Source organism: Acinetobacter sp. UBA5934 (genome assembly GCF_002430855.1).
Lineage (GTDB): Bacteria > Pseudomonadota > Gammaproteobacteria > Pseudomonadales > Moraxellaceae > Acinetobacter.
The window spans coordinates 1-43,598 of record NZ_DJDC01000132.1 but is presented as its reverse complement, the minus strand read 5'-3'; the positions used below and the strand labels follow the sequence as shown (position 1 = coordinate 43,598).

Below are 43,598 nucleotides of genomic sequence, written 5' to 3'. Positions count from 1 at the left end.
CAGCAGTGCCGAGATCATGCCCATAATAGCCGCGCCAATTAGGCTGCCGCCTTTTTGTATGGACTGGACCTGATCCAGGCGGTTGACCAAAGCTTGCGGCAATTTAAGTTCAAATAAACCAAATAAATTCAGTGCAAATAAAACAAATAAGCCACTAAAAGCAATCAGGGTGGAAGGCTGCTGTAGCCAGCGCTGAAAGTTCAAACCGGCAGATGAAGCAATTAAGCCTAAAACCGCATAGACCATGGCCATACTGCAAACAAAGACCAGGGCAATCATCCAGGCTTTCAGCCCTTTACTGTTACGCACAATCAGTGAGGTTAAAATGGGCAGCATCGGTAATGAACATGGCGTAAAGGCCAGCAATATGCCTAAACCGAAAAACAGCAATAAACTATAAAGCAAAGAATTTTCGGCCAGTTTTGCCGACCACATTTGATCTTGTGCAGTATCTGATGGGACAGGCTTATTGTTCGGCAGAAGGCTATTTTGTTCAGCATTCAAAGTTGTTTGACCGCTGATGGAACTGTTTGAAGAGGTGGAAAGATCAAGTAGACGCTTGCTTGTTCTGGCCTGATTTTGCAACAGCACCAAGCCATCAATATCGGTCTGGAACTCAATGGTTTGCGGGGGATAGCAAATCCGGTCCTGGGCACAGCCCTGCCACGTCACCTGATAGGTTCTAGATGCTTCGGTCGGAACCGTGAATTGGACATTGTGAAAATAGACCTGAGTATGACCATAATTTTCATCATGCAAATCGGTCGCTGGCGGCAATTTTAACGCCAGCTTTTGCCCCCCTTGCCGGACTTCAAATTTATGCTGATATAAATAATAGCGATCTGGAATCGTCCATTTGAGTTGGGCTTCATGGGTGCTGCTGGATTCAACACTAAAAGAAAAAGCATCCTCGGCTGCCAGCAGTTGATCCTGCGCCTGTAGTGTCATGGAACACAATAAAATAACACTACACATCAATCCGCTTAGAGCAGAATGCAACCACAAACCAAAGTCTGGAAAATGCTTTTTCATATCAGTTTATTTTTTTAATTAGAATAGGAAGGAAACACCCAAACCTGATTGATAATTTTTATCTCGGCCATTTAAGTCTACACCGATACTGGCATCCATTTGCACACGTTCATTCAGCGCATAAATGAGTCCGGAACCTAAGGCATATTCATAATTCTGACTTTCGGCTTTGCGATAGACCAGTTCAGAAAAACCGGACAATTTGTCGGTAATTTTATATTCAATGGTCGGGATTGCAGTCACAGCCCAATTGCTGTTTTGCGCTTCATAACGCATGGTTATAGCAGTACGAATGAGATCACTATAATCATAAGCCACAGCCGAAGTCAGACTGTAAATATCATCTTGATTACTGAACTCATCATTACCGGTTGCAAGAATCGCTTCGGCTAAAATGGCCATAGAAAGCTTTTCATCATCCAGATTGATGGCTTTTTTCACCCCAATGCTGACATCACCCAAACCATCTTCTTCAACAGACCGGCCTGCCATTTTGGTTTTTGACCAGGATGGACCTTGCCAGCCTAACTGCAATTCCAGGTCTTGAGCCAAACCGGTACGCAATAACATGTCGGCATTTAAAGTGGTGTTTTTAACTTTAATCCCGTTTTCATCTCTGCTTTCTGAATAGCTTAAACTTGGTAAGCCTTGTTCCCATGCCAGCTGACCGACAGGTGTAATACCCGTGCCTACACCCGCACCCGGACGGTCAAAAGAAAAATCTGCAGCCATCGCATTGATACTGAAACCCGCTGCAAAAATGAAACTTACTGTTTTTACGACTGACATGAGTTATCTCACTGATTATGTTAATTCTTTAGTCATTTTAGCCCCATGACTACGGAGTAATTCTAAAGTTTGTTTTTCTTCAGCCAATGCTTCTGACCAGTTGATTTCATCAAAATCACAATCAAAGAATAAATCACTAATTGAAGATAAAATGGTCTGGCCATCCTCATCTTTCGTATTAGGATCTACTTTTTCATCCAGTAAACGTTTTACTGCAGGCACACAGGCAGAACTGGCCGCATCCCATAATGGACCATACAGTTCTTCGGCATCCCATAAATGTAAATTCACCTTGGCTTGAATAAGAGCCTCTAGAATTTCAAGATGAACCGCCAAATTCTGCTGCTTTTGCTGTTCAGATAAAGGCGAACCCGCCTCATAGGCTTCGCAAATCTGTTCCCACCAGTGAAACAAACCATCTGACCAGACAGAAATAGCCGGGCCTTTTTCCAGATCAATAAAATTAGGATCGAGACCTTCTGCCAAAAGACGTTGTACCTGAGCAAGATCCAGCTCTTCTATTGCCTGTACAAAGACTTGTTGTTGCGCTGTTAACATGGAGAAAATACTCTTCAATCATTTTTTGACTATTATGCCGAATAAACTGGCATTTGTTTTAGCTAAATGTATAAGGAGTATATTTTTTATTCATTTTTTCTTATCCCGAACAGTGCACCAAAAGCCAATAAAAAAAAGCTCCGAAGAGCTTTTTTATTCATTTAAGCAAAATTTTGCTTAATGATTGACTTCATCCACATCAGCTGTTTCTGTATCTTCAGCAAGGACCGGCACCGCAGCACGAGGGTCATCTATTTTTTCAAATAAATGTTCCAAACTGCGTTTTAAGCGGTCAATGGCTCCATGAATAGCAGTATCGATATTAAAACCATGATGATTCACCACCACAGGCTTCAACCCTGACGGGCGCGCTTCGATCATGCAGTGAATATCATCTGCACCACCTTTGGCACCATTTTCATCACTAAAATGAACCGAAAAATGAGTAATACGTTCACTATAACGCTGGAATTCTGCATTCAGTTCTGCACGAACATAAGTAATTAAACGTTCACTATTTTGAATGTTTTTATCTGTACGGATTTCAATGTTCATATAATTTCATCCTCTTCTATTTACATCTTTTGTGCAAAACTTTTTTATCTTGGCACGTTTAAACTTACTGTAAAAAAAACAGCGCGAAACATCTTCAAATTAGCTTGGAACGAATTCCTCCACATTGAACGATGAACACTTTTGAGTCTGCAGAATCGTGTCCTTATGCTTTGAATATAAGGGGCTAGGTGAAGCTTATGCAAGTAGTATTTTGATATTTTTTAATATCCATATAAAAATAATGTGATTTAACTTTATTTACTAAGTTACTTGATAAATCTCATATTATTTTTTATTGAGCAGAACTGCTCATTAAAATTATTTTATGTTTTTTATAAGCATGTTTTTTTAAGTATCAAAGCGGTAGTGTAATTTTGACTTAAAAGCTATCTTAGAGAATTACATTAGTTTGAATTATTGATCAATTTTGGCTTTATTTTTGCCAAAGAATCTGTATGCTTTGTGTGCTTCTCGGGGGAGATATCTTTTAATGAAACTTACACAAATTTTTGCTACATGTGCATTGGCTTCAACTGCTGCACTTACTCAAGCTGCGCCAATCTGGCAAGACTTCAGCGTGACTGGTCTTTATGGTGATCACTATAAAGTAGGTACTGAAGACCGTACGACCGTGACTGCAGAATACGCAGCTAAACTTAAATACTCAGATGTATTTTTCTTTGTTGACCAACAAGTGGATGGCAATGATGAACAAAATACATATTTCGAGTTAGCACCACGTTTAAGCTTAGGCGAAGTATCTGGAAAAGATCTTTCTTTTGGTCCAATTAAAGATGTGCTTATTGCAACAACTTGGGAACATAATGCAGGATACGACCAAAACCAAGAGTTTAATAACTTCCTGTACGGTATTGGTTTCGCTTTAGATATTCCATATACCCAATATGCCAATGTGAACTTCTATAAAGCAGATAACGATTCGAAATCAGCTTTCACTAAAGATGATTATCAAATGACAATCACTTATGCCGTTCCGTTTAAATTGGGTTCAGAAGATTTCCTGGTTGATGCCTTCCTGGATTGGTCAACAGCTGAAAAAGGCGCTCAAGCAAGCGAGCTGAACTGGACCAGCCAGTACAAATGGAATGTAGGTAAACACATTTCACCTAAAACCAAATTATATGTGGGTATCGAACACTCGGTTTGGAACAACAAATTTGGTATTCAAGGCGTTGATCAAAACGATGTCAGTGCTTTGGTTAAATACCATTTCTAAGCCCCACATTTTAAACGTTGAAAAGCACGGCTTCGGTCTTGCTTTTTTTATTGCTGAAAATAAGATTTATTTTTAAACTCATCATCTTATTTATTCATCCGGCCTATACCCATGGACTTTTTGATCCGTCCCGCCCAAAGACAAGATTTAGAACAAATCCTGAAAATTTATAATGCTGAAATTTTAAATGGCACTGTGACCTGGAATAGTACACCAAAGTCTATTGAAGATTTTCAACACTGGTTTAGCGACCTCATTACCCAACAATTTCCCTTATTGGTCGCTGAACATCCTGAATCCAAACAAATCACTGGCTACGCCGATTACTCTTCTTTCCGTCAGATTCAAGGCTTTAAACAGACCGTTGAACATTCGGTTTTTATTCATCCCGACTTTCAGGGCCAGGGTCTAGGCAAAACGTTAATGCTGAAACTGATGAATCATGCACGGCAGAATCAGATTCATGTGATGGTTGCGGCGATTGATCATGAAAATCAGGCATCCATTGTGTTGCATGAAAAATTAGGTTTTAAGCAGACCGGTTATATGCCAGAAGTGGGACAGAAATTTGGGAAATGGCGTGACCTGGTGTTGATGCAACTCAATTTAAATACATAAAAAAAGCCCGCATTTGCCTAATTGCCAGTCAGTTAAGAAACTGACTGGAATTTTCTTTTTTAAATTCATGACTGTAGTTGATATGTGGGAAAGTCATCCGCAATTGTTTGAGGCATGAGGTGCATTGCACCGCAAGATTAAAAAATGATTGTTTCTGCGACAGATTTGCTAGTTGATAGTGGCTAACGAGTTTTGCGGTGAAGAGCATTGCTCCGCAAGATGCCTTTGATCTTACGAAGCAATGCTTCTCAGGACGAAACCAAAGTAATAAATAAGATTCAAGTATTTGATTTAAAACAATAAAAATCTGACATGAATTACTAAAAATTAAGGAGTTTATTTCTAAACTCCTTAACTGATCAGCATTACGCACTTGCGGGCTTCTTCATGAACGTGGTGTATGCATTCAAATAAAAACTAAACCGCTAAATCCGCCAGATTACCTTTCTGTTCTAACCAGTGTTTACGGTCCGATGAGCGTTTTTTCGCAAGCAGTTTATCCAGTAGACCGGCAGTAAAATGTGCATCATCCAGATCCAGCTGCACCAAACGACGGGTATTGGGGTCCATGGTGGTTTCGCGTAGCTGACTGGCGTTCATTTCGCCCAAGCCTTTGAATCGGGTGATTTGCGGATTCTTGCTTTTGCATTTTTTCAGAATGCTTTCCAGCTCGTCTTCATCCAGTGCATAGTGCACATCTTTAGCATCATCAATACGGAATAATGGCGGCATAGCCACAAACAGATGCCCTTCTTCCACCATGGTTGGAAAATGTTTCACAAACAAGGCACAGAGCAGGGTCGCAATATGCAGACCATCCGAATCGGCATCGGCCAGAATACAGATTTTACCGTAGCGAAGTTCTGACAGGTCATCACTGCCCGGGTCAACCCCAATGGCAATCGCAATGTCATGCACTTCCTGAGAACCCAGCACTTCATCAGAAGACACTTCCCAGGTATTTAAGATTTTTCCGCGAATTGGCATGATGGCCTGAAAATTTTTGTCCCGTGCCTGTTTGGCTGATCCACCCGCAGAATCCCCTTCCACAATAAACAATTCCGATTCTTCCAGGGTATGCCCTACGCAGTCTGCCAGTTTACCCGGTAGCGCAGGCCCGGAAACAATCTTCTTACGTTCAACTTTTTTCGCCGCTTTTAAACGGCGACCCGCCTTGGCAATCGCCAGTTCAGCCAGCTGCATGGCAATGTCTGAATTCTGATTCAGCCACAGCGCGAAAGCATCTTTAGCAATATTCAGCACAATGCTGGATGCTTCACGGCTCGACAGACGCTCTTTGGTTTGACCGGAAAATTGTGGTTCCTGAAATTTTAACGACAGAATGTAATTCACTCCATCCCAGACATCTTCCGCAGACAGTTTCAGATTACGCGGCAACAGATTACGCAGCTCACAGAACTCACGCATTGCATCGGTGACCCCTGAACGTAAACCATTGACGTGGGTACCGCCTTGCGCGGTTGGAATCAGGTTGACATAGCTTTCCTGGATTTGTTCGCCACCTTCGGCATTCCAGCAAATCGCAAATTCAGCACTGGCACGTTCAGCTTCGCCACTCGCTACAAAAGCAGGGTTTGGAATGATTTCCCGGTCTTCAAGCTCATCCATTAAATAGTCGACCAGACCATTTTCAAACTGCCAGGTGATCTTCTCATCATTGATTTGATCAACATAGTTGATCTGCAAGCCTGCCGCTAACACGGCTTTGGCTTTTAAATTATGTTTTAAGGCTTTTAAAGCAAACTTGGGTGAATCAAAATATTTGGCTTCCGGCCAGAAATGTACCGTGGTGCCTGTGGCGCGTTTCGGTGCCTTACCTTGCAGCACTTCAAGCGGTGCCACTGGCTCGCCCCGTTCAAAGGCCATTTTATACAGGTTGCCCTGACGCTGTACTTCCACTTCTACCCGAGTGGAAAGCGCGTTAACCACTGAAATACCCACGCCATGCAAACCACCAGAGAACTGGTAGTTATCGGTACTGAACTTACCGCCGGCATGCAGTTTGGTCAGGATAATTTCAATCCCGCTTTGACCATATTCAGGATGGATATCCACCGGCATACCCCGGCCATTATCTTCAACTGACAGGGAACCGTCTTTATATACCGTGACGGTAATTTTATTGGCATGGCCTGCTAGCGCCTCATCCACAGCATTATCAATGACTTCTTGCGCCAAATGGTTTGGACGAGTGGTATCGGTATACATCCCCGGACGACGACGTACCGGATCTAAACCAGATAAAACTTCAAGTGATTGAGCCGTATATTGAGACACGTTGTACTGTTTCCTTAATTTATACAATCCGATAAAAACTGTAATGCCATCGGTATTTTGTCTGCGAAATTTTCCATCGCATGATTGCCTTTTGCTTCGGTAATCAGCATGGACTGATGCGAAACGTTGCTATAATAGCGCTGTGCCTCACGATAATCCAAAACTTCATCGCCTTGTTGTAATAACACTAAAATTTTGTCTGCATCGTGTACAAATGGCACTGCCATCTGCTCAAGCTGATCCAGATGGCTCTCATCTAAAGTCCATTCATCACTGACCACATAGGGAATCTGCTCGACGCCAAATAAGTCGCGAAACAGTTGCCATGGTCGCATAGCGGGATTAATGAGAACAGCCGGCACGCCATACTTTGCGACTAATTGTGTCGCATAAAAGCCGCCCAGACTGCTCCCGACCAGCACGACCCGATCTAGGCTTTCAATCATGTCAGCTACATGTGCCAGCGTCTGCTCAGGAGGCAGGTTAAGATCCGGCAGATGCACCTGAACATTATTCAATTGCTGACAGTAGTCTTTAATTTGCTGTCCTTTTATCGATAAAGAACTGCTTTGAAACCCATGTAAATAAATGATGTTCATGGTTTTTATTGTATCAATGTGAAATTTAATCTAGATTCATTTTATACACAAATCTCGGTTATCCGTCTGTTTTAATATAGATAAACCCCGAATTGTCAGACAAAAAAATTAATCCCAAGGCGCAATCATCGTTATTGTAAAAGCTGTTCGAGACGAACAATATAAAATGAAAAGTTAAGAGTTTATACCGTGATCCCAAGAAAAAATAAAGAGTATGGGAAACATGGTCAGAAAAAGGACAGGATCAAATGCCGAGTTTAACCCCATTACATGAAACTTATTGTAGGTGGGACCGTACACCACCCAGTCAGGCTGATGTATTGGAAGGTCTCGCACAATTGGTGACGACTCGTCTAGGCGATGTTATGCAGGACTTGATCCAGGCAATTCAACGCGAGATTTTAATTAGCGTGTTTGGCATGAGTGAGCAGCGCTCGAAAAAATTACAAAAAATTCCTCATATCGACAAACTGTATCAGTTTTCCTTCGACACCTTACTCAATTATGGGAACTATTTACTGGCACCCGGCTTACGTCGAATTATTGAAAAATATCCGAAATTGCATGATAAACCGCTGACACCGACACTCCACTTTTTAGTCGGGGTGCTTAACGGGGTGCTGGGCGATTATTTATTAAAATATCAAAACCCGATGGCACTGCCGATGGTGCTGTATGACCACTATGGCGGACTGCAAAAGGGCGATTTATCCGGTCGCGTAGTGATTTTTGTACATGGCTTATGCATGAACCATCTGGACTGGACCAACACTCAATACGGCGGTATAGGTGAGAAGTTATTGGCGCAACGTGACCAGAACACCATGCTCTACCTGAATTACAATAGCGGACGCCGGATCTCGGCCAATGGTCGTAGCCTGGCCAATACGCTGGAAGATCTGATTCGTCGCAATCCGCGTATTACCAGTATTGATTTGATCGGCCACAGTATGGGCGGCCTGGTTTCGCGCAGTGCGCTGTTTTACGGCAAGCAAAACATGTATCAATGGATACATCTGACCGAAAACCTGGTCTGTCTGGGCTCTCCGCACCATGGTGCCGTCTTGGAGCGTTTTGGTTTTATCCTGCAAGACAAACTGGGGCATTTTCCCTTCGTAAAAATCATCCGGCATATTGTCAATATCCGCAGCAATGGCATTCTGGATTTGCGTTATGGCAGTGTCCGTGATGATGACTGGGAGCATAATGATGCCCGAATTGGTGGCATGGATGACAACCGTAAACCGGCACCCCTACCGAAACATATCAATACCTACTTGGTTGCAGGCACCATTGAATATGAAAATAAAAAGAACCGAACCTTAAAGGTGCTGGGTGATTATTTGGTCAGTGTGGAAAGTGCTTTAGGTGAACATCCAAATCCGCGTTTTCAACTGAAAGTGCCGGAATCCCATAAAGCGATCTTTTATGGCTTGAGTCATTTTGAAATTAACTATCATTCCAGTGTGGCAGAACAGATTGTGAAATGGTTCTACCCGCCAGAAAATGAACAGATCAAAGAAGAAGTACATGAATACCGCATGCAACTGGAAGATTTGGCGGGCATTGCACTGACTTAAACCAGGAATAAAAAAGCCAACTCAATGTTGGCTTTTTTATTTAGCTTTTTATTTTTCCTTCGCAGCTTTAGCGCTCACAAACGGATAGCGACGCAACAGTTGCCACAGGCTAATCAAGGCCAGTACCGCAAAGAAAGCCAATGACCATACCGGAAGGGATTGTCCCAAGAAGGTCCAATCGACCTTGGCACATTCCCCCGAACCTGTCAGCACCTGTTCAAATACCGCCTTTAACGGTAAAGTCTCTACCCAGTAATCTAGGCCAGGACCACAACTCGGTACCTGATCGGGTGGCAAATTTTGCAGCCAGACATGACGCGCTGCTACACCTGCAGACCAAAGAATACTGATTGAACCCAACAGGGCGTAAATACGTTTAACCGCATTTGAGTTCGGGTTATGCAAAAAAGCAATCAGAGAAATAATCCCTAGCCCAATCAAGCCGATACGCTGAAAAATGCAGAGTGGACAAGGCTCAAGTCCTTGTCCATGCTCTAAATACAATGCAAATGCCATCCCAATGACACTGGCTAAAAATAACAGACCACTCACGAAGCGATAACTCCATTGCATGGTAAATCCTCGTATTAATTTTTATCGATAATCGGCAAGATATTGCTCAAAACTGAGCGCAGTATCCTGTTCCAGTTGCTGTTGTTGCTGCAATGATTGCCCCGCTAAATCATCAAAATAAGCCAGCGTTTCCGGGCTTAACGGATGTTGTTCATAAGTGGTCGCATGTTGCAGTGCCATCACGCTACCAAAACTCCAGGTTCCGCCATTTTCCAGCGTATCGGCAATAACTTGTGCTGACAGGGTTTGATCCACCTCATCAATGCGATTAAGCATTACGGTCAAGGCTGCTGAGTACATGTCAGTGTCATAAGCCGCGTCCAGTAAATCAGCCCAAGGCTGCATTTGCATGACATGCGCACGTGCCCAGTCTTCAATCGGATGTTCTCCTGCTGCATCTACAATAGAGGCATTTGGTGCACGACCCCGATTGACCACTTCCATCTGATTACGCTCAATCTGTTCCTGTTCCGGATCGAGCAAATCGGGACTCTCTTGTACCAGGCAATGCAGTGCCAATACTTCCAGAAATGCTGCCGTGTTCTCATCAACACCGATCGGACTATATGGATTGACATCGACTGCGCGCAGTTCAACATACCCGACCCCGCGATTTTGCAGCGCCTGGGATGGAGTTTCTCCCGCTTGCGGCACCTGTTTCGGACGAACCAGACTGTAGTACTCGTTTTCAATTTGCAGCACATGGTCATTAATTTGAATCGGCTCACCCTGTTCATCATTTAGTCCTAAACGGCTAAAAGGCGCATAAGGTGTTTTTACCGCTTTCTGCAAACCATCCAAATAACCTGACAGGTTATTGTAGTGAATGCCCAATTGCTTCTGTGCAGAATTCTGATAGCCAAAATTGCCCATCCGCAGTGCTGTTGCATACGGCAGGAACAAGGTGCCTTTTAACAAAGGCAGCAGATGATGTTCACGTCCGGTCATAAAGCACTGGCAAACAGAAGGACTGGCGCCCACCAAAAACATCACTAAGGGGGTCAAACGGATAAAGTTACGGATGAGGCCAAAATAACGGTGACTGCGATAATCCTGCAAACTCAGGCTTTTGAGCGCTTCATCGCTTTCATGTTGCTGCAGCGCTTCAAATACTTGATCAGGAAAAGATAAATTATAATGCACCCCGGAAATGGTTTGCATACGGCGGCCATAACGCACCCCTAAGCCACGACGATACAAAGTCTTGAAGCGTCCAATATTGGAACTGCCATATTGGGCTAGACGAATGTTTTCTTCGTTATCATCCAACATACACGGCATCGACAAGGGCCAGAGTTTTTCCCCATGTTCTAAATGGCGATGCGCAACGGCATGAATATCGGTTAAATAATCAAGTGCTTTTTTAATGCTGTCTTGTGGAGGGGTAATAAACTCCATCAAGGCTTCGGAATAGTCAGTGGTAATATGCGGATGTGTTAATGCCGACCCCAATGCTTTTGGATGCGCTGCTTGCGATAAAAAACCATTGCTTTGCATGCGCAGGCTTTCTCGTTCAATACCTCGCAGCATGCCTTTAAACAGCGAAGAATCCACCCAAGCTGGTACCATAACTTGAGGGGTCGATTCGGGTTGACTCATTACAATCTCGCTTAGCGGAAGATAACTACTAAAATAAAATCATCAGTTTATATCAGTATAACGTGAATTGGTGCGGTCAAATCACACCGTGTCTAGTTTTCAAGCAAAATGACCATTTATTTTCTGGCAAATTTTTATCACAAAGTTACTGTATAAGACATCTGAATTTTGTGTTTGTATTGAATAATAAGTGCTAAGGAATTGTAAATATTATGAATTATCCAGATATTTTGGACTTTTGGTTTAGCCCGGAAACCCAGCCCTTATGGTTTGCAAAAAGTGATGATTTTGATGCACTGATCAAGCAAAAGTTTCATGACATTCACCAAAAAGCGGCACAGGCCGAACTGTGGTCATGGCGTAAAACTGCTGAAGGCCGCCTGGCAGAAATCATTATTCTGGATCAATTCTCGCGTAATCTGTTTCGGGATCAAGCCCAAGCTTTTGCCCAGGATGCCTTGGCATTGGCACTGGCGCAAGAAGCCATTAGTCTGGATTTGGATAAACAATTAAGTCCAGAACAACGTGCGTTTTTATACATGCCCTTTATGCACAGTGAATCAAAACTGATCCACGAATTCGCGTTAAAATTATTTCAACGCTTAAATAATCCCATGAATCTGGATTATGAAAAAATGCATAAAGCCATTATTGACCGTTTCGGGCGCTATCCGCACCGCAACCCTATCCTGGCGCGCACCTCAACTGCAGAAGAGCTCGAATTCTTAACCCAACCGAATAGTAGTTTCTAACCATTTATTGTGTCTCCTCCCGCACACAGTAAATGGTATGGAGGTTTAACATGAAGAACAGCATTATAGGTTTGAGCATGGCCGTGGCCATCGCACTTACAGGCTGTGCAACCACACCTTCCAAACCGCTGACTTTTGACCAGCTGGGGCAATTCAGTAATACGCCCTTAAATACACAAACCTATCGCATCAGTTTCCAGGCCCGTCCCAATATGAGTTTTGGAACTGCCGAAGAAATCACCCTGGTGAAAGCAGCCCAGACTACGGTACAAAATGGATTCCGCTATTTTAAAGTGCTGAATGATCCGAGTAACCGTAGCCAGCCACCCCGTCAGGCCGTGGTCTACTCTACCCCGATGTATTACCCTTATGGTTATTATCGTCGTTATCCCGGTTTCTGGCCTGACCCGTTTTATGATATGCCGCGCGTAGTGACCATTGACCCGGTACAGGTTTCCTATACCATTGAATGTTATAAAGATCAGAAAAAAGCACCGGATGATGCCTTTGATGCCTATTTGATTTTAAAATATTTAGGACAAAAATATGGCCTGGGTCCAAACGGTCAAATACTCGTGCCAGCAGTACCGGAAACAGCAAAATAACAATCGCCTAGCAAATAACAGGAATCTTGCATGACCACAGCGGAAGCAGCCACAACACCGAGTTTGCAACGCAGTAAACGCTTTGCCACCATTGCCCTCATCAGCGCGATTGTCGCATGGTTAGTGCTGATGGTGGTCGCCAAGCTGATTCCTGACTATGCCTGGCTAATTCATATTCTGATGCTTTCCGCCGAAGCGGGTGTGGTCGGCGGACTGGCCGACTGGTATGCCATTACCGTGCTGTTTCGCAATCCGTTTGGGAAAATGCCTATTCCCAAATTCCTGCTCGATCACACTGAAATTATTCCACGTAATAAAGCCCGTATTGCCGAATCCATGGGTCGTTTTGTACAGGAAAACTTTTTATCACCCCAGGTGGTTAAACGCAGCCTGAACAATACCGACCTTAGTCTGGCAGTCGGGCAATGGCTGGCCAAGCCGGAAAATAATAGCCAGGTCACCCAAGTTATTCAGCAAACCGTACCCAAGATTTTTGAATTCGTCGGTCAGGAGCAGATTGGAAACTTTATTCAGAACAACAGTGTGCAATGGGTTCGCAACACCCAGATCAACACGCTTGCCAGTGAAATGCTGCGCGCGGTGCTGGAAAATGACTTCCATCAGGACGTATTGCAACGTGGACTGGATTTGGCGCATGAATGGATGATCTCACATCCTGAAAAAGCCCATGAACTGACTCGCCAGCTGTTCAAGGAACTCGGAGTGTGGAAACTGGCCAAAGGCGCCAGCTGGATTGGTATTGATGTGCAGCAACGCACCATCAATTCACTGATTGAACGGGTAGAATCGATGCTGGCCGACCCGCAGCATCCCTGGCGGCAAAGAATTGAACAGATGGGCCAGCAGCTGATGCTGGAACTGGCCGATAGTGAAAGTGAAGCCAGCCATCGTTTAAACAGTACCAAAGATGCCCTGCTGGACAGTCCTCAGGTCCTAAATTTTATTAGCGGAGCCGTGGTCATTCTCTGTGATGCCATTAAGGCAGACTTGCTCAAAGACGATTCAGGCATTGCAAAAAACCTGCGTGTTGCGATTCAGCAAGTTGGGGAAAACATCATTTCCAATCCGGCGGTACGTCAATTACTCAATGACCGCATGAGCGGACTTGCCGTCAATTTGAGTGATCAATACAGTGAAAAAGTGATCCGTTTTATTAGCGAACGTATTCATGAATGGGATTCACGGGAAATGATCGACAAAATTGAAAATGAAGTCGGTGGCGATTTACACATGATTCGGGTCAATGGCGTGGTGGTCGGTGGTTTTATTGGCTTAATTCTGGGTATTATCCGCGCCTTGGTTGATGTGGTGCTGTAAAGTTGAGCTCAGGCATTTGAATCGTGGCGGCCTTATTGTGCATTGCTTTAAATCTGCAATACGCCATTAACTATTTGTTTTTGAATTTTTTCTAGAATTTATCCTGTTTCAATTCCGGGTTAGTTATCGGACAAGATTCATTCAATACAAATGGGTTCACCTAAAGAGCACGAAATTTGCTATATTTGCTGTTTTTCTGCGACATTTATTTTTCGACTGATTATGAATACGGCAATCCAAGCAGCTCTCGATCATGCAGTGCAATCTCTTCAAGCTGAAGGTGTACTTCCATCCGACTGGAATAACAACGGTCATTTAACGCGAACCAAAGACCGAAGCCACGGTGACTTCGCTTCAAATATTGCAATGATTGGTTCTAAAGCTGCGGGTATGAAGCCTCGTGATCTTGCAGAAAAAATTCTTGCTGCATTGCCTGAAGTAGCAGACATCAGCAAAGCAGAAATTGCGGGTCCCGGCTTTATTAACTTCTTCTTGAATGCCGACCAACGCTTTGCTGTTTTAGACCAGATTCAAGCACAAAAAGATCAATTTGGTCGTACCCAAGCCAATGCGGAAAAACGCATTCAAGTTGAATTTGTTTCAGCAAACCCGACTTCAAGCCTGCACGTCGGTCATGGTCGTGGTGCAGCCTACGGTATGACAGTTGCCAACTTATTAGAAGCAACGGGTGCCAAAGTTGACCGTGAGTATTATGTCAATGACGCTGGCCGTCAAATGGACATCCTGGCAACCTCGACTTATTTGCGTTACCTGGAACTCACCGGTCAGGAACTGGTTTTCCCTAAAAATGCCTACCAAGGCGACTATGTGAAAGAAATCGCGCAAAGCATTATCGACCAAAATGGTGATGCCTATGTACGCCCAGTTGCCGATGTTTATAAAGACGTGCCTGAAGATGTACAGTTTGCTGCTGAACTCGATGCTGATGGCAACAAGGTTGTACTTTCAGGCGATAAAGAAAAACATATCGATGGCTTGATTTTCAATTCACAACAATTAATCGGTCAAGGCTACCGCGTTTTCTTGCAAGCGGCATTAAAAGCCATTCTTGATGATATTAAAGATGACCTGGGCGAATTCGGAGTAACCTTCAACCAGTGGTTCAGTGAAGAATCATTGACAGATAAAATTGAAGAAGCGCTGCAAACGCTTGATCAACGCGGTTTCTTGTATGAACAAGACGGCAACATCTGGTTTAAATCGACTGCATTTGGCGACGAAAAAGATCGCGTGGTCAAACGCCGTAATGGTCAAACCACGTATTTCGCCTCTGACATTGCTTACCACCTGAATAAATTACAACGTGGCTATACTGACATCATCGATATTTGGGGTTCAGATCACCACGGCTATATCGCACGTGTTAAAGCAGCGATTGATGCTCTGGGTTATGACTCGAAAAAATTAACCGTTCTTCTAGTTCAGTTCGTAAGCTTGTGGCGCGGCGGCGAGATGGTGCAAATGTCATCACGTTCAGGCCAGTTCGTGACTTTACGTGACCTGCGTAAAGAAGTCGGTAATGATGCAGCGCGTTTCTACTACGTGATGCGTAAATCTGAACAGCACATTGACTTTGACTTGGACCTAGCTGTTTCACAAAGCAAGGACAATGCGGTGTATTACATTCAATATGCACATGCCCGTATCTGCCGTATGCTTGAAAAAGCCGCCTCTACCGATGTGAATTTTGATGCTGCGAATGCACGTCAATTTGCGGTAAAACTGGATCTTGATGCCGAAACTGAAATTCTGGCCAAACTTGCAGCCTATCCGGAAATTGTGATTCGTGCAGCCAACAGTTATGAACCGCATCAAGTCGGTAACTATCTGAAAGAATTGGCAGCTTTATTCCACGGTTGGTATAATGAGCATAAAGTACTCAATGATGATGCTGAACTTACGCAAGCCCGTTTATTACTTTCAGTAAACGTACAACAAGTATTACGTAATGGTTTAGAATTATTAGGTGTATCTGCTCCTACATCAATGTAATTAGCACAAAAGGAAGTCCCACGTGTTTGGAAAAACGCAGCGCGGTGTCTCTGAGCGACCGAGTAAGCCGAAAAAGCCATTGATTCCTGCATGGTTAGGAACATTGGTGGTTATTTTAATCGTGTTGAGTTTTGCTGTAGCTTTGATGCTATGGAAGCCGTGGGCACCGGTCAAACCGAAGAATCAGATTAATTCTGAGCATTATCAGGAAGATACAAACAAAGATTATCGTTTCTACGATTTATTGCCACAACAGCAAGTGACGCCTATTCCTGATCAGGCTGTGCCTGAAACTAAAAACTCGGGAACTGTGGTGATTGTTGAAGCACCAGAAGCAGAAACAGCTCCCCCGGCAGATACCGCCGAGCCAGGTCTAGAAGCTTCTGAAGCGCCAGTTGCCCAGCCACCAAGTTTTATACTGCAGGTTCGTAGTTATCCTGATCCAGATAGTGCCGATGCACGCCGTGCTGAAATTATCTTGAATGGTTTGTCTGCGGATGTGGTGAAATCGGTGGAAGGCGGTCAAACCTGGTACCGTGTGATTTCAGGACCTTATGATTCTCAGGAAGCTGCGATGATTGCCCAGCAGACCTTACAACGCAGTGGCATTGATTCTATTGTGGTGAAACGCTAAGTTTAATCCATAAAAAAGCGCCTCATTTGAGGCGCTTTTTTATTTTGACCGTCCTAAATTTTTTCCTTGATGAAACATCCCCCTTAACAAAGGGGGACTGAGGAGGATTAATATAATTCAAGAGGTAAATAATCCCTCCAACCTCTCTTTAAAAAAGGGAGGCTAAAAGCATTTAAACCGTATGTCCCAAAGCTTCACCCATGACCACCACAGAATTGGCTTTAAACATCGCGTCCCACTGCATTTTATCTTTTTCAAATAAAATCACCGCAGTTGAGCCCAAGTAGAAACGGCCCAACTCTGCACCTTTTTCCAGAAACAGATTGTGCTGGTTTAGCTCCAAGCGTCCTGTAGGTTTTACTTTGCCTGTGGCTACGGTTTCAATGCCTGCCACAATCATAGCCCCCACTAAAACTACCGCCATACGACCAAGTTCAGTATCAAACAAACACACCATCCGTTCATTACGCGCAAACAGGCCCGGAATATTTTCCGCAGTGGTTTGATTGACCGAGAACAGTTCACCTGGAACATACAAGGTTTCAGTCAAAGTGCCGGCAAAAGGCATATGCACACGGTGATAATCTTTAGGTGACAAATACACAGTCGCAAAATGGCCATTTTTAAAAGGTTCAGCCAATTGCGGATCGGCAATCAGTTTTTCCACCGAAAAGCTTTGACCCTTGGCCTGAAAAATATCGCCTTCTTCAATCTTGCCCAACTGTGAGATAGCCCCATCGGCGGGTGAAACAATACTACGTGGATCCGTATCGATTTGACGTGCACCCTGTTTTAAAGAGCGGGTAAAAAAATCGTTAAATGATTTGAATTTCAATGCATTGCTTTGTTCAGCAATCGACATATCAATGCCATACTGGGCTTTAAAAGCCTGAATCACGGTATTTTTGATAATCGGATGTTCACTGGCAGCCAGTTTACCCACGACACGTGATAATTGGTGTTGTGGCACAACACGTTGCGCTTGAATAAAAATTTGTTTTTTTAAACGTGATGCGAAGCTCAAGATGGTAACTCTCCGGTAATAATCGGACTGTCGAGGCGGTTGCCCCATTCACTCCACGCACCATCATAAGCCCGTATCTTCCAACCGAGTAATCGGCCCAGAATATAGGCCAAACCCGAACGGTGATGTGACTGACAATAAACCACCACAGGTTGTTTTAAATTGAAACCCAGTTGTTCTAAGCGCTGTTGAGTGCGTTCTAAAGGATGTAATTTTAAATGATTTTCACGGTTTAGGGCAGTACTCCACTCAAAATGTCGGGCATTTGGAATGTGACCGCCGCGTCGCGCTGCGAGTCGAAGACCGGTATATTCATCTTCAGTACGACAATCCCACAATTGAATATTATTGTTTTGGACTTTTTCTAAAAGATCTGCATATTCAATACGGTATTTTTCAATATTCTCCTGGTTGATCTCCACCAGATGCGCTACAGGATCTGGTTTTTCCACTTCTGAAGAAGTAGGCAAACCGGCTGCCAGCCAGGCATGAATACCGCCATTTAACACGCTGGTATTTTCAAAACCCAGACAATGCAGGTTCCAGATCAGGCGCCCCGCCCAGCCGCCGCCTTCATCATCATAAGCTACGACATGATGGTCCGGAGAAATATTCAGATACTCAATTAAGGCCTGTAAGCCTTCTACATCGGGCAATAAACCTGAAGCCTGTTCTTCTTGCCGTACCAGTTGCTTCGGTTGCACATGAATGGCATGCGGAATATGCAATTGATCATAAACAGAACGACGGCTTAAATCGACAATGCGTAATTTTTCATTGCCTAAAAACGGAACCAGCTCTTCTGCTTCTATCAGCAGACCAAAATTAAATGCAGATACAGTCATACTTTTTTCGTGTTTTATTTAGATCAACAGGACGATCTTAGCACAAGTCATTTTCACTATTATGCTGATTTTTTGCATTCATTTAGCAAAAAATCAGCTATAGCAATCATGATTATTCTACTTCGGCGAGATTAAATACCTGACGTAAATAAGCCAAGAAAGTATCGTTATCGGTCATGGTTTTTCCTGGACTGTCAGAAATTTTGGCTACTGATTGACCATTACATTCCACCAGTTTTAACACAATATTCAGGGGTTTTTGTCCCAGGTCATTGGTTAAATTGGTACCAATACCAAAGCTGACCTGAAAACGGTCTTTAAAATACTGATGCAAGTTCCAGGCTTTCTCGATATTCAAGCCATCACTAAAAGTCAGCATCTTGGTTTTGCTGTCAATTTTCAGTTTTTTATAGTGCGCATAAGCCTTGTCACCCCACTCATAGGGATCGCCACTATCATGCCGTAAACCATCGAACAGTTTGGCAAAATACAGATCGAAGTCACGCAGGAAGGCATCCATCCCCACCACATCCGTCAGGGCAATTCCTAAATCGCCACGGTATTCCTGCACCCAGGTTTCCAGTGCCGCTTTCTGGAAATCGCGTAGACGCACATCCAGCGCCTGAAAGGCTTGCAGGAATTCATGCGCCATCGTCCCAATCGGGGTAATCCCTAATTCTTTGGCAATCAGCACATTGCTGGTACCACGGAAAATGTTAGGTACTGCTGCATGAAATTCTTCAATCACATGTTTTTGCCATGCAAAGCTATAACGGCGGCGGGTACCAAAATCAGATACCAGAAATGGTGGATCTTCCGGATTTTGTTCAGCTTGATATTTTTGAGTCAGGGCAATTTTAGCCTGTAAACGACGTTCACCTTCTGCCAAAACCTGATCACTACGAATGCGCGTGAAATACAGCTGATTGACAATGGCTAGAACAAAGATTTCAAACATCATCGCCTGAACCATCGGGCCTTCAACCCAAATGTCCAGACGACCTTGTTCATCAATGCGGGCTTTAATAAAACGGCGTTTTAGCTGGAACAGTTCCAGATAATCGACAAAGTCACTTTTGATAAAACGTAAACTGCGAAGATAGAGCAGCTCATCTTCTTTAAACTTAAGCTGGCATAAATAGTCGAGCTGTTGGTTCAAATCGTCCAGAATATCCGTCAGTGGATAAACGGTATCCTCTAAATTACGGCAACGGAAATGATAAACACTGTGCGTTTGAGGAAATTTATGCAGTACCACCTGTAGCATGGTAAATTTGTACAAGTCAGTATCAAGCAAAGATTGAATGATTGGAGCCATATCTAATGAAATTTCGCTGTGCTGACTGCATTAAAACACACTTTTTATCTTGATATTGCTAGTTTTGCGTACAGCTATGCCAGTCAAGCCCATATAGTCAGGGCTAAATCTCGCTTTTTTTCAATCCCAGGTCTTTATTTCATTTGCTACAAAATGCCTTTGCCACAAGTCTCCTGTTCAAATATCTATATTCATTTTCGTTAAAACCTTGGTGGGTCTATGTATGCAAAGAGAGAAGAAAATATTTAATAAAACCTGCTGATGCTATTGCGATATTGTTTGCATTTTAACGCTTAAATTTCTGCCTGTTTGCTACAATGCGGCGGATAAATTGAAGATATAAATTGGTTAAGTTATGCGTGCATTATTACAACGGGTTCTAGAAGCAAAAGTTGTGGTAGAAGGTGAAACAACCGGACAAATTGAAAAAGGCATTTTGGTTTTTCTGGGATTAGGCAAAGAAGATAATCTGGAAAAGGGCAAAAAGCTGATCGACAAGATTTTGAAATATCGCTTTTTTGATGATGAGCAGGGCAAAATGGGCTGGAATGTGGCTCAGGCTGGCGGTGGATTATTACTGGTTTCGCAATTTACTTTAATGGCGCAAACGCAAAAAGGCTTACGCCCCGACTTCGGTCCAGCGATGCCACCCAACGAGGCTAAAGCGTTATATGAAGCCTTGGTGGACTATGCAAAATCTCAATTTGAGCAAGTACAAACCGGTATTTTTGCAGCCGACATGAAAGTGCATCTGGTCAATGATGGTCCGGTGACGTTTAATCTGGAAGTGGAGTAATGCGACAATATTCCAAGCATAAAAAAGCCCCTCGATTGAGGGCTTTTTTATTTTAATTAAAGAGTGGCAAGATATTTTGCACGGTCCATTACCTCTGTAGGAATGTCTTGAACTAACATCACTGTTAATGATTGCAGGCCTTTAACTTTTGCTGATTGTTGAGTTTCTAAGACTGCATTTACGTCTTTTGGAGATAATGTATACATTGCTCCAGTAGCTGGATCAATAATCAGAAGGCCAAGTAAACCACCAAAGATAATATTACCTATATACCAACCATTTACACTTGCAGTTACTTGAATTTTTTTAGTTTGGAAACCTTCTTTTGAGAAAGCCACTTCATATCCCGCTGGTTTAAAGAAACCATTACCGCGTTTTAAAGTCACAGTAGCAGGAGTTGAGCCAGTATGAATCTTTTCACCTGATTTATTTGTAATAGTAATATTAGCCGACTCTGGTACTGATTTAAAAGTCAAAGTCTGTGTTGAACCAGAGAAAATACTGGCACAACCAGTAAAAGTCATTAAAGCTGCAATTACTGAAGCTGTTAAAATTTTCTTCATTAGAATACCCCCCTATTTAAGCGGGGGGTATTATTAATAAAAAAACTATACTTTTCAATTAATCTTCATTATTTACCGGTTTTTTCACGAATAAATGAACGTACCAATTTCACTTTTTCTTGTACCGGTTTTGGTAATTTTGGTGGAATCAATTTTGCAACTTTATTAAACCAGACCAAAAGACCGAAATCGCCTTCCATTTTAATGCTGCCATTTTGCATGCCAGTCATAAAAGCACTTGGATCACCTTTGACTAAAGTTTTTACACCCTGCTCACTGTCTGCAAATTGCAAAATAAAATCTGCTTTTTCTGCATCACCTGATACTGTGTCAATTTGTCCATTGTTTACAATAATTTGACGTGCAACACCTAAGTCGGTACCAATTTGAATACGGAATTGACGTTCATGAACCAGTTCAATAAATTTTGGACTGGTACGTGCCAATTGCTTCATACGCAAAGCCAAGCCCGCAACTAATAAATCAAGCGGATCCGTGCTTACATCGACCAGTGGTAATTTTACGACAGGAATCGAAGATAGTTTCATGACATTTAAGCCTATTGTAATTGTTGGAAAATTGACGACTTATCCTACCATAACTTGTGTTTTTTCAAGTAAGGCTTTGTATAACAATAATGAATAAAAAAAAGATGTGCCGGAGCACATCTTTTAATTTCTTTGATTTATCAGTCTTGCAAATTAGCGGCTTGAATAGTGTTGCTGCTCATCGTCATAGACTGGTGTATGTTCAATATAGCGGCGTTTGGCTAAAGCTCGCTCTGCACGACGATCTTCGCGGATTAACAGCATGGTCACAATAACCATCACCGACATTAACGCAGTCAGATAGCTGTATGCCATGGGTAAATCAAAGAGCAGTTGTGTACTTAAACGAATCGCTTCAATTAGTCCCCAAAACAGCATACCTGCAAACATAAAGCTTAACAAACGACGATAAGGCGAGAAGAAAACAGCTATCAAAGCAGCGGCAATCAAGCTTAAGCCTATGATGGTTGCTAAATTCGCTGTAACCATAAAAACCTCCGTCCTCTATAGGATTTTGACACTTTTATATGGGTCTAAATTAAATCCCCGATACCATGAATAAATGATGAAATATATTTATATCAATCTCTATGCAAGCATTATGCGGAGTTTTTTTAAGAAAAAAAGTCTTGTATTTTCAGCAAGCGACACACCTTGTCGCAATATTATTTTGTCATTACATTTTTTTATTTTTAACTTTTTCTGGAAGTGAGATGGGCTCGGACTTGCCGTGTCATTACAAAAAAACCACGCCTTAAAAGTGTTAAAAAAATATTTTTTTATAATGATTTGTATGCTGTTTTTGTCGACGATTCCATTTAACCACTCATCTTATTTTGCTTGTTTTTAAACAAAAAACGCGACATCAATGTCGCGTTTTATAGATCAAATTCGATAGTTGGACTCAAGCATTAGGCACGGCTGAGGTCTTTATCATGTACACCTAGCAGATATAACACCCCATCCAGACCCACACTTGAAATCGCCTGATTGGCATTCTGACGCACCAAAGGTTTGGCTCGGAAAGCCACTCCTAGACCGGCAATCGACAGCATCGGCAAGTCATTGGCACCATCACCCACGGCAATCGCCTGTTCCAGTGAAATGTCCATTTTGTCGGCCAATTCACGCAGCAGCAATGCTTTACGCGCACCATCAACAATATGTCCTTTGACTTCACCTGTCACCAGACCATCTTGTACATCCAGAATATTGGCATGTACTTCATCAATACCCAATTTCTCTTGCAGGTATTCAGCAAAATACTGGAAACCACCAGAAAGAATTGCGGTTCTATACCCCAATGCTTTCAAGGTTGAAATCAGGCGCTCTGCCCCTTCGGTCACGGTTAGACGCTCGGCAATTTTTGGCAGAACCGATGCATCCATCCCTTTGAGCAAGGCGACACGAGCACGGAAGCTTTGCTGAAAGTCCAGTTCACCTTGCATGGCACGTTCAGTAATTTCAGCGACTTGCTCACCAACACCGGCTTCAATCGCCAACTCATCAATGACTTCTTGCTCAATTAAAGTAGAGTCCATGTCGAAGCAGACCAAACGGCGATTACGACGGTAAGCATTATCTTCTTGAACCGCAACATCGACACTCAGCTCAGCTGATAGACGCAGGCAGGCCGCACGCATGGCGGTCGCATCCAGCATTTGTCCTTTCAGGCCAAATTGCACGCAAGAACGTTTTGGTCCTTCCACCTGATTATTCAGTTCCGGACGTCCCGATAAACGGGTGACTGTTTCAATATTAAAGCCCTGATTGGAGACAATCTGCGTCACCGCCTGTAACTGTGATGCGCTTAGCTCCGGTGCCAGAGCCGTCACGATATAGCGAGTCTGCCCGCCTTCACTCACCCATTGATCATATTCTGATGCAGAGATTGGTTTAAAGCGCACTGTTAAGCCAATATCATGTGCTAGAATCAGAATCTCCTTCATGGCTAATGCTGTAGCAGTTTGGTCATCTGACGAAACAACAATACCTAAAGTCAGTTGGTTGTGGATGACGGCTTGTCCAACGTCCAAAATTTGTAAAGAATGTACGGACAATACCTGCATTAATCGTGTAAATTGATTAGGCTGGTCGGGTCCCAAAAATGATATAAGAATGATTTCTCGCATGAATTGACTCGGATCTGAGCTACAACTATTGTTAGAATCATAATCGAATTTGAACATAAATGCCTTGGAAGTTTACGTTGAATGCGCCTAGACAAGGGCTATTTGCTAGCCTACTGATTGTAAGTTTTGCTTTACACACTTTTTTACTGGTCCTTGCGACGACGCATCAGCTGAATGCAAACCGCGCCAGTCAGGGACAGCTGATGACCTCGCAACTGGTCACAGACAGCCTGTCCGAGCTGGAACCGGCCAATACGGTGTCATTGGCATTATTGGCCGACCGTTATGCCACTAACCCGAGTGTGGCTTCTATTCGTATTCTAGATGCAAATAATCAGGTACTGGCAACAGGTGGTTTAACCAAAACACGCCAAGGCGAAGTGTTTGTTCGTGAAGCGCTGCAAAATGAAAAGAAAGTCGGCAGTATTGAAATTACCCTGATTCAGCCGAGTATTGGGGAAATTTTACGTACCCAATGGCTGGCGATTTTATTATCGTTGCTGATTCATGGCTTATTATGGTTAGCTTATCGCGCCATTGCCCGTCCAAGCCGTACCGAATATCTGGCGCGTATCAATAATGAATCCCGCCTTAAACATGAAATTCAAACCCTGACTCAGGCTTTAGAGCAGGAACAGCATAACGCCGCAGTGGCAATTGCCCAGGCACAGAGCAATGCTCAGGCAAAAGCGAAAGTCAAAGAATCGAAACCTATGGTGCTGAATGACAACTGTATTGCCTTAAATATCCAATTCTATGACCCTAAACAGTTGATGGATTCGGTCAATAAAACCATTTCAGTGCCGTATTTCAATTTATGTCAGATTTTCCTGAATAAAACGACAGAGTTGTGTGTTCAACACTACAAATTAAACAGTTCGGATATCGCTACGGTGCATAAATTTGATGAACATGGCGCAACCATCAGCATGTCGGTGGACACGCCAAATGCAGTGCAATGTCTGGTCATGATTAGTACCGTATTCCAGTTATTATCGGATGTGTTATATAAACGTTATCGTGAAGAAAAGCGTTTTGTGTTGCAAACCCGCAGTGCCATTTCCAGTCATGTTGAAGCGATGCATCTCAGCCCGGTTCAAGCGGCAGAACGTCTGGTACAGCAATTGACTGCCAAAGAAAGTGCCATTCATTTGCCGAATGAATTACTGAAAGATATTTCAGATCGTTACCAGTTGGTCAGTATACCGAATCCAACCAATGTGTTGACTCGTCATGCTTTCATGATGAACGGCATGGATAGCGAAGTAGCCGAATTGGCACAAACATTTAGAACGGAAATTTTAAAAGCCAAGCAATCCAAAGCCTCTTAAAAAGAGGTCAATAAAAAAGCCGAGCTGTTATGCTCGGCTTTTTTTATTCTCTACACGTCTCAACTGAGCTCAGCAGAGATTGTTTCACAATTATTCTATTTTATTGGCCCTGTTTGCCCAATAACTGGCTAATGCAGGGCCTGAAATGTTATGCCATAAACTAAAAATGGCACTTGGCACCGCAGTAATGGGCGATGCAGCAAAATGTACTGCCGCTAAAGCCACGCCTAAACCTGAATTTTGCATGCCGACTTCAATGGCAATAGCCTTACTGTCTGCATAAGGCAGTTTAAAGAAGCGACTTGCCCAGAATCCCAGTAAATAGCCCAGACCGTTGTGCAAGGCCACCACACCTAAAATCAGTAAACCTGATTGCAGAATCTGTACCTTGCTACCGGCAATAATTGCCGCCACGATGGCTACAATTGCCATCACTGAAATCAAGGGCATCACCTGAATATAGGCATCGACTTTGCGCTTCAATACTGCACGAACTATCAAACCCAGAATAATCGGGAATAGTACCACCTGAAGTATTGAACCCAACATCGACATGGCATTAATTTCAATCCATTGACTGGCCAGAAGATAGAAAATCACAGGGGTTAATACTGGTGCTAAAAGCGTCGAAACCGAAGTACAGGCCACCGATAACGCGGTATTTCCTTTGGCCATATAGGTAATCACGTTAGATGCTGTCCCGCCTGGGCAACAGCCGACCAGTATCACGCCTATGGCAATTTCCGGTGGCAGTTGAAACAGCTGACATAACAGATAAGCCAGCCCCGGCATCACCACAAATTGTGCAACCACACCAATTCCAACCGCTTTAGGACTTTGCAATACCCCTTTAAAGTCCTCTACCGTCATGGTCATGCCCATACCAAACATGATGATCCCGAGCATCCAGGTAATATAGACTTTAAGCCAGACGAAGGCTTCCGGGACAATTAAAGCAATACCGGCAAATAGCACTACCCAGAGGGCAAAGGTTTTCTGAATAAATTGCGTAAAGCGCAAAAAAGCAGACATACAATACATCCAATATTTATGCTGGTCTGATCTAGAGAGGACGTTTTACCATATCTATCAGACAAATCAGCAGCTTTATTCAACCTGATCATGTTTTTAGCAGCTGCTGAGTTGAACAATATCCTTCATCAAAATACGCTTGACCCCGGCTGCGAGCATGTCTTGCCAGGCATGCTGTAATGAACCGTGTAAATCGATGCCTTTGGTGGCATCGGAAATCACATAGGTTTTAAATCCCAATTTACAGGCATCTATTGCGGTCCAGGCCACACAAAAATCAGTGGCAATTCCTGCAATAAAAACCGTATCAATACCGCGTTCTTTTAAATAGCCGGCCAAACCGGTGGTGGTTTTCTGATCTGCTTCCAAAAAGGCTGAATAGCTGTCGATATGGGCATGCGTGCCCTTGCGGATGACCAGTTGTGCTGTGGGTAAATAAAGATCCGGATGCAACTCTGCATCAGCAGTGCCTTGTACACAATGTACCGGCCACAAAACCTGAGTGCCATACTCCAGCTCAATCGTTTCAAATGGCTGCTTTGCTATATGATTTTCAGCAAATGACACATGATTCTGGGGATGCCAGTCTTGAGTAATCACAATATTGTCAAAATACTGTGCCAATTGGTTAATGTTTGGAATGATCTGATCTGCATTCGCTACGGCTAAATTTCCACCCGGCGTAAAACCATTTTGTACATCGACAACAATCAAAGCAGTATTTTTTTGCATAATTCTCAGTCCATTCTTTACCTATTGTGATTTTTGTTAAGCATATAACAAAACAAATTGCAGTATTTATAGATACAGGTAAAAAGATAATGGCTGTGGAGGTAAAGAATCATGCTCGCGTGGCAAATCAGGCCTACATTTTCTATCCGCTGTCGGTCATTTTGTGCTTTGCGCACAGGCGAGGGATAGAAATAAAAATAGCCCGCCATAGCGAGCTATTTTAATAAGTCAAAACATTAAGCTTGTGTTTGTAAGCGACGCACCAGAATCAACATAAAGAGTGCTGAAATCACGATACATGGAATAGCAGCTGAAATTACCCCTGCTGCACCAAAACCTGCGGCAAGCAACTGACCTGCAATGGTTGGCCCAAGCATGGCGCCTACACGCCCTACCGCTGAAGCCATACCTACACCCGTTGCACGTACTTCAGTTGGGTAAACAATACTACCGAAAGCATACAGTACACCTTGGCAACCAATCACGAAGGCACCCACCAAGGCAGAAGCCATATACATTTGCGTTAATGAGCTGGCTGCATTCAAGCAGAATAAACCAGCCAAAATACCGCCGTACATCAATAGAATCACGTAGGCTTTTTTCCAGCGATCCGTCAGCATGCCCAGTACAATGGTACCAATCGTTGCACTGACCATGAAGAAGAATTGTGCAGTACTGCCTTCTTTACGGGTAAAGCCCAATTCCATAAACAGTGAAGGCAACCAGCTCAACATGATGTAGACCACCATCAGGGTGAAGAAATAGCTCACTGAAATGAGGCAGGTGCGCATCAAGTTGCTGCTGTTGAACAAATCTTTAAAAGAACCCTGAGTGACAGCAGCAGTTTTAGGGGTATTTTGTGCTTTTAAGAATTCACGTGATTCTGGTAGAAATTTAATCATAATAGGCAGCACGATAATTGGCAACAGACCACCTAGATAGAAAATATTTTTCCAGTTGGAGCCAAAATCCAAACTCGCAACATACGACAAAATGGCCGCACCCACAGGCATACCACAATACATCAGGCCTACAGCACGTCCCCGGTTCTCAGGCTTAACCGCTTCAGATGCCAGCGTGATCAAGTTTGGCATTGCTGCACCTAAACCGGCACCAGCTAAAAAGCGAACCAATAACAAGGTATTGAAACTGTTTACCCATACGGTACATAAGGTAAATACAGCAAATACGGCGACTGACCAAATCAGTACTTTTCTACGACCAATCCGGTCTGAATAACGCCCACCAATCAGAGCACCCGGCAATAACCCTAGAATTCCTGCGCTAAAAAATACTCCTAACTGAGAACTATCTAAGCCAAAAGCTTCACGAATACCGGCTGCTGCAATACCGGCAGCCTGAATATCCAATCCTTCAATGACAGCAATTAAAAAACAGATTGCCACGGTAATGACGGAATGCTTGTTATCTGATCTTTCCATTGGAAAATCCTTGTGCAATCAGTGTCCAAAATAGAACAGCATCATCCACGAGTCTTGAAATTCAAATAACTACCAATAAGTGGAATAATCTATACTTTATTGACAAAAGTGCCGGCTATTTAAAACTTCCCCATACCCCAAACAGATAGTCGCAAAAACACTTAATCAACTTTAACTCACACAGAAAAAATTAATCTGAGCAGGATAATTTTTATTCTGAAAATCATCCTGTGCGAAAAGAGCAAAAATACATTAATAGTTTTTATTAATTACTAAGGTCGTTTTTAATGATCATTTTGATAGATGAATAGTCTGATTCATATAGCTTAAAAGTCTATGCTGAGCTGTATTAAATCTTAAATTCCGATTTTTTTACCCGGAATTACCGAGTTGATTGGGTCAAGCCTAGCTTTTTAAGACAGAAGCAGCCATTTTCCAGTCCAAAAAACGGTTTTCAGTGCTTTAAGCTGATTAAAATTATCATTCAAATTCATTTAAGAAAATGAACGGGGTTTTGTTTGTTAGATTTTTCACTTGCTTTTCATAAAGTTTTTAGATGGTTTGACTAAAGCATATTGTTCTTCACCGCTTGTTCGTTCATAATTTGCATAAGCATTATTCAATTTCATTCAATTCCATTGAATTTTGCTATAAATCAAAATACGTAACCGTCCACGTCTCTGTTTTTCTACCTCAGTTGGATGGCCAAATAGGATAATTTTTTAAAATGACTCAGCAAGCACAGATCATTCAAGGTTCAATTGTCGCAATCGTCACCCCGATGTTTGAAGATGGCAGCGTAGATTGGAAGGGTCTAGAAAAGCTCGTTGAGTGGCATATCGCACAAGGCACCAACAGTATTGTAGCTGTGGGCACGACAGGCGAAGCATCAACTTTAAGCATGGCTGAACATACCCAGGTGATTAAAGAAATCATTCGTGTGGCCAATAAACGTATTCCTGTAATTGCAGGTACTGGGGCTAATTCTACCCATGAAGCGATTGAACTGACGCGTGAGGCCAAAGAGCTGGGCGCAGATGCAGCTCTCCTGGTCACGCCTTATTACAACAAACCAACTCAAGAAGGTTTATATCAGCATTATAAAGCGATTGCTGAAGCGGTAGACTTACCTCAAATTCTGTATAACGTTCCGGGCCGTACTGGCGTGGATATGCTCAATGAAACCGTAATCCGTCTGGCTGACATTCCACAAATTATTGGCATTAAAGATGCGACCGGTGATGTAGCCCGTGGTAAAGAACTCATTGAAGGATTAAACGGCAAAGACATGACCGTTTACTCGGGTGATGATGCCACTGCATACCAGCTCATGGGTTGTGGTGCACAAGGCAACATTTCGGTGACTGCTAACGTGGCACCTAAAGAAATGAGCCAGATCTGTGCTGCTGCACTTGCAGGTGATGCAGATCGCGCTGAAGCCTTAAATAATGAAGTTGCAAATTTACACAATATTTTATTTTGTGAATCTAACCCAATTCCTGTGAAATGGGCACTCCATGAAATGGGCTTAATTGGTACCGGTATTCGCTTACCATTAACTCCTCTTGCAGAACAATATCGTACCCCATTGCGTGAAGCACTGAACGCTTCGGGTGTCATTAAATAAAGAGCACAACACTATGCAATTACGTTTTGGTTTAATCCTTGCACTTTCGGCATTCAGTTTAGCGGGTTGTAGTTCCATGGGAATCAGTAACGGTTCACTGGACTATAAAAATACAGCAACCCTTGAACCTCTGAAATATCCGGAAGGCTCAATGGTTCGACCAGCAACGCCATTGTATCCATCTCCAACGGTTGACCCGCTTGCCATTGAGCATGCACCGAAGCTGGAAAATAAGCGCGGCAACCGTTTTGCTCTACCACGTCCAGACAAAACTCAGACCAATGCAGCAGCAAGTGATCAGAATGACAGTACAAATGTCAGTCGTCCACAGCTGGTTCGTGATGGAAATCAAAATCCTCTGCTCAAAATCGATGGAAATTCTGCTACAATTTGGCAGTACACACTTGCCACCCTCAGCAGCCTGAACCATACCATTGTGGGTCAAAGTAAAAATCGTTACGAAGTGACTATTAAGATTGATCAGCAGATTTATGTATTAAGACTGACCTCTGTAGGCACAAGCAACAACATCGCTGTGTTCAATGCCGATAACAGCTTTGCAGACAAAGAAAAAGCTGCAGAACTGTTAACCCAGATTTACCAAAATTGGCCAGCCTAGTCGTACTAGGCATTTTTTTTTGAAAAAGGTTCCCCCATGTTGAAACAAACCTTGCTCTATACTGGTAAAGCGAAATCTGTTTATGAAACAGACAGTGCAGATCACCTCATCCTAGTCTTCCGTGACGATGCATCTGCATTTAACGGCGAAAAAATCGAACAGCTGGATCGTAAAGGCAAGGTGAACAACCGTTTTAACGCCTTCATCATGGAAAAATTGGCTGCTGCTGGCATTGAAACTCACTTCGAAGAACTTCTTTCTCCTACTGAAGTTTTAGTGAAAAAATTGCAAATGATTCCAGTTGAATGTGTAGTACGTAACTATGCTGCTGGTTCATTGTGCCGTCGCTTGGGTGTAGAAGAAGGTAAAGAACTCGTTCCACCTACTTTCGAATTGTTCTTTAAAGATGACGCGCTTGGCGATCCAATGGTGAATGAATCTCAGGCAATTGCTTTAGGCTGGGCAACAGCTGAACAATTGGCGCAAATGAAAGAACTGACTTACAAAGTGAATGATGTTCTTAAAGGTTTGTTTGACGCAGGTAATATGCTGCTTGTTGACTTCAAACTTGAATTTGGTGTATTCCACGACCGTATCGTTCTAGGTGATGAATTCTCTCCAGACGGTTGCCGTCTATGGGACAAAGACACCAAGAAAAAACTCGACAAAGACCGTTTCCGTCAAGGTTTAGGCGGTGTGGTTGAAGCGTATGAAGAAGTTGCTGCACGTTTAGGTATCGATCTTTCTGATATCTAATCAGTTATCTGATTCAAAAACCGGGCTGTTTAGCTCGGTTTTTTATATTCCCAAAAATCGAAAAAACAGATGTTACTAATAAAAATGAACGTTTTTACATCATTATGATTTTTATTTAATATAGCTTACATACCAGGTGACAAGAGGTTGGCCTAGATGGCTTGAAAACATCTTGCTTGCCGACCAAGATATTTAGTTTACCCTCTAGGATGTATCTCCCCCAAGACATCCTATTTTCAGCCCAATCCGTCCTATGGATTGGGCTTTTTTTTGTCTTACTGCTGTTGCTGTTCCTGCTGCCAACGACGCTGTTGTAGACGCTCGCCTTCCACTTCACGTTTATTTCGAGCGGACTCATACAGCTTGGTGCCTTTTAATTCAGGCGGCAAATAGTCTTGCAAGACAAAATGTTCAGGATAATTATGCGGATAAAGATAATCTACACCATAGCCTTGCTGTTTCATCAATTTGGTAGATGCATTGCGTAAATGTAGCGGCACAGGTAAATTCGCGGTTTTTTCCGCTAAGTCGAGTGCCTTGTTAATGGCCAAATAAGTGCTGTTACTTTTAGCACTGGTCGCCAGATATACCGCACATTGACCTAAAATAATCCGGCATTCCGGCATGCCTACAGCTTGAACTGAACGGAAACACTCGCCTGCCAACAGCAAGGCATTCGGATTCGAATTGCCAATATCTTCTGAAGCGGCGATGAGCATACGACGGGCAATAAACACTGGATCCTCGCCCCCTTTCAGCATGCGCGCCATCCAGTACAAGGCAGCATCCGGATCACTGCCGCGAATCGATTTAATAAATGCCGAAACCAAGTCGTAATGCTGCTCGCCTGATTTATCATAACGGGCAATATTCTGCTGGGCCACCTTGACCACTATGGCATTGGTGATGATATTTTCTACATCAGTTTCAAAAGTACTGGCTATTAAATCCAGTAAATTAAGTGCCTTACGTGCATCACCAGCAGCAAATTGCAGTAATGCTTCGTATTCTTCAATTTGGATATAACGTTCTTTTAAAAAATTATCCTGCTTTATCGCATTATTCAACAAAGTTCGAATTGCATCATCATCCAGGGCATTTAAGGTATATACCTGACAACGCGACAACAAGGCATTGTTGACTTCAAAAGATGGATTTTCTGTCGTCGCTCCAATTAAGGTAATTTTCCCCTTCTCGACTGCATTCAATAAGGCATCTTGCTGCGACTTGTTAAAACGATGAATTTCGTCAATAAATACCACAGGCGTCAGTAAATCGCCACTTTCGGCAATCACTTCACGCAGTTCTTTTACCCCGGTATTCAAGGCCGATAAACTGACAAATGGCCGATCCACCGCCTGTGCCAAAAGCAAAGCAATCGTGGTTTTTCCTACCCCTGGTGGTCCCCAAAAAATAATCGAAGGTAAATGTCCCTGATCAATCATTTGACGTAAGGGTGCACTTGCCCCTAATAGATGATCTTGACCAATAATTTCGGACAAGTCACGCGGGCGCAGTCGTTCAGGGAGGGGGATATGGCTCTCAGACATCTTGTTATTTCTTTACTCTACTTAAAGTAAGTCTACTATGTAATTTTAATATCGCGTATTTCAAATGAACCGATTTACAAAAAAATCCTATTGTTACTTTTACATCATCCACATCATTATTCTGTCTGTTTTACGTGAATTTAATTTTAAATGACTTTTAAATCGTTTTTAGATGGTTTAAAAAAGAGAGTGAAGTCGATTCAACAAAATAAGTAAGCCATCAGAAATACAAACTTAATCGTTCTACTTCCAAATGTTCATATGTATAATTATGTGAAATACGTCACACTTTAAGCATCTTGATTATTTAAATGGGTGAGCTTTATGGAAAATATTTTCAAAAACAAGCGAAGACCTCGTAATCAGGATGACAAAACATCCGTTTTAAATCTATTATCTGACAAAAATCTTATTATTCAAAATATCCTTGATCAATTCCCCCTGCTGGTCTGGGTCAAGAACAAACAACATCAGTATTATTATAATCAAGCGCTTTGCGACTATATTGGTCAGACTCTTCCTCTACAGCATAGCGATGCGTCTGAAAAATTCATTCATCCTGATGATTATTCGAACTTTAGTTTACTCTGGCAACATGCTTTACATACCCAACAAGGTTTTGAACAAGAATGCCGAATTCAACACGGTGAAAAAGACTACAGAATTTGCCTGATTTCCGTTCAACCGGTACAACATTTAGATAATATTGATTGGATGGTGACGGCCACCGATATTCATGATCATTATTTAAAGCATACCGAGCTGCATCAGCAAGTGCATGCACGGAATAAAATGCTGAATGCCAGCATAAACGATACTCAACCTTTAACTCTACAGCATCATATTCCCCAACAAGAAATTGTGGAAAAAAATCTTCAACAGCTCATTGAACTCGACGAATTAACCGGCTTATATAACCGTGGCGCATTTAATAAAATTTTAAAAAAAACCATTCAAAATGCCCAGCAGCAGCAACAGTCTGTGGGCTTTTTGCTGATTGATTTAGACTATTTCAAACATATTAATGACACCTTAGGGCATATTGCAGGTGATTATTTACTTCAGATTTTAGGGCAGCGCTTGCGGGACTGTTTTAATGAACAGGTGGTGCTGTCACGTCTGGGGGGCGATGAGTTTTCGATTATTGTGCCGCATCTAAAGGATGAATCTGAATTGTTGAACCTTGCAAAAATAGCACGTCAGCAACTGGATATCCCGATTTGTTATGCCGGACAATATATTAATGGCGGGATGAGCATTGGCGGTGCCATGTATCCTCAACATGCAAAAAATAGCTCAATGTTGTTGCGCTGTGCCGATGTCGCCCTGAATGATCTTAAAATGAGTGGCCGTGGCGGCATCCGGATGTTCCAAAGTACCATGTTCAAGAGCATACAGCTCACCACCAAACAGCTTGCGCTGGCCCGGGCAATTATTCATCGCAATAAAATTTTTCCGGTCTATCAGCCCAAGGTCAATCTTGCAGATGGAAAAGTCATTAGTTTTGAAGCCTTGCTGCGCTGGTATGATGCAGATGATCAAATCCAGCTGCCCTCACATATTTTTTCTGCATTTCAGGACTATGAACTGGCCACGCAAATTAGTGAAATCATGCAGCTGAAAGTTTTTCAGGATATGAATCGCTGGCTGGCAGCTGGCCTAGAATTGTTACCGGTTTCCATTAATGCTGCACCTGTTGAATTTTTAAGGGATAACTATGCTGAAAAGCTGTTAAGCCGAATAGCTCAATTTAAGATTCCCCATTCTCTGATTGAAATAGAAATTACTGAACAGAGTCTTTCTGACCGTGGTTCCGACTATGTGATCCGCGCACTTAAATTATTAAAACAAGCCGGACTGAGCATTTCATTAGATGATTTTGGTACAGGTCATTCATCCTTGACCCGGTTAAGAGATTATCCGGTCGACTGCCTGAAGATTGATCGAAATTTCATCAAAAATATGCACACTGACCCTTCAGCTCTGGCTATAGTCAAAGCGATTAGCCAGATTGGTAACAGTATCTCGCTGGATATTTTGGTGGAAGGCATTGAGAAAAAAGAGCAGGTTGAGGCCCTTCAAGCCTGTGATTGTCATAGCGGACAAGGCTTTTACTTTTATCATCCCATGATTTTTCAGGATGCCACGCAATTATTGAAGCCTGTAGCGCATACAACGCAACCCATCAGTTCCTCTAGTTAATTAATTACGTGCATTCATACTCGTAGTCATCCTTGGCTTTAGCGTCTTACGATATGACTGGATTACCTGTTCAGGATTTAAGATCTTCACATGATAGAAGCTTTCCTGATCATGAACAGATTCAACGAACCCAGCGCACAATATATTCATCAATATCATCTTCATTGACTTCTGTTTCGGAAATACAACGACCCGCTGCGGATTTTCTAGCTTTGATCACACTACTGCGAGTGCCTGTAATTAAATAATGCCAGGTAGGTAAATTTTTGCCTTCGTTTAAACGACGGTAAGCGCAGCTTAATGGAAGCCAGTGAATATTGGCCAACTTCTCTGGCGTCAACTGAATACAATCCGGCACATATTCAAGCCGCTGTTCATAATTACTGCAACAGGCTGTTTCGCAATCTAAAAGCTTGCAGGCTACTTTGGTATAAGCGACTTCTTGCAGTTCTTCATCTTCTAACTTGATCAAACAACACAAACCGCAACCATCGCATAATGCCTCCCATTCGGCAGGATTAAGTTCAGTTAAAGTGTATTTTTTCCAAAATTGTGGACGCAATTGTTCAGTCATAGCAAAGAAAAAATTGAAAGGAAGCGGCTTATTATAACGCGTTATAACGTGTTCAAGTTCACAATTTAAGAATGTGATTTTTACTTCAAATCATATATTTGCTGTCAAAGTGAACATTTTTTCAACATAAGCATAACACTGTTGGAAATTTTCCGCCCCTATACTAAATCTACTTTAAATCTACTTTGAAAATAACAACACATGGAGAAAGCTTATGTTCCGTTGGGCCATTATTTTTGCAGTTATTGCACTGATTGCTAGTCTATTAGGTTTTGCTGGTGTCGCAGGATTATCTAAAGATTTTGCGGTTATTTTACTCGTCGTTGCCGTTATTTTGGCAATCGTCGGCTTCCTCTCTCGAGGAAGAATTTAGTTAAATGACTTCCGCTTAAAAATATCTTACTCGATATAAAAAAGAGCCTGATCAGGCTCTTTTTTATATGCGTTTTTTGCTGTCGTTCTTCTATTTTAACAATACAAAAATAGATGATTTTTAGGCGATTTCCATTCAGTTTTCAATTTCATGAGTTAAATCGCTCTTTATCTGACTTAGCTTATGTAACTAATCTCGGCACATTAATAAAGTCGTAAATTAAGGACGTAAATGACGTGGTCGAAAGCCGGTTGCCAATAGACCAATGCCATAAGCCACCACACCGATTACGCACAAACCGGCCACTTCAAGGATACGTATCCACTGCGATACATCTCCGTTGTACCAGCTTAAGCCATACCACAGTGCAGCAATCATAGCAGCATTGGCAATCCCATACTGGAGAAACAGCTTTTTCCAATGTGCGCCAAAACGGAAAATATTGCGTTGATGCAGATAGAAATACAGCATACCGGCATTCACCAGTGCAGACCCTGAGGAAGCCAAGGCCAGCGCCATGTGCTCAGCCTCCCAATGAATCAGTTTAAAGAAACCAATAAACACCACGTTTAAAATCGCATTGGCAGCTACCGACATTAATCCGACCCGAACCGGGGTACGGGTATCTTGCTGGGCATAAAAACCGGGTGCAAAAACTTTAATCAGCATAAAGGAAATCACCCCGGCACTCATACACTGCAAAGCCAAAGCAGTCATTTGCGTATCTTCAAGGGTAAATTGTCCACGTTGGAACAAGGCCTGAATGATCGGAGTAGAAAGCATAAACAAGGCAATGCTAGCTGGAATGCCGACCAGCATAATCACTTTCGCTGCCCAGTCAATCATGCCACGGAACTTGATCTGATCCTGTTCGGCATGCCGTGCAGACAATGACGGTAAAATCACCGTACCAATCGCTACCCCGATTAATCCCAAAGGCAATTCCGTCATACGTTCTGCACTGTATAACCAAGACACCGAACCATCCTGCATGAAGGATGCCCAAATGGTATTCAACAGCAAGTTAATTTGCGTGACCGAAACACCAAACAGTGCCGGGAGCATCAATTTCATGATGCGATCGACACCTTCGTGTTTGAAATCCACTTTCGGTGGAATCAGCAATTTTTTACGCCACAGCTCTGGAATTTGAATCACCAGCTGCAAGATACCGGCTATCACTACTGCCCAACCGAGTGCCATAATCGGTTCGGCCATATAGGGCGTTAGCCACCATGCTGCTGCAATCATGGTGATATTCAGCAACACCGGTGAAAAAGCCGGGGTAGAAAAAGACCCATAACTGTTCAAGATACTGCTGGCAAAAGCGGTCAGCGACATAAATAGCAAATACGGTATGGTCAGACGGAACATGTCTGTGGCCAAGGCAAATTTTTCTGGGTCGTCATGGAAGCCGGGCGCATAAATATAAAGCACCGCAGGTGCCGCAATCATGGCAATAAAAGTCAGGGCGGTCATAAATGTCGCAAGACAGCCAAAGACCCGGCTAATCAGAATTTGCACTTCTGCATGGGTTCGTGTGGTTTTATATTCGGTTAAAACCGGTATAAAGGCTTGCGAAAATGCCCCTTCGGCAAACAGCCGCCGAAAAAAGTTGGGAATACGAAACGCCACCACAAAGGTATCGAAATCTTTACCTGCACCAAACACATTCAGCAATACCACATCTCGGACTAGACCCAAAACCCGAGACAACATGGTCATTGCACTTACAATAAAGGTCGACCGCCAAAGCGCCATCGTAACCACCCAGTGAAAAATTAAGTCGCTATTGTAATGAAACTCAACATGGAATTTCGTTGTTTAATCATAAAGCCCATGCATTATTGAGGAGTTTTATGCTGTTGTAATAAAGTTCTGAATTTGACCCAGTCAAAAAACGGTCCCGGATCGGTTTTACGTCCAGGTGCAATATCCGAATGACCGGCCAAATGTTGTAAAATTTTTGGATAAGCCGCCTGCAATGCAACCGTCACTTGTGCCAGCACCGTATACTGTGTCTCGTCAAAAGGCAAATCATCACTGCCCTCCAGCTCGATGCCGATGGAATAGTCATTACATTCTTTTTTGGTTAAATAGCTTGAACGTCCGGCATGCCAGGCACGATCATTAAAATTGACGAATTGCAGGACTTCACCACTACGTAAAATCAGCAGATGCGCAGAAACCTGCATGCCTTCAATAGCTTGAAAATACGGATGCTGTGACCAGTCCAGCTGGTTTTGAAAAAACTGTTCAATATAGCCTCCACCAAACTGTGACGGCGGCAGACTGATGTTATGCACCACAACCAGTTGAATTTCAGTTTGCTCGGGACGTGAATTATAATTTGGGGAAGGTACTTGCCTTGCACCGATTAACTGACCATCGATGACCTGAAAAAAGGGTGCCTGTTGCATATTCCGATCCTGAGTCCTGTTCGCATGATTTTAGCGCAATCCTAAAACTTTAAACTTAAAATCTCAAATTCTGGAGATAAAAATCGCTTGAAAAAACATTTCTTTTAAATGAACAATGCTAATATAACGCGCAATTTTCATGGGTTAAAAAAGATACGGAAATACTGATGAGCATCTCTCAAGCCTTGCTGGAACAATCGATCCAAATCAACATTCAACAAGCATTACAAGAAGATATTGGCGAAGGTGATATCACCGCTTTATTAACCCCTGAAGATGAACAAGCCACTGCCACCATCATCAGCCGTGAAGAGATGGTGCTTGCCGGTCAACCTTGGGTCAATGCTTTAATTCAAGCCTATGATGCAACGGTCCAGGTGACTTGGCTTAAAAATGACGGCGACCGTGTACAAGCCAATGAAACCTTTTTAAAACTGGCCGGTTCAGCACGCAGCCTGCTAACCGTGGAACGCCCTGCCCTGAATTTTATCCAGACGCTTTCTGCGGTGGCCACTAAAACAGCTGAATATGTAAAACAATTACAAGGCTTAAATACCAAATTGCTCGATACCCGCAAAACCTTGCCAGGTTTACGTATTGCACAAAAATATGCAGTCGCCGTTGGCGGTGGTCAAAACCATCGCTTAGGTTTATTCGACGCCTTTCTAATTAAAGAAAACCATATTATGGCGGCTGGTGGCATTGCTCAGGCCATTGCCAAGGCACATAACATCGCACCGGGGAAACCAGTCGAAGTTGAAGTTGAAACTTGGGATGAACTGAATCAGGCTTTAGAGGCCAAAGCAGATATCGTGATGCTGGATAACTTTAGCCAACAGCAAATGATTGATGCCGTTCAGCATGTTGCCGGTCGTTGTAAGCTGGAAGCATCGGGCAATATTACCATTGAAAACTTGCGTGAAGTGGCAACCACTGGTGTGGATTATATTTCGATGGGTGTTTTAACCAAAGACGTCAAAGCGGTTGATCTATCCATGCGTTTTAATGCTTAAGTTTGCTCAGTATCATTTTGCGGTTTAGATTCCGGTTTAGAAGTTAAATCCTGAATTTCACTGGCTGGTGGGTTCTGTTGCCAGGCGGATGGCATGGATTTTTGTTCTGAAGCTCGCGGATCACTGGTCATAAGTGCCAGCGTTACCACGGATACCAGCAGGATTATAATATTTAACATTCTATACTCCTGTAAATAAAGCATCAGTCTAGAGCCTGAATATGAGCTGAATCTTAAGCAGGCGTTTCAAAGCGTTTGGCTATTGCAAGCTTTTGTAGCCCTTCCTCTCATATTCTGGATATAAAAAATGCACCTTCAGGTGCATTTTTTATATATTTAACTCAACAACTTACCAGCCTAAAGCTTCCTGTTGTTTTTTAATCAGTTCTTGAATGCCTTTTTCAGCCAATTCAAGCATTTCATTACATTGTGCACGGGTAAATGGCTTGTCTTCAGCAGTACCTTGCAGCTCAATGAACTCACCTGCTTGCGTCATCACCACGTTTAAGTCAGTTTGGCAGTTTGAATCTTCTTCATAACACAGATCTAGCAAAGCTTCGTCTTGATACATACCGACAGAAATTGCAGCAACCAGACCTTTCAGCGGATCTTGTTTAATTTTCTTGGTTTCAAGCAATACATTCATGGCATCAATTAAAGCCACAGCTGCACCGGTAATAGATGCAGTACGGGTACCACCATCCGCCTGAATTACATCGCAGTCGATGGTAATGGTATTTTCACCTAGTTTTTTCAAATCCACCATGGCACGCAAGCTACGACCAATCAAACGCTGAATTTCTTGAGTACGACCACTTTGTTTACCACGTGCTGCTTCACGGTCACTGCGGGTATGAGTAGAACGTGGCAACATGCCGTATTCAGCAGTAACCCAACCTTGTCCCTTGCCTTTTAAGAAACGCGGCACTGAATTATCAATACTTGCAGTACAAAGAACTTTAGTATGACCAAATTCAATCAATACTGAACCTTCCGCATAACGTGTATAGTTACGGGTAATTTTTACGTCACGTAATTGATCTAATGTACGTTGGTCGATACGCATAATGAGTCCTTATTTGGGCTAAAATTCATTGCGGCCTAGTATAACAGAAGCAAGCTTGAAGGTTTTGCCGGGACATTGTCTATTGGCAAAAACCATCAAGCCATTTTCACTGTATTTCGCATGAATAAGCTTCGCTTTCGATCCTGCACTGTGGAGGATCCTCGCGATTTTGCCTTAAAAGCTCAATAATGATTTTAATTTTTGTGTCGATTGTTGAATAGAACTGGTCCATGAATTTGGCAATGAACATTTGGCCAAACGTACCCAGACACTACCAAACTGTTTCATGAAACTAGCTTCATTGTAGTGAATACCATACTCTGCACATAAGGCACGTATTTTCGGTGCTGCTTCGGCATAACGGTTAGCAGGCATATCCGGGAATAAATGGTGTTCAATTTGATGACTCAAATTACCACTTAAAATATGCAGCCATTCTGTACCGGTAAAATTACTCGATCCGCGAATTTGACGTAAATACCATTCTGCACGAGTTTCAGTATCGGTATTGTCTGGTTCAAAGGTTTCGGCATCTTCAGTGAAATGTCCATTAAAAATCACCGCAGAAGCCCAAAGGCTACGAATCACGTTGGCGACTGCATTTCCGGCAAATACAGGAAGCGCATTCGGACCGGCAATTAAAGGGAAAAACACGTAATCCTTGGCAATCTGACGGGTGGCTTTTTTACGGAATTTTGCTGACTCTTTCCAGACCTGTTTCCAGCTTTTGGTTTTATAGGCAATCGCATCTTCCAAATGTAGGTTTTGCACGCCTACATACCATTCAAAGAACACCATAAGCTGAATGGCTAAAGGAATATTGAATAAAAAGCGCGGTTCCCATTTTTGCGCCTCACTGACCCGAATCAGACCATAACCAACATCATGATCCTTACCAACAATATTGGTATAGGTGTGATGGATATAGTTATGGGTGTGTTTCCAGTCATCACCAGTCGCCATGGTATCCCAGTCATAATTGGCACCGTTCAGATTCGGATCATTCAGCCAGTCAAACTGACCGTGCATCACGTTATGGCCCAACTCCATATTTTCCACGATTTTAGAAATACCCAATAAACCGGTTCCCAATAACCATACGGGTGGAATCCAGCCACCAAACATTAACATTCCGCGTGATGCAATTTCGCTATAACGGACAAAATCACGGATTTTATAAATATACTGGGCATCTTGCTCTCCAATACTGTCCATAATTTCACGGCGAATTGCATCGACCTTTTCACCGAATTCTGCAATTTGCTCTGCACTTAAATATTTTGATTTACTATTTTCTGGAAACTTAACTGACATATTCATTATTTTTCTCCTGAGTCATGCTTCAGCACCTATTCGTAGCAAGTGCAAGCAGTACTAAATTTTTTAAAGGTTGATCACTACAGGACTGACGGCTTGGCTAATACACAACTTAATTTGGCTATTGCTGTCGTGGTCAATTTCACCGGTCAGCAGATTTTTGGTTGAACCGCTGACTTTGGTGCAGGTACAGGTATTGCAGATGCCCATACGGCAACCATGCGCTGGTCTTAACCCCGCCTGTTCGGCACTTTCCAGCAAATTGGTTTTGGCTTCAAATTCTTGTTGGGCACGTAAAAACACCACCGGTTGTACTGCTGCATTTTCATCCACAACGACCTGAAAATATTCCTGTTTTAATAGATTGGCAATACCCAGCCCCTGATAAATCTGATTCAGGCTTTGCATCATGCCCTTGGCCCCACAGGCATAACTTTGGCGCTGCTGGAAATCCGGAACGGTACGTTCAAGCAGCTCGGCAGTTAAATGTTGCTTCTGTGCCAGCGTGTTAAAATGGTGATAGTGAAACTGTGGATATTGTTCGGCCAATTGCTGCAATTCGCTATGAAAAGCCTCATCACGGCTAAAATAGATCAGGTCAATTTGACTGACTTTTTGGCGGATTGCTTGTTGCAATAAAGAGTAAATAGCAGTGATCCCGCTCCCTGAAGCCAATAACAGAATAGGCGCAGAGGATGAAGTTAATGTGAAATCACCCTGAACTTGAGAGATTTCCACTACACTGCCTACCGTCAAATGAGTTAAAGCATTGGATACTTTGCCCTGACGTTTCACTGCAATGACAACGTTGCCATTTTCGGTAATTTTTACAATTGAATAACTGCGTTGCTCACGTACACCTGCAATCACTAGAGTCACTAAAATACTTTGCCCAGCATGAAAAGCATTAGCACGAAAATTATGATTCGGCTGCAACTGGATCTGATAGAATTCTGAACTTAGCATCTGTACATCGACAATGCTGGCTTTGACTTTTTTCCATGCCCAAACCGGATTTATTTTTTCAGCAATAAAATCGACGAAATCTTCTCGAATCCATTGCGGCTGATATTGCATCACATGACTCATATGACGTTCCTCTTTTATTACTGGCTATTTATTTGAGTGAACAGGTGTTCTTATAGTGAACACTTGTACACTATAATGATTTTATGTTTCGGTCAACACTTGTTCACTGACATTCATCGCTAATTTTGTTTTTTTTTTGATAAACTTCTTTGCAGAATTTTTTTTAGGGTAGTCGAATGTCGATTCGGGATGAGCGTAAACAGCAGAGCCGCCAAGCACTTTTAGATGCAGCGTTGGCTTTAAACACGTCTGGGCGTTCTTTCAGCAGTATCAGTTTGCGTGAAATCGCACGCCATGTCGGCTTGGTACCGACTGCATTTTATCGACATTTTCAGGATATGAATGAACTGGGCCTGGAACTGGTCGATCAGGTGGCCCGGCATTTAAAAGGCATTTTGCATCAATTGGGCCAGGCTTATATTTATCAGCCAAATACCAAAGCTCAAATCA

At 42.8% G+C, this 43,598-nt stretch carries 43 protein-coding genes; 17 read left to right on the top strand and 26 right to left on the bottom strand.

Translation table 11 applies throughout. The features are described 5' to 3' along the window. The 4 genes from B2Y23_RS09245 to B2Y23_RS09230 form a co-directional block, all read right to left on the bottom strand. Positions 1–975: protein-disulfide reductase DsbD domain-containing protein (locus B2Y23_RS09245; RefSeq protein WP_291370409.1), on the bottom strand; the 975-nt coding region annotated here is incomplete at its 3' end. 75 nt (positions 976–1,050) lie between these two features. Then, positions 1,051–1,821 carry a transporter gene (locus tag B2Y23_RS09240; protein ID WP_291370403.1) on the bottom strand — a complete coding sequence of 257 codons (771 nt, stop codon included), beginning with the start codon at positions 1,819–1,821 and terminating at the stop codon, positions 1,051–1,053. Positions 1,822–1,836: 15 nt separating this feature from the next. Beyond that, complete coding sequence (locus B2Y23_RS09235; protein ID WP_291354192.1) at positions 1,837–2,379, bottom strand: ankyrin repeat domain-containing protein; 543 nt, start codon at positions 2,377–2,379, stop codon at positions 1,837–1,839. A gap of 177 nt (positions 2,380–2,556) precedes the next feature. Then, positions 2,557–2,934, bottom strand: coding sequence for an HPF/RaiA family ribosome-associated protein (locus tag B2Y23_RS09230; protein ID WP_291370401.1), 378 nt, complete (start codon positions 2,932–2,934; stop codon positions 2,557–2,559). Between the two features lie 490 nt (positions 2,935–3,424). On the opposite strand from B2Y23_RS09230, the gene B2Y23_RS09225 reads away from it, so the two are divergent. Beyond that, complete coding sequence (locus B2Y23_RS09225; RefSeq protein ID WP_291370399.1) at positions 3,425–4,171, top strand: outer membrane protein OmpK; 747 nt, start codon at positions 3,425–3,427, stop codon at positions 4,169–4,171. A gap of 111 nt (positions 4,172–4,282) precedes the next feature. Continuing rightward, the gene (locus tag B2Y23_RS09220) at positions 4,283–4,789 is read left to right on the top strand and encodes a GNAT family N-acetyltransferase (RefSeq protein WP_291370397.1); all 507 of its coding nucleotides are present in this window, start codon (positions 4,283–4,285) and stop codon (positions 4,787–4,789) included. Positions 4,790–5,206: 417 nt separating this feature from the next. Here the strand turns inward: B2Y23_RS09220 and parE are convergent, their stop codons facing one another. Together parE and B2Y23_RS09210 are read right to left on the bottom strand one after the other, a co-directional pair. After that, entirely contained in the window at positions 5,207–7,087 is a 1,881-nt protein-coding gene (gene parE / locus B2Y23_RS09215) for a DNA topoisomerase IV subunit B (protein ID WP_291370396.1), read from the bottom strand. 14 nt (positions 7,088–7,101) lie between these two features. Beyond that, positions 7,102–7,686 carry a YqiA/YcfP family alpha/beta fold hydrolase gene (locus B2Y23_RS09210; RefSeq protein ID WP_291370395.1) on the bottom strand — a complete coding sequence of 195 codons (585 nt, stop codon included), beginning with the start codon at positions 7,684–7,686 and terminating at the stop codon, positions 7,102–7,104. 248 nt (positions 7,687–7,934) lie between these two features. On the opposite strand from B2Y23_RS09210, the gene B2Y23_RS09205 reads away from it, so the two are divergent. Next, a complete protein-coding gene (locus tag B2Y23_RS09205) occupies positions 7,935–9,266 on the top strand; it encodes a hypothetical protein (protein ID WP_291370393.1) in 1,332 nt (443 codons plus the stop codon). A gap of 48 nt (positions 9,267–9,314) precedes the next feature. Here the strand turns inward: B2Y23_RS09205 and B2Y23_RS09200 are convergent, their stop codons facing one another. Together B2Y23_RS09200 and gshA are read right to left on the bottom strand one after the other, a co-directional pair. Next, positions 9,315–9,839, bottom strand: a complete 525-nt coding sequence (locus tag B2Y23_RS09200) for a disulfide bond formation protein B (protein WP_291370390.1) — start codon at positions 9,837–9,839, stop codon at positions 9,315–9,317. 21 nt (positions 9,840–9,860) lie between these two features. Beyond that, positions 9,861–11,438 (bottom strand): glutamate--cysteine ligase, encoded by a 1,578-nt coding sequence (gshA, locus tag B2Y23_RS09195; RefSeq protein WP_291370388.1) that lies wholly within the window; start codon positions 11,436–11,438, stop codon positions 9,861–9,863. Positions 11,439–11,650: 212 nt separating this feature from the next. On the opposite strand from gshA, the gene B2Y23_RS09190 reads away from it, so the two are divergent. The 5 genes from B2Y23_RS09190 to B2Y23_RS09170 all read left to right on the top strand — a co-directional run bounded on the left by B2Y23_RS09190 (position 11,651) and on the right by B2Y23_RS09170 (position 16,780). Then, positions 11,651–12,190: a DUF924 family protein gene (locus tag B2Y23_RS09190; protein WP_291354201.1), complete on the top strand. Its 540-nt coding sequence runs from the start codon at positions 11,651–11,653 to the stop codon at positions 12,188–12,190. Positions 12,191–12,240: 50 nt separating this feature from the next. Beyond that, entirely contained in the window at positions 12,241–12,795 is a 555-nt protein-coding gene (locus tag B2Y23_RS09185; protein ID WP_291354202.1) for a CC0125/CC1285 family lipoprotein, read from the top strand. Positions 12,796–12,825: 30 nt separating this feature from the next. After that, positions 12,826–14,133 (top strand): DUF445 domain-containing protein, encoded by a 1,308-nt coding sequence (locus B2Y23_RS09180; RefSeq protein WP_291354203.1) that lies wholly within the window; start codon positions 12,826–12,828, stop codon positions 14,131–14,133. Positions 14,134–14,355: 222 nt separating this feature from the next. Next, complete coding sequence (gene argS / locus B2Y23_RS09175; RefSeq protein ID WP_291354204.1) at positions 14,356–16,146, top strand: arginine--tRNA ligase; 1,791 nt, start codon at positions 14,356–14,358, stop codon at positions 16,144–16,146. 22 nt (positions 16,147–16,168) lie between these two features. Continuing rightward, positions 16,169–16,780: an SPOR domain-containing protein gene (locus tag B2Y23_RS09170; RefSeq protein ID WP_291354205.1), complete on the top strand. Its 612-nt coding sequence runs from the start codon at positions 16,169–16,171 to the stop codon at positions 16,778–16,780. A gap of 172 nt (positions 16,781–16,952) precedes the next feature. On the opposite strand, the gene asd is transcribed toward B2Y23_RS09170, so the two are convergent. From asd to pncB, 3 genes are all read right to left on the bottom strand, one after another. Then, positions 16,953–17,804, bottom strand: coding sequence for an archaetidylserine decarboxylase (asd, locus tag B2Y23_RS09165; RefSeq protein WP_291354206.1), 852 nt, complete (start codon positions 17,802–17,804; stop codon positions 16,953–16,955). Continuing rightward, positions 17,801–18,649 (bottom strand): sulfurtransferase, encoded by an 849-nt coding sequence (locus tag B2Y23_RS09160; RefSeq protein WP_291354207.1) that lies wholly within the window; start codon positions 18,647–18,649, stop codon positions 17,801–17,803. The genes asd and B2Y23_RS09160 overlap by 4 nt, the downstream gene beginning before the upstream one ends. Positions 18,650–18,761: 112 nt before the next feature. Further along, entirely contained in the window at positions 18,762–19,967 is a 1,206-nt protein-coding gene (gene pncB, locus B2Y23_RS09155) for a nicotinate phosphoribosyltransferase (RefSeq protein WP_291354208.1), read from the bottom strand. 355 nt (positions 19,968–20,322) lie between these two features. Between pncB and dtd the strand changes: the two genes are divergently transcribed. Beyond that, positions 20,323–20,763, top strand: a complete 441-nt coding sequence (gene dtd, locus B2Y23_RS09150) for a D-aminoacyl-tRNA deacylase (protein ID WP_291370386.1) — start codon at positions 20,323–20,325, stop codon at positions 20,761–20,763. A 56-nt stretch (positions 20,764–20,819) separates the two neighbouring features. Here the strand turns inward: dtd and B2Y23_RS09145 are convergent, their stop codons facing one another. The 4 genes from B2Y23_RS09145 to serB all read right to left on the bottom strand — a co-directional run bounded on the left by B2Y23_RS09145 (position 20,820) and on the right by serB (position 24,006). Then, positions 20,820–21,326 carry a hypothetical protein gene (locus tag B2Y23_RS09145; protein WP_291370384.1) on the bottom strand — a complete coding sequence of 169 codons (507 nt, stop codon included), beginning with the start codon at positions 21,324–21,326 and terminating at the stop codon, positions 20,820–20,822. A gap of 68 nt (positions 21,327–21,394) precedes the next feature. Further along, positions 21,395–21,874 carry an SCP-2 sterol transfer family protein gene (locus B2Y23_RS09140; protein WP_291354211.1) on the bottom strand — a complete coding sequence of 160 codons (480 nt, stop codon included), beginning with the start codon at positions 21,872–21,874 and terminating at the stop codon, positions 21,395–21,397. Positions 21,875–22,027: 153 nt separating this feature from the next. Beyond that, on the bottom strand, positions 22,028–22,363 hold the full coding sequence (gene aciT, locus B2Y23_RS09135; protein WP_291354212.1) for an AciT family ciprofloxacin tolerance protein: 336 nt from the start codon (positions 22,361–22,363) through the stop codon (positions 22,028–22,030). A gap of 422 nt (positions 22,364–22,785) precedes the next feature. Further along, the gene (gene serB, locus B2Y23_RS09130; protein WP_291354213.1) at positions 22,786–24,006 is read right to left on the bottom strand and encodes a phosphoserine phosphatase SerB; all 1,221 of its coding nucleotides are present in this window, start codon (positions 24,004–24,006) and stop codon (positions 22,786–22,788) included. Positions 24,007–24,083: 77 nt separating this feature from the next. Here serB and B2Y23_RS09125 point away from each other — a divergent pair, with 77 nt between their 5' ends. Continuing rightward, the gene (locus tag B2Y23_RS09125; protein WP_291370407.1) at positions 24,084–25,337 is read left to right on the top strand and encodes a hypothetical protein; all 1,254 of its coding nucleotides are present in this window, start codon (positions 24,084–24,086) and stop codon (positions 25,335–25,337) included. Positions 25,338–25,427: 90 nt separating this feature from the next. On the opposite strand, the gene B2Y23_RS09120 is transcribed toward B2Y23_RS09125, so the two are convergent. From B2Y23_RS09120 to mhpT, 3 genes are all read right to left on the bottom strand, one after another. Then, positions 25,428–26,369, bottom strand: a complete 942-nt coding sequence (locus tag B2Y23_RS09120; protein WP_291370382.1) for a bile acid:sodium symporter family protein — start codon at positions 26,367–26,369, stop codon at positions 25,428–25,430. Positions 26,370–26,465: 96 nt separating this feature from the next. Beyond that, positions 26,466–27,101 (bottom strand): bifunctional nicotinamidase/pyrazinamidase, encoded by a 636-nt coding sequence (pncA, locus tag B2Y23_RS09115; RefSeq protein ID WP_291370380.1) that lies wholly within the window; start codon positions 27,099–27,101, stop codon positions 26,466–26,468. A gap of 236 nt (positions 27,102–27,337) precedes the next feature. After that, a complete protein-coding gene (gene mhpT, locus B2Y23_RS09110) occupies positions 27,338–28,543 on the bottom strand; it encodes a 3-(3-hydroxy-phenyl)propionate transporter MhpT (RefSeq protein WP_291370377.1) in 1,206 nt (401 codons plus the stop codon). 727 nt (positions 28,544–29,270) lie between these two features. On the opposite strand from mhpT, the gene dapA reads away from it, so the two are divergent. The 3 genes from dapA to purC are packed head-to-tail and all read left to right on the top strand — an operon-like array spanning position 29,271 to position 31,545. Beyond that, on the top strand, positions 29,271–30,170 hold the full coding sequence (gene dapA, locus B2Y23_RS09105) for a 4-hydroxy-tetrahydrodipicolinate synthase (protein ID WP_291354217.1): 900 nt from the start codon (positions 29,271–29,273) through the stop codon (positions 30,168–30,170). A 13-nt stretch (positions 30,171–30,183) separates the two neighbouring features. Continuing rightward, entirely contained in the window at positions 30,184–30,789 is a 606-nt protein-coding gene (locus B2Y23_RS09100) for a lipoprotein-34 precursor (NlpB) (protein ID WP_291370375.1), read from the top strand. A gap of 36 nt (positions 30,790–30,825) precedes the next feature. After that, on the top strand, positions 30,826–31,545 hold the full coding sequence (gene purC, locus B2Y23_RS09095; protein ID WP_291354219.1) for a phosphoribosylaminoimidazolesuccinocarboxamide synthase: 720 nt from the start codon (positions 30,826–30,828) through the stop codon (positions 31,543–31,545). Positions 31,546–31,820: 275 nt separating this feature from the next. Here purC and B2Y23_RS09090 read toward each other — a convergent pair whose 3' ends face one another. After that, on the bottom strand, positions 31,821–33,095 hold the full coding sequence (locus B2Y23_RS09090; RefSeq protein ID WP_291370373.1) for a replication-associated recombination protein A: 1,275 nt from the start codon (positions 33,093–33,095) through the stop codon (positions 31,821–31,823). A 324-nt stretch (positions 33,096–33,419) separates the two neighbouring features. Between B2Y23_RS09090 and B2Y23_RS09085 the strand changes: the two genes are divergently transcribed. After that, positions 33,420–35,297 carry a sensor domain-containing protein gene (locus tag B2Y23_RS09085; protein ID WP_291370371.1) on the top strand — a complete coding sequence of 626 codons (1,878 nt, stop codon included), beginning with the start codon at positions 33,420–33,422 and terminating at the stop codon, positions 35,295–35,297. A 121-nt stretch (positions 35,298–35,418) separates the two neighbouring features. Here the strand turns inward: B2Y23_RS09085 and B2Y23_RS09080 are convergent, their stop codons facing one another. Next, positions 35,419–35,871: a YcgN family cysteine cluster protein gene (locus B2Y23_RS09080; RefSeq protein WP_291370369.1), complete on the bottom strand. Its 453-nt coding sequence runs from the start codon at positions 35,869–35,871 to the stop codon at positions 35,419–35,421. 214 nt (positions 35,872–36,085) lie between these two features. Here B2Y23_RS09080 and B2Y23_RS09075 point away from each other — a divergent pair, with 214 nt between their 5' ends. Then, the gene (locus tag B2Y23_RS09075) at positions 36,086–36,244 is read left to right on the top strand and encodes a DUF1328 domain-containing protein (protein ID WP_291354224.1); all 159 of its coding nucleotides are present in this window, start codon (positions 36,086–36,088) and stop codon (positions 36,242–36,244) included. 219 nt (positions 36,245–36,463) lie between these two features. Here the strand turns inward: B2Y23_RS09075 and murJ are convergent, their stop codons facing one another. Continuing rightward, complete coding sequence (gene murJ, locus B2Y23_RS09070; RefSeq protein WP_291370367.1) at positions 36,464–38,014, bottom strand: murein biosynthesis integral membrane protein MurJ; 1,551 nt, start codon at positions 38,012–38,014, stop codon at positions 36,464–36,466. Between the two features lie 74 nt (positions 38,015–38,088). Beyond that, entirely contained in the window at positions 38,089–38,664 is a 576-nt protein-coding gene (ampD, locus tag B2Y23_RS09065) for a 1,6-anhydro-N-acetylmuramyl-L-alanine amidase AmpD (protein ID WP_291370365.1), read from the bottom strand. Positions 38,665–38,831: 167 nt separating this feature from the next. On the opposite strand from ampD, the gene nadC reads away from it, so the two are divergent. Continuing rightward, positions 38,832–39,677 carry a carboxylating nicotinate-nucleotide diphosphorylase gene (gene nadC / locus B2Y23_RS09060; protein WP_291370363.1) on the top strand — a complete coding sequence of 282 codons (846 nt, stop codon included), beginning with the start codon at positions 38,832–38,834 and terminating at the stop codon, positions 39,675–39,677. Here the strand turns inward: nadC and B2Y23_RS09055 are convergent. The 4 genes from B2Y23_RS09055 to B2Y23_RS09040 all read right to left on the bottom strand — a co-directional run bounded on the left by B2Y23_RS09055 (position 39,674) and on the right by B2Y23_RS09040 (position 43,148). Beyond that, the gene (locus B2Y23_RS09055) at positions 39,674–39,856 is read right to left on the bottom strand and encodes a hypothetical protein (protein ID WP_291354228.1); all 183 of its coding nucleotides are present in this window, start codon (positions 39,854–39,856) and stop codon (positions 39,674–39,676) included. The two genes, nadC and B2Y23_RS09055, sit on opposite strands and share 4 nt — an antisense overlap. Before the next feature lie 169 nt (positions 39,857–40,025). After that, positions 40,026–40,742, bottom strand: a complete 717-nt coding sequence (gene rph / locus B2Y23_RS09050; protein ID WP_291354229.1) for a ribonuclease PH — start codon at positions 40,740–40,742, stop codon at positions 40,026–40,028. 174 nt (positions 40,743–40,916) lie between these two features. Further along, positions 40,917–42,062 carry a fatty acid desaturase family protein gene (locus B2Y23_RS09045; RefSeq protein WP_409449766.1) on the bottom strand — a complete coding sequence of 382 codons (1,146 nt, stop codon included), beginning with the start codon at positions 42,060–42,062 and terminating at the stop codon, positions 40,917–40,919. 63 nt (positions 42,063–42,125) lie between these two features. After that, positions 42,126–43,148, bottom strand: coding sequence for a ferredoxin reductase (locus B2Y23_RS09040; RefSeq protein WP_291370361.1), 1,023 nt, complete (start codon positions 43,146–43,148; stop codon positions 42,126–42,128). Positions 43,149–43,324: 176 nt separating this feature from the next. Between B2Y23_RS09040 and B2Y23_RS09035 the strand changes: the two genes are divergently transcribed. Continuing rightward, the coding region (locus tag B2Y23_RS09035) for a TetR family transcriptional regulator (protein ID WP_291370359.1) at positions 43,325–43,598 on the top strand (274 nt) is incomplete at its 3' end.

Excerpts from the sequence above, each read along its gene's own strand:
- B2Y23_RS09240 (WP_291370403.1), bottom strand. The coding sequence starts at position 1,821 with ATGTCAGTCGTAAAAACAGTAAGTTTCATTTTTGCAGCGGGTTTCAGT.
- B2Y23_RS09235 (WP_291354192.1), bottom strand. The coding sequence starts at position 2,379 with ATGTTAACAGCGCAACAACAAGTCTTTGTACAGGCAATAGAAGAGCTG.
- B2Y23_RS09230 (WP_291370401.1), bottom strand. The coding sequence starts at position 2,934 with ATGAACATTGAAATCCGTACAGATAAAAACATTCAAAATAGTGAACGT.
- B2Y23_RS09225 (WP_291370399.1), top strand. The coding sequence starts at position 3,425 with ATGAAACTTACACAAATTTTTGCTACATGTGCATTGGCTTCAACTGCT.
- B2Y23_RS09220 (WP_291370397.1), top strand. The coding sequence starts at position 4,283 with ATGGACTTTTTGATCCGTCCCGCCCAAAGACAAGATTTAGAACAAATC.
- B2Y23_RS09210 (WP_291370395.1), bottom strand. The coding sequence starts at position 7,686 with ATGAACATCATTTATTTACATGGGTTTCAAAGCAGTTCTTTATCGATA.
- B2Y23_RS09205 (WP_291370393.1), top strand. The coding sequence starts at position 7,935 with ATGCCGAGTTTAACCCCATTACATGAAACTTATTGTAGGTGGGACCGT.
- B2Y23_RS09200 (WP_291370390.1), bottom strand. The coding sequence starts at position 9,839 with ATGCAATGGAGTTATCGCTTCGTGAGTGGTCTGTTATTTTTAGCCAGT.
- gshA (WP_291370388.1), bottom strand. The coding sequence starts at position 11,438 with ATGAGTCAACCCGAATCGACCCCTCAAGTTATGGTACCAGCTTGGGTG.
- B2Y23_RS09190 (WP_291354201.1), top strand. The coding sequence starts at position 11,651 with ATGAATTATCCAGATATTTTGGACTTTTGGTTTAGCCCGGAAACCCAG.
- B2Y23_RS09185 (WP_291354202.1), top strand. The coding sequence starts at position 12,241 with ATGAAGAACAGCATTATAGGTTTGAGCATGGCCGTGGCCATCGCACTT.
- B2Y23_RS09180 (WP_291354203.1), top strand. The coding sequence starts at position 12,826 with ATGACCACAGCGGAAGCAGCCACAACACCGAGTTTGCAACGCAGTAAA.
- argS (WP_291354204.1), top strand. The coding sequence starts at position 14,356 with ATGAATACGGCAATCCAAGCAGCTCTCGATCATGCAGTGCAATCTCTT.
- B2Y23_RS09160 (WP_291354207.1), bottom strand. The coding sequence starts at position 18,649 with ATGACTGTATCTGCATTTAATTTTGGTCTGCTGATAGAAGCAGAAGAG.
- pncB (WP_291354208.1), bottom strand. The coding sequence starts at position 19,967 with ATGGCTCCAATCATTCAATCTTTGCTTGATACTGACTTGTACAAATTT.
- dtd (WP_291370386.1), top strand. The coding sequence starts at position 20,323 with ATGCGTGCATTATTACAACGGGTTCTAGAAGCAAAAGTTGTGGTAGAA.
- B2Y23_RS09145 (WP_291370384.1), bottom strand. The coding sequence starts at position 21,326 with ATGAAGAAAATTTTAACAGCTTCAGTAATTGCAGCTTTAATGACTTTT.
- B2Y23_RS09140 (WP_291354211.1), bottom strand. The coding sequence starts at position 21,874 with ATGAAACTATCTTCGATTCCTGTCGTAAAATTACCACTGGTCGATGTA.
- aciT (WP_291354212.1), bottom strand. The coding sequence starts at position 22,363 with ATGGTTACAGCGAATTTAGCAACCATCATAGGCTTAAGCTTGATTGCC.
- serB (WP_291354213.1), bottom strand. The coding sequence starts at position 24,006 with ATGCGAGAAATCATTCTTATATCATTTTTGGGACCCGACCAGCCTAAT.
- B2Y23_RS09120 (WP_291370382.1), bottom strand. The coding sequence starts at position 26,369 with ATGTCTGCTTTTTTGCGCTTTACGCAATTTATTCAGAAAACCTTTGCC.
- pncA (WP_291370380.1), bottom strand. The coding sequence starts at position 27,101 with ATGCAAAAAAATACTGCTTTGATTGTTGTCGATGTACAAAATGGTTTT.
- mhpT (WP_291370377.1), bottom strand. The coding sequence starts at position 28,543 with ATGGAAAGATCAGATAACAAGCATTCCGTCATTACCGTGGCAATCTGT.
- dapA (WP_291354217.1), top strand. The coding sequence starts at position 29,271 with ATGACTCAGCAAGCACAGATCATTCAAGGTTCAATTGTCGCAATCGTC.
- B2Y23_RS09100 (WP_291370375.1), top strand. The coding sequence starts at position 30,184 with ATGCAATTACGTTTTGGTTTAATCCTTGCACTTTCGGCATTCAGTTTA.
- purC (WP_291354219.1), top strand. The coding sequence starts at position 30,826 with ATGTTGAAACAAACCTTGCTCTATACTGGTAAAGCGAAATCTGTTTAT.
- B2Y23_RS09090 (WP_291370373.1), bottom strand. The coding sequence starts at position 33,095 with ATGTCTGAGAGCCATATCCCCCTCCCTGAACGACTGCGCCCGCGTGAC.
- B2Y23_RS09085 (WP_291370371.1), top strand. The coding sequence starts at position 33,420 with ATGGAAAATATTTTCAAAAACAAGCGAAGACCTCGTAATCAGGATGAC.
- B2Y23_RS09080 (WP_291370369.1), bottom strand. The coding sequence starts at position 35,871 with ATGACTGAACAATTGCGTCCACAATTTTGGAAAAAATACACTTTAACT.
- B2Y23_RS09075 (WP_291354224.1), top strand. The coding sequence starts at position 36,086 with ATGTTCCGTTGGGCCATTATTTTTGCAGTTATTGCACTGATTGCTAGT.
- ampD (WP_291370365.1), bottom strand. The coding sequence starts at position 38,664 with ATGCAACAGGCACCCTTTTTTCAGGTCATCGATGGTCAGTTAATCGGT.
- nadC (WP_291370363.1), top strand. The coding sequence starts at position 38,832 with ATGAGCATCTCTCAAGCCTTGCTGGAACAATCGATCCAAATCAACATT.
- B2Y23_RS09055 (WP_291354228.1), bottom strand. The coding sequence starts at position 39,856 with ATGTTAAATATTATAATCCTGCTGGTATCCGTGGTAACGCTGGCACTT.
- rph (WP_291354229.1), bottom strand. The coding sequence starts at position 40,742 with ATGCGTATCGACCAACGTACATTAGATCAATTACGTGACGTAAAAATT.
- B2Y23_RS09045 (WP_409449766.1), bottom strand. The coding sequence starts at position 42,062 with ATGAATATGTCAGTTAAGTTTCCAGAAAATAGTAAATCAAAATATTTA.
- B2Y23_RS09040 (WP_291370361.1), bottom strand. The coding sequence starts at position 43,148 with ATGAGTCATGTGATGCAATATCAGCCGCAATGGATTCGAGAAGATTTC.